General features: G+C 71.1%; 49 protein-coding genes, 9 tRNA genes, 1 pseudogene and 1 riboswitch. Of the genes and pseudogenes, 28 read left to right on the top strand and 31 right to left on the bottom strand.

Annotated features, from left to right (window positions below; all coding sequences use genetic code 11):
* Positions 1-154: 154 nt before the first annotated feature.
* From ABFY07_RS36195 to ABFY07_RS36185, 3 genes and pseudogenes are all read right to left on the bottom strand, one after another.
* Positions 155-472, bottom strand: coding sequence for a MazG-like family protein (locus ABFY07_RS36195; protein ID WP_346178563.1), 318 nt, complete (start codon positions 470-472; stop codon positions 155-157).
* 36 nt (positions 473-508) lie between these two features.
* The gene (locus ABFY07_RS36190) at positions 509-979 is read right to left on the bottom strand and encodes a GNAT family N-acetyltransferase (protein ID WP_346178576.1); all 471 of its coding nucleotides are present in this window, start codon (positions 977-979) and stop codon (positions 509-511) included.
* A gap of 15 nt (positions 980-994) precedes the next feature.
* Positions 995-1585 (bottom strand): annotated as a pseudogene (locus ABFY07_RS36185) (DinB family protein); the annotation flags it as partial.
* A gap of 174 nt (positions 1586-1759) precedes the next feature.
* Between ABFY07_RS36185 and ABFY07_RS36180 the strand changes: the two are divergent.
* The 6 genes from ABFY07_RS36180 (at position 1760) to ABFY07_RS36155 (ending at position 8668) form a co-directional block, all read left to right on the top strand.
* Complete coding sequence (locus tag ABFY07_RS36180; RefSeq protein WP_346178562.1) at positions 1760-2044, top strand: type II toxin-antitoxin system prevent-host-death family antitoxin; 285 nt, start codon at positions 1760-1762, stop codon at positions 2042-2044.
* Positions 2041-2292 carry a type II toxin-antitoxin system RelE family toxin gene (locus tag ABFY07_RS36175; protein ID WP_346178561.1) on the top strand — a complete coding sequence of 84 codons (252 nt, stop codon included), beginning with the start codon at positions 2041-2043 and terminating at the stop codon, positions 2290-2292. The genes ABFY07_RS36180 and ABFY07_RS36175 overlap by 4 nt, the downstream gene beginning before the upstream one ends.
* 86 nt (positions 2293-2378) lie before the next feature.
* Positions 2379-3659, top strand: coding sequence for a phosphoribosylamine--glycine ligase (purD, locus tag ABFY07_RS36170; protein ID WP_346178560.1), 1281 nt, complete (start codon positions 2379-2381; stop codon positions 3657-3659).
* Positions 3660-3982: 323 nt separating this feature from the next.
* A complete protein-coding gene (locus ABFY07_RS36165; RefSeq protein WP_346178559.1) occupies positions 3983-5905 on the top strand; it encodes a hypothetical protein in 1923 nt (640 codons plus the stop codon).
* Positions 5906-6087: 182 nt separating this feature from the next.
* Positions 6088-7608 (top strand): N,N-dimethylformamidase beta subunit family domain-containing protein, encoded by a 1521-nt coding sequence (locus ABFY07_RS36160; protein WP_346178558.1) that lies wholly within the window; start codon positions 6088-6090, stop codon positions 7606-7608.
* A 139-nt stretch (positions 7609-7747) separates the two neighbouring features.
* Entirely contained in the window at positions 7748-8668 is a 921-nt protein-coding gene (locus ABFY07_RS36155) for a phosphoribosylaminoimidazolesuccinocarboxamide synthase (protein ID WP_346178557.1), read from the top strand.
* Positions 8669-8784: 116 nt separating this feature from the next.
* Here ABFY07_RS36155 and ABFY07_RS36150 read toward each other — a convergent pair.
* Together ABFY07_RS36150 and ABFY07_RS36145 are read right to left on the bottom strand one after the other, a co-directional pair.
* Positions 8785-8857: transfer RNA gene (locus ABFY07_RS36150), tRNA-Gly, on the bottom strand.
* A gap of 114 nt (positions 8858-8971) precedes the next feature.
* Positions 8972-9598, bottom strand: coding sequence for an alpha-ketoglutarate-dependent dioxygenase AlkB (locus ABFY07_RS36145; RefSeq protein WP_346178556.1), 627 nt, complete (start codon positions 9596-9598; stop codon positions 8972-8974).
* Between the two features lie 86 nt (positions 9599-9684).
* On the opposite strand from ABFY07_RS36145, the gene ABFY07_RS36140 reads away from it, so the two are divergent.
* Positions 9685-10380, top strand: coding sequence for an alpha/beta fold hydrolase (locus tag ABFY07_RS36140; protein WP_346178555.1), 696 nt, complete (start codon positions 9685-9687; stop codon positions 10378-10380).
* A gap of 57 nt (positions 10381-10437) precedes the next feature.
* Here the strand turns inward: ABFY07_RS36140 and ABFY07_RS36135 are convergent, their stop codons facing one another.
* The 8 genes from ABFY07_RS36135 to ABFY07_RS36100 form a co-directional block, all read right to left on the bottom strand.
* Complete coding sequence (locus tag ABFY07_RS36135) at positions 10438-11058, bottom strand: response regulator (protein WP_346178554.1); 621 nt, start codon at positions 11056-11058, stop codon at positions 10438-10440.
* Positions 11055-12359 (bottom strand): sensor histidine kinase, encoded by a 1305-nt coding sequence (locus ABFY07_RS36130; protein ID WP_346178553.1) that lies wholly within the window; start codon positions 12357-12359, stop codon positions 11055-11057. Before ABFY07_RS36130 ends, ABFY07_RS36135 begins: the two co-directional genes overlap by 4 nt.
* A 138-nt stretch (positions 12360-12497) precedes the next feature.
* The gene (locus ABFY07_RS36125; RefSeq protein ID WP_346178552.1) at positions 12498-13385 is read right to left on the bottom strand and encodes an ABC transporter permease; all 888 of its coding nucleotides are present in this window, start codon (positions 13383-13385) and stop codon (positions 12498-12500) included.
* Positions 13382-14404 carry an ABC transporter ATP-binding protein gene (locus tag ABFY07_RS36120; RefSeq protein ID WP_346178551.1) on the bottom strand — a complete coding sequence of 341 codons (1023 nt, stop codon included), beginning with the start codon at positions 14402-14404 and terminating at the stop codon, positions 13382-13384. Before ABFY07_RS36120 ends, ABFY07_RS36125 begins: the two co-directional genes overlap by 4 nt.
* Positions 14405-14544: 140 nt before the next feature.
* Positions 14545-14620, bottom strand: a tRNA-Gly gene (locus ABFY07_RS36115).
* A 78-nt stretch (positions 14621-14698) separates the two neighbouring features.
* Positions 14699-14770 (bottom strand) — tRNA-Gly (locus tag ABFY07_RS36110).
* A gap of 80 nt (positions 14771-14850) precedes the next feature.
* Positions 14851-14922: transfer RNA gene (locus ABFY07_RS36105), tRNA-Gly, on the bottom strand.
* 99 nt (positions 14923-15021) lie between these two features.
* Entirely contained in the window at positions 15022-15339 is a 318-nt protein-coding gene (locus tag ABFY07_RS36100; RefSeq protein ID WP_065962594.1) for a histone-like nucleoid-structuring protein Lsr2, read from the bottom strand.
* Between the two features lie 307 nt (positions 15340-15646).
* On the opposite strand from ABFY07_RS36100, the gene purS reads away from it, so the two are divergent.
* From purS to purM, 6 genes are all read left to right on the top strand, one after another.
* Positions 15647-15934 (top strand): phosphoribosylformylglycinamidine synthase subunit PurS, encoded by a 288-nt coding sequence (gene purS / locus ABFY07_RS36095; RefSeq protein WP_065962596.1) that lies wholly within the window; start codon positions 15647-15649, stop codon positions 15932-15934.
* Complete coding sequence (purQ, locus tag ABFY07_RS36090; RefSeq protein WP_346178550.1) at positions 15931-16611, top strand: phosphoribosylformylglycinamidine synthase subunit PurQ; 681 nt, start codon at positions 15931-15933, stop codon at positions 16609-16611. The genes purS and purQ overlap by 4 nt, the downstream gene beginning before the upstream one ends.
* Positions 16612-16696: 85 nt before the next feature.
* Positions 16697-18946, top strand: a complete 2250-nt coding sequence (gene purL, locus ABFY07_RS36085; protein WP_346178549.1) for a phosphoribosylformylglycinamidine synthase subunit PurL — start codon at positions 16697-16699, stop codon at positions 18944-18946.
* 175 nt (positions 18947-19121) lie between these two features.
* Positions 19122-19910: a maleylpyruvate isomerase family mycothiol-dependent enzyme gene (locus ABFY07_RS36080; protein ID WP_346178548.1), complete on the top strand. Its 789-nt coding sequence runs from the start codon at positions 19122-19124 to the stop codon at positions 19908-19910.
* Positions 19911-20063: 153 nt separating this feature from the next.
* On the top strand, positions 20064-21623 hold the full coding sequence (purF, locus tag ABFY07_RS36075; protein WP_346178547.1) for an amidophosphoribosyltransferase: 1560 nt from the start codon (positions 20064-20066) through the stop codon (positions 21621-21623).
* A gap of 104 nt (positions 21624-21727) precedes the next feature.
* Positions 21728-22810 carry a phosphoribosylformylglycinamidine cyclo-ligase gene (purM, locus tag ABFY07_RS36070; RefSeq protein WP_346178546.1) on the top strand — a complete coding sequence of 361 codons (1083 nt, stop codon included), beginning with the start codon at positions 21728-21730 and terminating at the stop codon, positions 22808-22810.
* Between the two features lie 120 nt (positions 22811-22930).
* On the opposite strand, the gene ABFY07_RS36065 is transcribed toward purM, so the two are convergent.
* Together ABFY07_RS36065 and ABFY07_RS36060 are read right to left on the bottom strand one after the other, a co-directional pair.
* The gene (locus ABFY07_RS36065) at positions 22931-23191 is read right to left on the bottom strand and encodes a DUF3073 domain-containing protein (RefSeq protein WP_065962612.1); all 261 of its coding nucleotides are present in this window, start codon (positions 23189-23191) and stop codon (positions 22931-22933) included.
* A 387-nt stretch (positions 23192-23578) separates the two neighbouring features.
* Positions 23579-24733, bottom strand: coding sequence for a Leu/Phe/Val dehydrogenase (locus ABFY07_RS36060; RefSeq protein ID WP_346178545.1), 1155 nt, complete (start codon positions 24731-24733; stop codon positions 23579-23581).
* 198 nt (positions 24734-24931) lie between these two features.
* Here ABFY07_RS36060 and ABFY07_RS36055 point away from each other — a divergent pair, with 198 nt between their 5' ends.
* Together ABFY07_RS36055 and bldC are read left to right on the top strand one after the other, a co-directional pair.
* Positions 24932-25768 carry a DUF8083 family protein gene (locus tag ABFY07_RS36055; RefSeq protein WP_346178544.1) on the top strand — a complete coding sequence of 279 codons (837 nt, stop codon included), beginning with the start codon at positions 24932-24934 and terminating at the stop codon, positions 25766-25768.
* Between the two features lie 476 nt (positions 25769-26244).
* Positions 26245-26451, top strand: a complete 207-nt coding sequence (gene bldC, locus ABFY07_RS36050; protein ID WP_003949541.1) for a developmental transcriptional regulator BldC — start codon at positions 26245-26247, stop codon at positions 26449-26451.
* A 448-nt stretch (positions 26452-26899) separates the two neighbouring features.
* Here the strand turns inward: bldC and ABFY07_RS36045 are convergent, their stop codons facing one another.
* From ABFY07_RS36045 to hrpA, 3 genes are all read right to left on the bottom strand, one after another.
* Positions 26900-27211, bottom strand: coding sequence for a DUF6274 family protein (locus ABFY07_RS36045; RefSeq protein WP_346178543.1), 312 nt, complete (start codon positions 27209-27211; stop codon positions 26900-26902).
* 116 nt (positions 27212-27327) lie between these two features.
* Positions 27328-27402 (bottom strand) — tRNA-Asp (locus ABFY07_RS36040).
* 291 nt (positions 27403-27693) lie between these two features.
* Complete coding sequence (gene hrpA / locus ABFY07_RS36035) at positions 27694-31620, bottom strand: ATP-dependent RNA helicase HrpA (RefSeq protein WP_346178542.1); 3927 nt, start codon at positions 31618-31620, stop codon at positions 27694-27696.
* A 110-nt stretch (positions 31621-31730) separates the two neighbouring features.
* Here hrpA and ABFY07_RS36030 point away from each other — a divergent pair, with 110 nt between their 5' ends.
* Both ABFY07_RS36030 and ABFY07_RS36025 read left to right on the top strand, forming a co-directional pair.
* Positions 31731-32873 (top strand): ABC-2 transporter permease, encoded by a 1143-nt coding sequence (locus tag ABFY07_RS36030; protein ID WP_346178541.1) that lies wholly within the window; start codon positions 31731-31733, stop codon positions 32871-32873.
* A gap of 67 nt (positions 32874-32940) precedes the next feature.
* Positions 32941-33402, top strand: a complete 462-nt coding sequence (locus tag ABFY07_RS36025; protein ID WP_346178540.1) for a large conductance mechanosensitive channel protein MscL — start codon at positions 32941-32943, stop codon at positions 33400-33402.
* A gap of 94 nt (positions 33403-33496) precedes the next feature.
* On the opposite strand, the gene ABFY07_RS36020 is transcribed toward ABFY07_RS36025, so the two are convergent.
* The 3 genes from ABFY07_RS36020 to ABFY07_RS36010 all read right to left on the bottom strand — a co-directional run bounded on the left by ABFY07_RS36020 (position 33497) and on the right by ABFY07_RS36010 (position 33760).
* Positions 33497-33570 (bottom strand) — tRNA-Phe (locus ABFY07_RS36020).
* Between the two features lie 4 nt (positions 33571-33574).
* A tRNA-Asp gene (locus ABFY07_RS36015) sits at positions 33575-33649 on the bottom strand.
* Between the two features lie 38 nt (positions 33650-33687).
* A tRNA-Glu gene (locus ABFY07_RS36010) sits at positions 33688-33760 on the bottom strand.
* Between the two features lie 666 nt (positions 33761-34426).
* Here ABFY07_RS36010 and ABFY07_RS36000 point away from each other — a divergent pair.
* The 5 genes from ABFY07_RS36000 to ABFY07_RS35980 all read left to right on the top strand — a co-directional run bounded on the left by ABFY07_RS36000 (position 34427) and on the right by ABFY07_RS35980 (position 39775).
* Complete coding sequence (locus ABFY07_RS36000) at positions 34427-34777, top strand: metallopeptidase family protein (protein ID WP_065962632.1); 351 nt, start codon at positions 34427-34429, stop codon at positions 34775-34777.
* Between the two features lie 221 nt (positions 34778-34998).
* Positions 34999-35643, top strand: coding sequence for a hypothetical protein (locus tag ABFY07_RS35995; protein ID WP_346178539.1), 645 nt, complete (start codon positions 34999-35001; stop codon positions 35641-35643).
* 231 nt (positions 35644-35874) lie between these two features.
* A complete protein-coding gene (locus ABFY07_RS35990; RefSeq protein WP_346178538.1) occupies positions 35875-38160 on the top strand; it encodes a DEAD/DEAH box helicase in 2286 nt (761 codons plus the stop codon).
* A gap of 153 nt (positions 38161-38313) precedes the next feature.
* Positions 38314-38386, top strand: a tRNA-Lys gene (locus ABFY07_RS35985).
* Between the two features lie 165 nt (positions 38387-38551).
* Entirely contained in the window at positions 38552-39775 is a 1224-nt protein-coding gene (locus ABFY07_RS35980; RefSeq protein WP_346178537.1) for an autotransporter outer membrane beta-barrel domain-containing protein, read from the top strand.
* A gap of 158 nt (positions 39776-39933) precedes the next feature.
* Here the strand turns inward: ABFY07_RS35980 and ABFY07_RS35975 are convergent, their stop codons facing one another.
* The 4 genes from ABFY07_RS35975 to ABFY07_RS35960 all read right to left on the bottom strand — a co-directional run bounded on the left by ABFY07_RS35975 (position 39934) and on the right by ABFY07_RS35960 (position 42505).
* Positions 39934-40359: a hypothetical protein gene (locus ABFY07_RS35975; protein ID WP_346178536.1), complete on the bottom strand. Its 426-nt coding sequence runs from the start codon at positions 40357-40359 to the stop codon at positions 39934-39936.
* A gap of 243 nt (positions 40360-40602) precedes the next feature.
* Positions 40603-41049, bottom strand: coding sequence for a hypothetical protein (locus ABFY07_RS35970; RefSeq protein WP_346178535.1), 447 nt, complete (start codon positions 41047-41049; stop codon positions 40603-40605).
* 206 nt (positions 41050-41255) lie between these two features.
* Complete coding sequence (locus tag ABFY07_RS35965; RefSeq protein ID WP_346178534.1) at positions 41256-41783, bottom strand: hypothetical protein; 528 nt, start codon at positions 41781-41783, stop codon at positions 41256-41258.
* Positions 41784-42040: 257 nt separating this feature from the next.
* Positions 42041-42505 carry a hypothetical protein gene (locus tag ABFY07_RS35960; protein WP_346178533.1) on the bottom strand — a complete coding sequence of 155 codons (465 nt, stop codon included), beginning with the start codon at positions 42503-42505 and terminating at the stop codon, positions 42041-42043.
* 441 nt (positions 42506-42946) lie between these two features.
* Between ABFY07_RS35960 and ABFY07_RS35955 the strand changes: the two genes are divergently transcribed.
* The 4 genes from ABFY07_RS35955 to ABFY07_RS35940 all read left to right on the top strand — a co-directional run bounded on the left by ABFY07_RS35955 (position 42947) and on the right by ABFY07_RS35940 (position 48072).
* A complete protein-coding gene (locus tag ABFY07_RS35955; RefSeq protein WP_346178532.1) occupies positions 42947-43726 on the top strand; it encodes a DUF6227 family protein in 780 nt (259 codons plus the stop codon).
* A gap of 428 nt (positions 43727-44154) precedes the next feature.
* Positions 44155-45252, top strand: coding sequence for a PP2C family protein-serine/threonine phosphatase (locus tag ABFY07_RS35950; RefSeq protein ID WP_346178575.1), 1098 nt, complete (start codon positions 44155-44157; stop codon positions 45250-45252).
* Positions 45253-45530: 278 nt separating this feature from the next.
* A riboswitch (cyclic di-AMP (ydaO/yuaA leader) is annotated at positions 45531-45668 on the top strand.
* 11 nt (positions 45669-45679) lie between these two features.
* Complete coding sequence (locus tag ABFY07_RS35945) at positions 45680-46807, top strand: M23 family metallopeptidase (RefSeq protein ID WP_346178531.1); 1128 nt, start codon at positions 45680-45682, stop codon at positions 46805-46807.
* A 278-nt stretch (positions 46808-47085) separates the two neighbouring features.
* A complete protein-coding gene (locus ABFY07_RS35940; protein WP_346178530.1) occupies positions 47086-48072 on the top strand; it encodes an aldo/keto reductase in 987 nt (328 codons plus the stop codon).
* Between the two features lie 127 nt (positions 48073-48199).
* Here ABFY07_RS35940 and ABFY07_RS35935 read toward each other — a convergent pair whose 3' ends face one another.
* Together ABFY07_RS35935 and ABFY07_RS35930 are read right to left on the bottom strand one after the other, a co-directional pair.
* Positions 48200-48517 (bottom strand): hypothetical protein, encoded by a 318-nt coding sequence (locus tag ABFY07_RS35935; protein ID WP_346178529.1) that lies wholly within the window; start codon positions 48515-48517, stop codon positions 48200-48202.
* Positions 48518-48627: 110 nt separating this feature from the next.
* Positions 48628-48936: a hypothetical protein gene (locus ABFY07_RS35930; protein ID WP_346178528.1), complete on the bottom strand. Its 309-nt coding sequence runs from the start codon at positions 48934-48936 to the stop codon at positions 48628-48630.
* Positions 48937-49289: 353 nt separating this feature from the next.
* Here ABFY07_RS35930 and ABFY07_RS35925 point away from each other — a divergent pair, with 353 nt between their 5' ends.
* The gene (locus ABFY07_RS35925) at positions 49290-49640 is read left to right on the top strand and encodes a hypothetical protein (RefSeq protein WP_346178527.1); all 351 of its coding nucleotides are present in this window, start codon (positions 49290-49292) and stop codon (positions 49638-49640) included.
* A 7-nt stretch (positions 49641-49647) separates the two neighbouring features.
* Here the strand turns inward: ABFY07_RS35925 and ABFY07_RS35920 are convergent, their stop codons facing one another.
* Together ABFY07_RS35920 and ABFY07_RS35915 are read right to left on the bottom strand one after the other, a co-directional pair.
* Positions 49648-49854, bottom strand: a complete 207-nt coding sequence (locus ABFY07_RS35920) for a DUF397 domain-containing protein (protein ID WP_346178526.1) — start codon at positions 49852-49854, stop codon at positions 49648-49650.
* Positions 49854-50699 (bottom strand): helix-turn-helix domain-containing protein, encoded by an 846-nt coding sequence (locus ABFY07_RS35915; protein ID WP_346178525.1) that lies wholly within the window; start codon positions 50697-50699, stop codon positions 49854-49856. Before ABFY07_RS35915 ends, ABFY07_RS35920 begins: the two co-directional genes overlap by 1 nt.
* Positions 50700-50919: 220 nt before the next feature.
* Between ABFY07_RS35915 and ABFY07_RS35910 the strand changes: the two genes are divergently transcribed.
* Positions 50920-51585, top strand: coding sequence for an ATP-binding protein (locus tag ABFY07_RS35910; protein ID WP_346178524.1), 666 nt, complete (start codon positions 50920-50922; stop codon positions 51583-51585).
* Here ABFY07_RS35910 and ABFY07_RS35905 read toward each other — a convergent pair.
* Complete coding sequence (locus ABFY07_RS35905) at positions 51561-54701, bottom strand: DEAD/DEAH box helicase (RefSeq protein WP_346178523.1); 3141 nt, start codon at positions 54699-54701, stop codon at positions 51561-51563. The two genes, ABFY07_RS35910 and ABFY07_RS35905, sit on opposite strands and share 25 nt — an antisense overlap.
* Before the next feature lie 100 nt (positions 54702-54801).
* Complete coding sequence (locus tag ABFY07_RS35900; protein ID WP_346178522.1) at positions 54802-55692, bottom strand: SRA domain-containing endonuclease; 891 nt, start codon at positions 55690-55692, stop codon at positions 54802-54804.
* Positions 55693-55895 lie beyond the last annotated feature (203 nt).

Genomic DNA, 55895 nt, shown 5'->3' with positions numbered 1-55895 from the left:
GGCGCGCGGCCGATGCGGAACCACCTTACCTACCGCCAAACGGCTGGCCACGCGGCCGAGATGGCAAGATAACCGCCCGTACGAGGTGTGTCATCCGCTATAAGAGCGTCCGCTCCCTCACCCGAAAGAGTGCCGGGGTCGGGCGGTGACGTTCTCACCCCAGCGACCGGTCCGCCACACACGACACATGCTCCTCGAAGACCTTCCGGGCGTCCGGGGTGAGGCTCGCCAGCGCGACCATGGCGGTCAGGATGACATCGCACAGCTCCCGCTCCACGTCCGCCCACGTGTGGCTCGCGCCCTTGCGGGGGTTGCCGCCCAGGGCGCCGTGCACCGCCTCGGCCACCTCCCCCGCCTCCTCGCTGATCTTCAGCACCCGCAGCAGCCGCGCGACCTCCGGCGACATGGGGCGGCTCTCCGCGTCCAGCCACGCGACGAGCCGGCGGACGGTGTCCCAGGTCTGCTGTTCCATGAGCGGCGACGCTATCCGGTGCGGCCCTCGGGGCGGTCAGTCGCTCAAGGTGAGCAGCACTTCGTCGATCTCCTCGCCCCGCGCGTTCGCGAATCCGCGCTCCCTGCCGGCCGCCACGAATCCGCACTTCTCCAGGACCCGGATCGAGCCACCGTTGTCCGCCGCCGCCCGGGCGTACAGCGGACGCTCCGGCACGGCCCGGAGCAGCTCCCGCAGCGCGGCGGTGGCCGCCCCCCGGCCCCAGTACTCCCGCCCGATCCAGTACGTGACCTCGCGCTCCTCGGCCGGGCCGAACACGGCGGCGTGCCCGACGACCTCACCGCGCCCGCCCACCACGGTGCGCAGGACGACCGCCGGGTCCCGGCGGTTCCTCGCCCAGTGGGCGTCGAAACGGGCGCGGTCCGAGGGGTCCTCGGCGGTGAACGCCGCCATATGGATCCCCTCGGGCTCGTTCATCTGAGCCCAGAAGACGGCCAGGTCCTCGTCCCGGACCTCGCGCAGCGTCACCCGCGCCGAGGGCTTGCCGACCTCCTTCGCCACCCGCTCCAGCCGGCTCCGGTACCCCTCCCACCACGCCTGGTCGCCCGGCGCCATGTTCTCGCCGCCGGGCCGCATGCCGACGGTCCCGTCGATCAGCTCCCTGACGATGTCGGCGTGACCCGCGTGGCGGTGGAGATCGGTGAGCACATGCAGCACGATCTGCTGGAGCGTCACCTCGCGGTGCTCCTCGGGCCACCACGACACACGACCGGGCGCGTCGAGCGGCAGCGTCTCGATCGTCGCGTCGGCCTGCTTCGCCACGCGGTGGTACAGCCCGACGATGTCCTCGCGCGACTCCTCGGCGGTCGCCCACATGTCGGCGTTGGGCTCGGCGTCCTCCGCCATCCAGGGCAGCGGCTCGTCGAACGACCGCCCGAACACATCGCCGAAGTAGACCTTCTCCACGCCGGCGGCGTGTTTGACCAGCCCCAGCAGATTGGTGCCGGTCGGCGTCAGCGGGCGGCGGATGTCGTACTCGGAGAGCCCGTCGAGCTTCCACAGCAGGGCCTCGCGGGCCCGGCGCAGGTAGTGGTGGAGCCTGGCCTTCACGTCTGATTCCAGTGATTCCAGCATGCGCCGGATCCTCCCACCCGGCGCCGACAACGGTGATCGAACGCCTGCTCGCCCTCGCGCTCTACGGGGCGGGTGAGCGCGGGCCGCCGGTGAGGCGCAGGAGCGTCTCGCCCGTGGCGGTCCAGCGGCCGGAGACGGCCGCGAGCGCCGCCTCGGTCGGGCGATCCAAGTGTAATGCTGGTGTACACTAGTGACATGTCGGCTACATATCCGATCGCAGAAGCCCGAGGCCGGCTCGGCGACCTCGCGCGTCGAGCCGCTCAACACGAGCACATCACCTTGACTGACCGGGGTGTTCCTACGGCTGTCCTGATTTCGCCCGCCGAGCTCGAAGACCTCGAGGACGCCCTCGCTCTCGCGCGCATCGAGCGTGATCGTGCCCTTGGCCGCAGCGAGGCCCCGATCCCGCACAGTGAGGCGCGACGCGCCCTTCTTGAGGCGGCCGGGCGGAGCGAGTGAGCTGGCAGGTGGTGTGGGAACCCGCAGCTCTCGATGCCGCTGCCGGCCACCTGAAGGTCGATCCCCACAGTGTTGACGACCTCCTGCAAGCCACCGACCAGCTGGCTGAGAACCATCGGCCCGAAGGTTCCCGCCCGTGGGGCACTGAGCATCGCCGCCTGCGGCACGGGCCCTGGCGCATCCTGTACCGCCTTGACCGGGACGCTCACACGCTCCACATCGAGCACATCGGCTACGCGGGCGCCTGATCACGCCCGCCCGCCCGGCCGCCGGACGAGGGCGGCCGGGCCCCCGGCGCGGAGGGGCCGGGCGGCGAGGCAATAGGCTGCATACCGTGAAGGTCCTCGTCATCGGCAGCGGCGCCCGCGAACACGCCCTGTGCCGCGCACTGTCCCTCGACCCCGACGTCAGCGCGCTGTACTGCGCACCCGGCAACGCCGGCATCGCGGAGATCGCCGAGCTGCACCCCGTCGACGCGCTCGACGGCGCGGCCGTCGCCGAGCTGGCCGTCTCCCTGGAGGCGGGGCTGGTGGTGGTCGGTCCGGAGGCTCCGCTGGTGGCGGGGGTGGCGGACGCGGTGCGGGCGCGGGGGATCCCGGTGTTCGGGCCGTCGGCGCAGGCCGCCCGGCTGGAGGGGTCGAAGGCCTTCGCGAAGGACGTGATGGCGGCGGCGGGCGTGCCCACCGCCCGGGCCTACGTCTGCACCGACGAGGCCGAGATCGACGCGGCGCTGGACGCCTTCGGCCCGCCGTACGTCGTCAAGGACGACGGGCTGGCGGCCGGCAAGGGCGTCGTCGTGACCAGCGACCTCCAGGCAGCCCGCGAGCACGCGCTGGCCTGCGGGCGCGTCGTGGTCGAGGAGTACCTGGACGGCCCCGAGGTGTCGCTGTTCGCGGTCACGGACGGTGAGACGGTCGTCCCCCTCCAGCCCGCCCAGGACTTCAAGCGCGCCCACGACGGCGACGAGGGTCCGAACACGGGCGGCATGGGCGCGTACTCCCCGCTGCCGTGGGCGGACCCCAAGCTGGTCGACGAGGTGCTGGCGACGGTGCTGCAGCCGACCGTGGACGAGCTGCGCCGCCGGGGGACGCCGTTCTCGGGGCTGCTGTACGCGGGGCTGGCGATCACCTCGCGCGGGGTGCGGGTGATCGAGTTCAACGCGCGCTTCGGCGACCCGGAGACCCAGGTGGTGCTGGCCCGGCTGAAGACGCCGCTGGCCGGTGTGCTGCTGGCCGCCGCGACCGGGCGGCTGGACTCGCTGCCGCCGCTGCGCTGGAGCGACGGTGCGGCGGTGACGGTCGTGATCGCCTCGCACAACTACCCGGGGACCCCCCGTACGGGCGACCCGATCACGGGTCTGGACCAGGTGGCCGAGCAGGACGCGCCCAAGGCGTACGTGCTGCACGCGGGCACCAAGCGGGACGCGGCCTCGGGTGACGTGGTGAGCGCGGGGGGCCGGGTGCTCTCGGTGACGGCGACCGGGTCGGATCTCGCCAAGGCCCGGGAGCGGGCGTACCGCGCGGTCGCCCGCATCGGCCTGGACGGCTCCCACCACCGCTCGGACATCGCCGCCAAGGCGGCGCGGGAGGCCGGGCCCGAGGCGACCTCGGCCTGAGACCGGGTCGAGGAGCGGTCGAGAAAGGACCGAGAAAGGACCGAGAAACGGCCGAGGAGCGGTCGAGGGGCACCTGTAAGGGCCCAGAGAGTTCCTTGAGAAGTTCCCGGTTCTGGCCAAGGCCATTCCATCGGGTGAGCCCTCCCTGCATCCTGCTGACGCACGCGCGGGCCCCAACTACTGTGCCGCTCAGGCGCGGTGCGGCAAGTGGCCCACCGGCATTGCGGCGCGGGCGGCCGGTGCGACAGTGGGGGGAGTAAGGGCACAACACCACCGTCGTCCGCTGTTCACACATCGGCTGGGCAGCAGGGGGTGATGGAACCGTGGCAGGTCCGGAAGAAGGCGCGCAGGCAGCTCGTGCCCGCGCCCTCGCGGTGCTGCGGATCCGTGGCGCCGCGCTCGCGGTCGCGCTGCTCCCGGCGGCGGCCGCCGTGGTGCTGCTGGTCGGCGGCGCCACCGGCCGCATCGGTGGCTCGCACGACGAGGGCTGGACCGCCGTCCGCTGGGCGGTGGTCGCCGGGGCCGTGGTGGTCCTGCTGCTGGCGGCCGCCGTGGCGGCCGTGGTCGTACGGGCCAGGCCCGCGCTCAGCCCGACCGTGCCGATCGCCGAGGAGACGGCCCCGGACCTGTATCGCCTGGTCCGCGACCTGGCCGAGCGCCTGGAGGTGCCCGCCCCGTCCGCCATAGCGCTCACCCCGGACTGCGACAGCTGGCTCGAGGACCGTACGCACCGGGCGCACGGCGGCAGGAGACGTACGGCCGGGGCGGGCGGCGGGCGGGCGCCGGTCGCCCCCGTGCTGGTCATCGGCTCGCCGTTCCTGTGGTGGATGCGGGTCGGCGAGCTGCGCGCCCTGCTCGCGCCCGTGGTCGCGGGCACCGGCCCGTCCGTGCACCCCGACATAGCGGCCGCCCGCCGCTTCGTGCGCGGGCTGGACGCCGCCGTGGCCGTCGCCGCCCGGGGCGGTCCCGAGCGCCCCGCGCCGCGCCGCGGAACGCCCGGGGCCGCCGTCGCGGCGCTCGGGCGGGCGGTGCGCCGCCCCGCCCTCGCGTTCCTCGGCTGGATCGCCCGGCTGCTGCTGCGCGGCTGCCGGGACCACGCCGCCGAGATGGAGCGTGCCGTGGCCGCCGCCGCCTCCGAGCGCGCCCAGGCCGTGGACTACGGGCTGCGGATCGTTGCCCAGGAGCAGGTCGGGCTGGCGTACGCGGGGTGGGACCGGCTGCTGACGAGGGTCGCGCTGCCCGCCTGGCGGATGGGCCGCTGGCCCTCCCGCCTGGACGCGGGCGTGGTGTCGGCCCTCACCGAGCTGTCCCGCCGCGACCGGCTGGCCGAGGGGTTCGCCTCCCGGCTCAGCGAGCGGCCCGCCTGCGACCTGCTGGAGGAGCCGGGGCTGATCGACGAGGCGACGTCCCTGCTGGCCGCCCGGCTGTTCCACGGCGGACCGAGCGAGCCGGGCCCGGACTGGTCCCCGGTCGACTGGGGCGCGTATCCGGAGGAGGTCGTGGACCGCAAGTGGCGGCTGGAGGCCGCCCGGCTGCACCGAGTCCTCGACGAGCAGCCCCACCCCGACGCCGAGCCCCACCCCGACGCCGAGCCCGCCCCCGACGCCGAGCCCACCCTCGCGCGCCCTGAGCCCGCGCAGCCCGCCCCCGCGCATCCTGACCTCGCGGCGTCCGACCCCGCGGCGTCCGACCCCGCGCAGCCCGACCTCGCGGCGTCCGGCCCCGCGGCGTCCGGCCCTGTGACATCCGAGCCCGCCGCGCCCACCCTCGCCCGGGTCATGGAGCGGCTCACCGCCGCCCCCGACCGGGCCCCCACGGGGGAGCTCGGAGAGGAGGTCGCGGTCCTGCTGAGCGTGGAGCTGGCCCGCGAGGAGGCCCTCCACCGGGCGGAGGCCCGCGCCCGGGGCCGGGCCGGCGGCCGCGCGGGGGAGGGGCCGGCGTCCGGCGGCGGTGACCTGTGGATCGACGGCTGCGCGCCGCTCTTCCCGCCGCAGCCGCCCCGTACGGGCCGTGAGCTGCTGGCCGACCACGTCACGGCCATGGTGTGCTGCGCCGCCATAGACACGGCGGGCGCCGCGCCGGGGCTCGACTGGCTGGACGGGCCCGCGCTGCTGGTCGGCGGGCGGCGGCGGGCGGACCTGGCGTATCCGGTGCTGAGCCTGGTCGAGGACGGCGACGCGGAGCCGCTGCGTGCCTGGCTCGGCGAGGTGGGCGTGCGGGCGGAGAAGCCGGTCCGGCTGGTGTGACCCCCTGTCGGGCGACCCCGGGGCGGGCGGCGTAAATCGCGGTCCGCGCGGTTGACACCCCGGTGTGGACGCAAAGGGTCTGGGTTCGGCAAAGTCGCGACGATCAGTGATGGAACAGGTGCGCAATGTGATGTGCTGGAGGCGGTGGTGAAAGGCCGGGGGACGCAGGGAGGGGACCAGTCGTGGACGCCAGGGAACCGGTCCGGCGCTGGGAGTCGGGAGCGCTCGCCCACGCGGTGACGGACCCCTTCGGCCAGGGCCCCCTGCCGTGGCTGCGGGGCGGGCAGACCTACTTCGGCGAGACGGGCCGCCTGGTCCCGTGGTACGTGGACCAGGACCCGGCCACAGGAGCCACGGCGGCCACAGCGGCCACCAGCGTCACGGGAGCCAAGGAGGCCGCCGAGGGCCCCGGCCAGGGCCCGTCCATCCGGACCGCCGACGACGTCCACCGCCAGATCAAGGGCTTCGCCTCCGCCTCCGCCGCCGCCCCCGGCGAGTCCATCGACTTCAGGATCACCGTCGACCCGCCCCAGCAGTTCGGCGTCGACGTCTACCGCATCGGCCACTACGGCGGCGACGGCGCCGCCAAGATGACCAGCAGCCCGCGCCTGGCCGGCATCGTCCAGCCGCCCCCGCTCACCGCCGACCGCACCGTCTCCTGCCACCACTGGTGGCTGTCGTGGCGGCTCCAGATCCCCTCGTACTGGCACCCCGGCGCGTACGTCGCCGTCCTGACCACCGCCGACGGCTACCGCAACCACATCCCCTTCACCGTCCGCGACACCCACCCCGCCGATCTCCTGCTCGTCCTGCCGGACATCACCTGGCAGGCGTACAACCTCTACCCCGAGGACGGCCGGACCGGCGCCAGCCTCTACCACGCCTGGGACGAGCGCGGCCGGCTGCTCGGCGAGTCGCAGGCCGCCGTCACGGTCTCCTTCGACCGGCCGTACGCGGGCGCCGGACTGCCCCTGCACATCGGCCACGCGTACGACTTCATCCGCTGGGCCGAGCGCCTCGGCTACGACCTGGCGTACGCCGAGTCCCGCGATCTGCACGCGGGCCGCGTGGACCCCACCCGCTACCGCGGCCTGGTCTTCCCCGGCCACGACGAGTACTGGTCGGCGCCGCTGCGGCGCAGCGTCGAGAGGGCCCGCGACAGCGGCACCTCGCTGGTCTTCCTCTCCGCCAACACCATGTACTGGCAGGTCGGACTCGTGGACTCGCCCTCCGGCCCGGACCGCCTGCTGACCTGCCACAAGCGCCGCGGCCCCGGCCGCTCCGCGCAGTGGCGGGAGACCTCGCCCGAGCAGCAGCTCCTGGGCATCCAGTACGCGGGCCCGGTGCCCCAGCCGGCCCCGCTGATCGTGCGGAACGCGAGCCACTGGCTGTGGGAGGCGACGGGCGCGGACGAGGGCGACGAGCTGCCCGGCCTGGTCGCGGGGGAGGCCGACCGCTACTTCCCGCGCACCTGTCTGCCCGAGCACCTGCGCCGGATCCTGCTCGCCCACTCCCCGTACCGGGACGCCGGGGGCGTCACCCGGCACCAGGACACCTCGCTGTACCGCGCCCCCAGCGGCGCCCTGGTCTTCGCCTCCGGCACCTTCGCCTGGACCCCGGCCCTCGACCGGCCCGGCCACACCGACGTACGGGTGCAGCGGGCCACGGCCAACCTTCTGGACCGCATCTGCAAACGGGACTGAGCCCGGCCCCGAGCAGGACCGGAGCCGGACCGGCGCGGGGCTGAAAGCCGCAGGCCACCCCCGGTGTGCCCCGCCTCGGTCGCGGGCCGGGGCGTGGGGCAGAATCGTGGGGTCTTGGACAAACCCACCAGGAGGAACCGTGTCCGGATTCGTGGAGAAGCCCGAGCCGGTGGAGGTCCCGGGCCTTGTGCACCTGCACACAGGCAAGGTGCGCGACCTCTACCGGAACGAGAAGGGCGACCTGGTCATGGTCGCCAGCGACCGGATGTCGGCCTTCGACTGGGTGCTGCCGACCGAGATCCCCGAGAAGGGCAAGATCCTCACCCAGCTCTCCCTGTGGTGGTTCGACCAGTTCATCGACCTGGTGCCCAACCACGTCCTGTCCACCGAGGTGCCCGAGGGCGCCCCCGCCGACTGGGCGGGCCGCACGCTGGTGTGCCGCTCGCTGCGGATGCTCCCGGTGGAGTGCGTGGCCCGCGGCTATCTGACCGGCTCGGGCCTGGCCGAGTACCGGGAGAGCCGGACGGTGTGCGGGATCGCGCTGCCGGAGGGCCTGGTCGACGGCTCCGAGCTGCCCTCCCCGATCTTCACCCCGGCCACCAAGGCCGAGGTCGGCGAGCACGACGAGAACGTGCCGTACGAGGAGGTGGCCCGCCGGGTCGGCGCCGAGACCGCCGCCCAGCTCCGCCAGGCCACCCTCGCGGTCTACAACCGGGGCCGTGACATCGCCCGCGACCGGGGGATCATCCTCGCCGACACCAAGTTCGAGTTCGGCTGCGCCGTCGCCGAGGGCGGCTCGGACGGGGAGGAACTGATCCTCGCCGACGAGGTGCTGACCCCCGACTCCTCCCGCTTCTGGCCCGCCGACCAGTGGCAGCCGGGGCGCGCGCAGCCGTCCTTCGACAAGCAGTTCGTCCGCGACTGGCTGACCTCCCCGGCCTCCGGCTGGGACCGCCACGGCGAGCAGCCGCCGCCCCCGCTGCCGGAGGAGATCGTGGAGCGGACGCGGGCCAAGTACGCGGAGGCGTACGAGCGCCTGACCGGCACCCGCTGGTCCTGACCCGCTCCCGCCCGCCGGGCCCCCTTGCGCCGGGGCCCGGCCGCGGGGCCCCGCGGTGCGGGGCAGCGGCAGCACGACAAAGGCCCTGGCCGATACGGCCAGGGCCTTCCTCACAGAGCGGACGACGAGGCTCGAACTCGCGACCTCAACCTTGGCAAGGTTGCGCTCTACCAACTGAGCTACGTCCGCATGCGCCGCGTCTTCCGTCCGATCGGGGCGGATTCCGTCCGGCGCGCATCCACTATAACCAAACCCGCGACGGGGGAACTACCTCGTGGCCCGCCAGGGCCCCCCTTCCCGCCATCAGCCGACGTCATGGGGCCGGAACTGGATGCTGATCCGCGCCCCCGTGGCCCGGGTGCTCTTGGGGATCGCGTGCTCCCAGGTCCGCTGGCAGGAGCCGCCCATCACGATCAGATCGCCGTGGCCGAGCGGCCGCCGCACGGCGGGCCCGCCGCCGCGCGGGCGCAGCGCGAGGTCGCGCGGCGCGCCGACGGACAGGATGGCGACCATGGTGTCCTGGTGGGCGCCCCGGCCGAGCCGGTCGCCGTGCCAGGCCACGCTGTCCCGGCCGTCCCGGTAGTAGCAGAGCCCGGCGGTGGTGAACGGTTCGCCGAGTTCGGCGGCGTAGTGGGCGGAGAGCGCGGCGCGGGCCTCGTCCAGGACGGGGTGCGGCAGCGCGTCGCCCGCGCCGTAGCAGGCGAGCAGCCGCGGCACGGCCACGACCTGGTCGTACATGTGGCGCCGCTCCGCCCGCCAGGGCACCTCCTCGGCGAGCCGCGCGAACAGCGCGTCGGCCCCGCTCAGCCACCCCGGCAGCAGATCGATCCACGCCCCGTCGCCGAGCACGGTCCGGCGGACACCGTCCAGCGGGCCGAGACGGATGTCGTCGGTCTGGTCGAAGAGCGAGCCCTGGAGGTACGGGGGCATGGGTCCAGGATAACCGGCCTGCCGAATGTGTGTGCGATTTGATGGTTCGGCTGCGCCCGGCGCGGGCCCTGGGCTACGGTCCGCGCATGGCTGAATTCGTACTGGTGGCGGGCGCATGGCTGGGGTCGTGGGCGTGGGACGAGGTGGTGCCGGAGCTACGGGCGGCCGGGCACGGCGCCCATGCGCTGACGCTGTCCGGGCTCGCCGAGAAGCGGGGCGTGCCGGCCGGGCAGCGGACGCATGTGGCGGACATCGTCGGCGAGGTGGAGCGGCTCGATCTGCGCGATGTCGTCCTCGTCGGCCACAGCTACTCGGGCATCCCGGCCGGCCAGGCCGCCGAGCGGATCGGCGACCGGCTGGCGCGGGTGGTGTTCGTCGACTCCAACGTCCCGGCGGACGGGGAGTCCTTCGCCTCGCGCTGGTGGCGGGGCGCGGCGGAGTTCGAGGCGGCACTCGCCGGGAACGGCGGCTTCTGGGCGCCTCTGACCGCGGCCGAGTGCGCCGGCCAGGGCCTCACCGACGAGCAGATCGCCCGGTTCGTCGGCGGCGCGACACCGCACCCGGGCGCCTCCCTGACCGAGCCCGCCGAGCTCACGCGCCCGCTCGGCGAGCTTCCGGCGACGTACGTCAAGTGCCTGCTCGACGGGCCCGAGCCGACCGACGACGTGGCGGAGCTGCTGAAGAGCGAGCGCTGGCGGCTGGTCGAGCTGGACACCGGCCACTGGCCGATGTTCTCCCGGCCCCGGGAGCTGGCCCGCATCCTGACCGAGGCGGCCGCTTAGGGCCGGCCGCCGGATCAAACCGCCGGCTCCACCAGCTTGCCCTTTGGTTTCAGGCCGCTAGATCCAGCCCCGCTCCCGCGCCATACGGGCCGCCGCGTGCCGGTTCTCGGCCGGGATCTTGGACGCGGCCGAGGACAGGTAGTTGCGCACCGTCCCCTGGGAGAGCCCGGCCCGCTGGGCGATCTCCGCGATGGACGCCCCGTCCGCCGCCAGCTCCAGCAGCTCCGCCTCCCGGGCGGTGAGCGGGGAGTCGCCCGCGCTGATCGCGTCGGCCGCCAGGTCGGGGTCGATGTAGCGGTTGCCGCCGTGCACCGTACGGATGATCTCGGCCAGCCGCCGGGCCGACGCGGTCTTGGGCAGAAAGCCCCGCACCCCGGCCTCCAGGGCCCGCTTGAGGTGGCCCGGACGGCCGTGGCTGGTGACGATCATGGCGCGGCAGTCCGGCAGCTCGGACCGTAGCGAGGCGGCCACCGACACCCCGTCCGCCCCCGGCATCTGCAGGTCGAGCACCGCCACATCGGGCCGGTGCGCCCGCGCCATCGCCATCGCCTCGGGCCCGGACGCGGCCTCCGCGACGACCAGCAGGTCCTCTTCGAGCGACAGCAGGGCGGCCAGGGCGCCCCGAATCAGATGCTCGTCGTCCGCGAGCAGCACCCGGATCGCGGATGTCCCGCTCATACGCCGCCCCCTTCGCGCCCCTGGCGTCCCTCGCGCCCTTCCCGTCCTTGCCGCCCCTCGCGCCCCGGGTCCGCGGACAGCGGCAGCTCGGCCCGCAGCCGGTACGTCCCACCCTCCCCGGGGCCCGACCACAGCGTGCCGCCGAGCGGCGCCAGCCGCTCCCGCAGCCCCTTGAGCCCGTTCCCAGCGGTGCCGGCGCCACCGGGCCTGCCGGGGGACTCCGACACCCCGTCATTCTCCATAACAAGCACCGCCGTACGGCCCCCGTCCGCCGTCCGGCCCAGCGCGACCCGCACCGTGCAGCGGGCGGCCTCCGCGTGCCGCAGGACGTTGGTCGTGCCCTCGCGCACCACCCACCCGAGCGCCGACCGCACCGCCGCCGGCAGCCCCCCGGCCCAGCCCCCGCCCCCGCCCTCATCCACGCCCCCGTCCCCGCCCGGGTATTCGATCCGGCAGTCGACGCGGGCCGCCCGCAGCACCGACCGCGCACCCGCCAGCTCCACCTGCAGATCCGCCCCCCGGTAGCCGCGCACCACGTCCCGCACCTCCCGCTGCGACTCCTGCGCGATCCGCTGCACCTCCGCCATCTGCTCGGCGGCCTCCGGCCTCCCGCGCCGCGCCAGTTGCACCGCCAGCTCGCTCTTGAGCGCGATCACCGCCAGGTTGCGGCCCATCACATCGTGGAGATCCCGGCCGAACCGCAGCCGCTCCTCCGCCACCGCGAGCCGCGCCTGCACCTCCCGGCTCGCGTCCAGCTCCCACATCACCACCAGCATCCAGATCGAGCTGCGCACCGTGAACAGGGCCAGGGCGGCCATGAGAAGCACCGCGAAGGCGGAGCCCACCACCATGAAGGGGCCCTCCCCGGCGACGGCCAGCGCCGCGAGCGTCGCCGCGCCGATCCCCGCGTGCAGCAGGGTGAAGGCGCGGACGGACAGCAGCAGGGCGCACGAGAGGGAGAACGGCAGCGTGTTCATCGTCGCCGCCGTCATGAACGCCGAACCGTCCGGCGCCCCCACCGTGGACAGGACCGCCACCCCCGCCCCCTGCCCCGCCACCATCGGCACGGTCGCGAGCGCCAACAGCCCCCACGGCACCTCCCGCTCGCGCCGCCGGTGCTCGATCCCCCGCCGCAGCAGCGGGATCGCCAGCACGCTCTGGAGCGCCGAGAGGCCGAGCTGCGCCCAGGCCAGCCCGCCGGTCACGCCCTCGTCCCGGAGCCTGCCGGGCAGCGGCCCCGCCATGACGACCAGCATGATCCAGGGCAGCGCGTACAGCGTCCACCGCGTGAGCAGCTCCACGCGCACCTGTCGGCTGCGCCGCCGCCATCGGCGTATCACCGGTCCCCCATCTCCTGTGTTCTTGCGGTGAGTATGAGACAGCGACACGCCGATGCCATGGCGTGTCGCTGTCTCATACTCACCGCGAACCGAGATCCGTCAGCGCCGGGGCTCCCAGGGGAACCGGCGGCGTACGGTCCACCCTGCCAGGGCCGTCCAGGCCGCCGCCGTGGCCAGGGCCTTCAGCACCTCGCCCGCGCCCATGCCGCCGGTCCACCCGGCCCGCAGGAGGTCGATCACCGGGGTCATCGGCGCCCACGCGCACACCGCCGCCACCCGGTCCGGCATGACGTCGAGCGGTACGAAAAGACCCGAGGCCAGCATCGACACCAGCATCACCGGCATGGGCGTGAGCTGCGCGGACTCCGCGGTCTTGGTGTAGACCGCGGTCGCGGCGGCCAGCGCGACCATGAGGGCCAGCCCGGCCGCCACCCCGAGGACGGCCAGATGCGGCGCCTTCGGCATCGGCGCGTCCAGCGACGGCCCCACCGCGGCGACCATCAGCACGCACTGCACCAGCCCCATCAGCACGGCGGGGAGCGCCGCCCCGGCGAGGATCTCCGGGTCGGTCAGCTCACCGGCGCGCAGCCGCTTGAGGACCAGCTCCTCGCGCCGGATGACATAGACGCCCACGAGGTTCATGTACACGGCCAGGATCAGCGCGAGGCCGAGCGAGCCGGGGAGCACCAGCGTGGCCAGGGACAGACCGGCCTTGTCGAGGTCGATGTCGCTGGTGAAGGTGGTCATGCTGAGGGTGAGCGAGCCGGGCAGCAGCAGGGCGTAGGTGAGCGCCGCCTTGTTCCGTACCAGCAGGGTGAGTTCGGCCCGGCCGAGTGAGACGACGCGGGCGCGCGCGGTCGTGCGGGGCGCGGCGGTCGTGGTGGGCCTCGCGGACGTGCGGCGCGTGCCGGGCGTGTGGGGCGTGCCGGGCGTGTGGGGAGCGCCGGGCGTGTGGGGCGTGCCGGGCGTCGTGGTCGTGTCGGTCATCGGGGGTCCCCCGTCTTCTCCAGGCCCTGGGCGATGTGCAGGAACGCTTCCTCCAGGGACGCCGACCGGGCGTCGAGCGCGCCCAGTTCGAGCCCCTTGTCCCGCGCCCACACCAGCACCTCGGTCGCCGTGCGCTGCAGGTCCCGGGTGCGCAGCCGTACCGTCCGCCCGTCCGTCTCGCGCTCGGTGGCGCCGAGGCGGGCGAGCGAGGGCAGGTCGGTGGCGGAGAAGGGGGCGGGGAGGGTGAAGGAGAGCCGCGAGGGGCGCTCGGCCACGATGTCCGCGACCCGCCCGGCGGCGGCGATCCGCCCCTCGTGCATGATCGCGAGCCGGTCGGCCAGCGACTCGGCCTCCTCCAGGTAGTGCGTGGTGAGCACGACGGTCGTGCCCTCGTCGCGCAGGGCCCGCACCAGCTCCCAGGTCTCGCGCCGCCCCTCCGCGTCGAGGCCGGTCGTCGGCTCGTCGAGGAAGAGCACCTCCGGCCGGCCGAGCAGCGCGAGCGCCAGGTCCAGGCGGCGCCGCTCGCCGCCGGAGAGCATCTTGACCCGTACGTCCCGGCGCCGGGCGAGACCCACCAGCTCCAGGGCCTCGCCGGCCGGCCGCGCCCCGCTGGTGCAGCCCGCCCACAGCCGGACGGTCTCGGCCGCGGTCAATTCGGAGGGGAAGCCGCCCTCCTGGAGCATCACGCCGATCCGCGGCCGCACCTCGGCCCGCTCGCGGTACGGGTCGTGGCCCAGCACCCGCACCCGGCCGGCGGTCGGGGCGGCCAGCCCCTCCAGCAGCTCGACGGTCGAGGTCTTCCCGGCGCCGTTCGTGCCCAGCAGCGCGAACAGCTCGCCGTGCGCCACGGAGAACGAGACGCCGCGCACGGCCTCGAACCCGCGGTCCTGGGCCTTCGAGGCGCCCAGGACCTTGGCGGCGCCCCGGCCCCGGGCGGTGCCGGAGCCGCCTCCGTATCTGCGCCGCAGTTCTGTGACGTGTATCGCGCGGCCGTCCACCGCGCTGTCCCCGAGATCCATGTCTCCAGGCTTCCGGCGCCCGCCGGGCCCGGGTAGTGCGGGCTGTCATGAGCCCGGATGACAAATGTCAGCGAGCACGCGGGCCCACACGCCACAAAAGCCTGAAGGCGCCGGTCGGTTCGACCGGCGCCTTCAGGCGATGGAGCGGACGACGAGATTCGAACTCGCGACCCTCACCTTGGCAAGGTGATGCTCTACCAACTGAGCCACGTCCGCATGCCTCCGACCGGCTTTCACCAATCGGCGCGAACACCACTCTACCTGATCCACCGGAGTGGTCCTGCAGAGGATGAGAGCGGGTGACAGGGATCGCACACTGCGCCTCCCCCTTGGAAAGGGGGCGCTCTACTACTGAGCTACACCCGCATGGCTTCCGATCGACTCGCGCCGATCGGCGTGTCCATCACCTTACCCGATCCACCGGAGTGGTTCGGCGAGGCGATGAGAGCGGGTGACAGGGATTGCACACTGCGCCTCCCTCTTGGAAAGAGGGCGCTCTACTACTGAGCTACACCCGCGTGTTCCTCGGGGTTTCGGCCTTTCGGCCTCGCCCCTCGGCGTGTTCCAGACTCTAGCGGATCATCGGGGGTGGTGTGCAACTCGGCTGCGCGGCCCGTTCAGTTCGCCGCGTTGAACGCCTCGTAGACCTTCTTGGGGATCCGGCCGCGCGGCGGGACCTCCATGCCGTGCGACCGCGCCCAGGCGCGGACGGCGGCCGGGTCGGGGGCGACGGAGGTGCGGCGGTAGGCCTTGCCGGAGCGGGACCGCTTGCGGCCCGCTTCCACGTACGGGGCGAGAAGACCGCGGAGTTTCTTCGCATTGGCAGCGTTGAGGTCGATCTCGTACGCCTTGCCGTCAAGTCCGAACGAGACCGTCTCCTCCGCCTGACCCCCGTCGATGTCGTCGGAGAGCGTGACTACTACGCGCTGCGCCACGGGATATCGGTCCTTTCGGGCTGCATCGATGCGTTGACGTGCAAAGATGGCAGCTGTCCTGTTGTTAGTGAACAATGCTTTTTCATTTGTACAGCGGCGGGCATTGCATTGTGAAGCCCTGCTATTTCCGCCCGCGTGTCAGGCCGCAATCGGGACCATACGTTTTTCCGGGAACGTTCCCCAGCGGATGTCGCCGCCGATGCTTAAACGTGACGGAAGGGCCACCTTATCTACTCGCGTAGACTTTTCCTCGGGGTAGGCTTGGGCCACCGCCTTACGCACCAGCACCACACCACCGGGAGTGCCAGTGGCACGCGTCGTAGTCGACGTCATGCTCAAGCCGGAGATCCTCGACCCCCAGGGCCAGGCGGTGCAGCGCGCGCTGCCCCGCCTCGGTTTCGAAGGGATCTCCGACGTCCGTCAGGGCAAGCGCTTTGAACTCGAGGTGGAGGGCCCGGTCGACGACGCCGCCCTCGCCCGTATCCGAGAGATCGCGGAAACCTTCCTCGCGAACACCGTGATCGAGGACTTCGATGTGCGGATCGAGGCCGACCAGGCCGATTCGGCCGCCCTCGCCGCGAAGGCGGAGTCGTGACCGTACGCGTCGGAGTCATCACCTTCCCCGGCACCCTCGACGACCGCGACACCCAGCGCGCGGTGCGGGTCGCCGGGCTGGAGGCCGTGCCGCTGTGGCACCGCGACAAGGACCTCAAGCAGGTCGACGCGGTCGTGCTGCCCGGGGGCTTCTCCTATGGCGACTATCTGCGGGCCGGAGCGATCTCCCGCTTCTCCCCGGTAATGGAGTCGGTGATCGAGCAGGCGAAGGCGGGCATGCCCGTGCTTGGCATCTGCAATGGCTTCCAGGTTCTCACCGAGACTCATCTTCTGCCCGGCGCGATGCTGCGGAACAACCATCTGCACTTCATCTGCCGTGATCAAAAGTTGCGAGTGGAAAACGCGGAGACCGCCTGGACCCGCTCCTACGAGCAGGGCCAGGAGATCAACATCCCGCTGAAGAACATCGACGGCCGCTATGTGGCCGACGAGCGGGTCCTGGACGAACTCGAAGCCGAGGGCCGTGTCGTCTTCCGCTATCGGGACGTGAATCCGAACGGTTCGCTGCGCGACATCGCCGGCATCACCAACGAGGCGGGCAATGTCGTCGGCCTCATGCCGCACCCCGAGCACGCCGTCGAGCCGCTGATCGGCACCGGCCGCACCGACGGGCTCGGATTCTTCACCTCGATCCTCAAGAAGCTGGTCGACGCATGACCCTCGACACCGGAACAGCCGAGGGAGCGACTGAGCGCCCCAGCACGCGACCACAGCCCCACATCGCGCGAAGGAGCGACCGAGCGTGACCCTCGACACCGTCAAGCACGCCGAACAGACCCCGGACGTCCAGCAGCCCTGGGCCGAGCTCGGCCTCAAGCAGGACGAGTACGAGCGCATCCGCACCATCCTCGGCCGCCGCCCGACCGGCGCCGAGCTGGCCATGTACTCCGTCATGTGGTCCGAGCACTGCTCGTACAAGTCGAGCAAGGTCCACCTGCGGCAGTTCGGCGAGAAGGCCCCCGAGAACGACGCGCTGCTCGTCGGCATCGGCGAGAACGCGGGCGTGGTCGACGTCGGCCAGGGCTACGCGGTCACCTTCAAGGTCGAGTCGCACAACCACCCCTCCTACATCGAGCCGTACCAGGGCGCGGCCACCGGCGTCGGCGGCATCGTCCGCGACATCCTCGCCATGGGCGCCCGCCCGGTCGCCGTGATGGATCCGCTGCGCTTCGGCGCCGCCGACCACCCCGACACCAAGCGGGTGCTGCCCGGTGTGGTCGCGGGCATCGGGGGCTACGGCAACTGCCTGGGCCTGCCCAACATCGGCGGCGAGGTCGTCTTCGACCCCTGCTACCAGGGCAACCCGCTGGTCAACGCGTTGTGCGTGGGCGTCATGAAGCACGAGGACATCCACCTCGCCAAGGCCTCCGGCGCCGGCAACAAGGTCATCCTCTACGGTGCCCGCACCGGCGGCGACGGGATCGGCGGCGTGTCCGTGCTCGCCTCGGAGACCTTCGACGACAGCAAGCCGACGAAGCGTCCCGCCGTCCAGGTCGGCGACCCCTTCCAGGAGAAGCTGCTCATCGAGTGCACCCTGGAGATCTTCAGGGAGAAGCTGGTCGCCGGCATCCAGGACCTCGGCGGCGCCGGGCTCTCCTGCGCCACCAGCGAGCTGGCCTCGGCCGGCTCCGGCGGCATGCGGGTCGAGCTGGACACCGTGCCGCTGCGCGACGCGAGCCTGTCGCCCGAGGAAATCCTCATGAGCGAGTCGCAGGAAAGGATGTGTGCGATCGTCGAGCCCGACAAGGTCGCCCGCTTCCTGGAGATCTGCGAGAAGTGGGACGTGATCGCCACCGTCATCGGCGAGGTCACCGACGGCGAGCGGCTGGAGATCTTCTGGCACGGCGAGCAGATCGTCGACGTCCCGCCGCGTACGGTCGCCCACGAGGGCCCGGTCTACGAGCGTCCGTACGCCCGCCCGGAGTGGCAGGACGCGCTCCAGGCCGACGACGCGAACAAGCTGCCCCGCCCGGCGACCCCCGCCGAGCTGCGCGAGCAGGTCCTCAAGGTCGTCTCCGCCCCGAACCAGGCGTCCAAGTCCTGGATCACCGACCAGTACGACCGCTTTGTGCAGGGCAACACGGTCCTCGCTCAGCCCGAGGACTCCGGCATGGTCCGCGTCGACGAGGAGACCGGCCTCGGCGTCGCGGTCGCCACGGACGGCAACGGCCGCTACGCCAAGCTCGACCCGTACGCCGGGGCGCAGCTCGCGCTCGCCGAGGCGTACCGCAATGTGGCCGCCTCCGGGGCCAAGCCGCTGGCGATCTCCGACTGCCTGAACTTCGGCTCGCCGGAGGACCCGGCGGTCATGTGGCAGTTCGCGGAGGCCACCCGTGGTCTGGCCGACGGCTGCCTGACCCTCGGCACCCCGGTGACCGGCGGCAATGTCTCCCTCTACAACCAGACCGGGGACGTGGCCATCCACCCGACGCCGGTCGTCGCGGTCCTCGGCGTCATCGACGACGTGGCGCGCCGCACCCCGATCGGCTTCGCGGACGAGGGCCATCTGCTGTACCTGCTCGGTGACACCGAGGAGGAGTTCGGCGGCTCGGCCTGGTCGCAGACCGTCCACGACCACCTCGGCGGGCTGCCGCCGAAGGTGGATCTGGAGCGGGAGCGGCTGCTGGCCGAGATCCTGATCTCGGCCTCGCGCGACGGCATGGTGGACGCGGCGCACGACCTGTCCGACGGTGGCCTGATCCAGGCGGTCGTCGAGTCGTGTCTGCGCGGCGGCAAGGGCGCCCGGATCGTGGTGCCGGACGGGATGGACCCGTTCGTCTTCCTGCTGTCGGAGTCGGCGGGCCGGGCCGTGGTGGCCGTTCCGCGCAGCGAGGAGCTCCGCTTCAAGGACATGTGCGGGGCGCGGGGGCTTCCGGCGGTCCGGATCGGCGTGGTGGACGGCGACGCGATCGACGTCCAGGGACAGTTCGCCATCCCGCTGGCGGAGCTCCGGGAGGCGCACGAGGCGACGATCCCGGGTCTGCTGGCCTGACCCGCGACGAACGAGCGCGACATGTGACCCCGCTCCCTGCCGTCACACAGGGAGCGGGGCGGTCGCACGTGCCGGGAGTCGGGGCCGGGAATCGTCCGAGGTGTCGATGTCCTGGTGGCTTCCATCCTCTGCCGCTGTCCCCGGGGTGTCCACGCCCGTGAGTAAGCTCGGCCCCATGCCCGCCCGCGCCCGTGCCCGCACCTACGACCCGGTCAAGACGCGCGCCGCCGTGGCCGCGCAGTTCGAGCACATACGGGAGGCGGTGCGCGGCCTGGACGGGGAGCGGCTGGCGCGGCCGACCCGGCTCGGCGGCTGGACGGTCCGGGAGCTGGTCGCGCATCTGGCGATGGCGGTGGAGGCGGCCGGCCGCCACCTGGAACAGCCCGCGCCGCCCGTGCGGGAGGTGACCGTGACCGGCTGGGTGGCCGCGACGGCGGCGCGCGCCGGCGACATCGACGAGGACACCCGCGCCCTGGCGGCGAGCGCCGAGCCGGCCGAGCTGCTGGACCGGGCCGCCGAGCGCTTCGCCGAGCTGGTCCCGGCGATCCCGGGCGAGCGGCTGCTGGCGGCCCGGGTGGGGGCGATGCGGCTCGACGACTTCCTGGTCACGCGCTGCGTGGAGCTGGTCGTCCACACCGACGACCTGGCGGCGGCGCTCGGCACCCCCCTCCCGTACGACCGCCAGGCCCTGGCCGCCGCCACACGGCTGCTCGCGGACGCGCTCGCGGCGAAGGCGCCCGGGGGGTCGGTGGAGGTCCGTGTCCCGCCGTATGCGGTGGTCCAGTGCGTCGAGGGCCCGCGGCACACCCGCGGCACGCCCCCGAATGTGGTCGAGACCACCCCGCTGACCTGGATCCGCCTCGCCACGGGCCGCGCGGACTGGCGGGAGGCGGTCGGGTCGGCCGAGGTCACGGCCGGCGGCGAGCGCGCCGATCTCGCGCCCCACCTGCCGCTTCTCGGCTGAGAGACGTCGCCCGCGGGGCCCGCGGGAGGCTTGCGGCGGGTCTGCCGCGTGGCCGTCCGGGGGCCTTCAGGGGGGTCTTCCGGGAATGTGACTTACGCCCCCCTCGCGCTCCCTCGTGTCGACCCGCTCCGGAACTGGCCTAGACTCGGTGGCGTGCCACGTGGTGACGGACGACTCAGCCACGACCTGCTCCCCGGTGAGAAGGGCCCCCAGGACGCTTGTGGCGTCTTCGGTGTCTGGGCTCCGGGTGAAGAGGTCTCCAAACTCACCTATTTCGGGCTGTACGCGCTGCAGCACCGTGGACAGGAGTCCGCGGGCATCGCGGTGAGCAACGGCTCCCAGATCCTGGTCTTCAAGGACATGGGCCTGGTCTCCCAGGTCTTCGACGAGACCTCCCTCAGCTCCCTCCAGGGCCACATCGCGGTCGGTCACGCCCGTTACTCCACCACCGGTGCCTCGGTGTGGGAGAACGCGCAACCGACGTTCCGGGCGACCGCCCACGGTTCGATCGCGCTGGGCCACAACGGAAACCTGGTCAACACGGCCGAGCTCGCCGAGCTGGTCGCGGCGCTGCCGCGGGACAACGGCCGGGCCACCCAGGTCGCCGCGACCAATGACACGGACCTGGTCACCGCCCTGCTGGCGGGGCAGGTCGACGCGGACGGCAAGCCGCTCACCGTCGAGCAGGCCGCCCCGATCGTGCTACCCAAGGTCAAGGGCGCTTTCAGCCTCGTCTTCATGGACGAGCACACCCTCTACGCGGCCCGCGACCCGCAGGGCATCCGCCCGCTGGTCCTCGGCCGCCTGGAGCGCGGCTGGGTGGTGGCCTCCGAGACCGCCGCCCTGGACATCGTCGGCGCGACCTTCATCCGGGAGATCGAGCCCGGCGAGATGATCGCGGTTGACGAGAACGGGCTGCGCTCGACGAGGTTCGCCGAGGCCCGCCCCAAGGGCTGTGTCTTCGAGTACGTCTACCTGGCCCGCCCGGACACCGACATCGCCGGCCGGAACGTGTACCTGTCCCGGGTGGAGATGGGTCGCCGGCTGGCCGCCGAGGCCCCGGCCGACGCGGACCTGGTGATAGCCACCCCGGAGTCGGGCACCCCGGCCGCCGTGGGCTACGCGGAGGCCAGCGGGATCCCGTACGGCTCGGGGCTGGTCAAGAACGCGTACGTGGGCCGGACCTTCATCCAGCCCTCGCAGACGATCCGCCAGCTGGGCATCCGGCTGAAGCTGAACCCGCTCAAGGAGGTCATCCGGGGCAAGCGCCTGGTGGTCGTCGACGACTCGATCGTCCGCGGCAACACCCAGCGCGCCCTGGTCCGGATGTTGCGCGAGGCCGGGGCGGCGGAGGTGCACATCCGCATCAGCAGCCCGCCCATCAAGTGGCCGTGCTTCTTCGGCATCGACTTCGCGACCCGCGCCGAACTGATCGCCAACGGGCTGTCGGTCGAGGAGATCGGCAAGTCGCTGGGCGCCGACTCGCTCGCGTACATCTCCATCGACGGCATGATCGAGGCGACCTCGATCGCCAAGCCGAACCTGTGCCGCGCCTGCTTCGACGGCGAGTACCCGATGGAACTCCCCGACCCGGAGCTGCTCGGCAAGCACCTCCTGGAAGCCGAGACGCAGGCCCCGAGCCGCAGCGACGCGGACGGTGTCGCGACGCTGACCGCGGGCGTCGGCGGCGCCGACGCGCTGCGGCGCCCGTAGCGGGGCCGGTCCCCGCACGGGAGCCCCGCGCGGGAGCACGTGCGCCCACGGAGGGCGCCGAAGAGCGCTCTTCCCATCACCACCACACGAAAGATCTCAACGTCATGTCTGAGCCTTCCCCGGGCGCGGCCGGGTCCACGTACGCGAGCGCGGGCGTCGACATCGAGGCGGGCGACCGCGCGGTCGAGCTGATGAAGGAGTGGGTGAAGAAGGCCACCCGGCCCGAGGTCGTCGGCGGTCTCGGCGGGTTCGCCGGGCTCTTCGACGCCTCCGCCCTCAAGCGCTACGAGCGGCCGCTGCTGGCCTCGGCCACCGACGGGGTCGGCACCAAGGTGGACCTCGCGCGCCGGATGGGGGTCTACGACACCATCGGCCGCGACCTGGTCGGCATGGTCGTGGACGACCTGGTGGTGTGCGGCGCCGAGCCGCTGTTCATGACCGACTACATCTGTGTCGGGAAGGTGTATCCGGAGCGGGTCGCCGCCATCGTCAAGGGCATCGCCGAGGGCTGTGTGCTGGCCGGCTGCGCGCTGGTGGGCGGCGAGACGGCCGAGCACCCGGGGCTGCTGGGGGCCGACGAGTTCGACGTGGCCGGGGCCGGCACGGGCGTGGTGGAGGCCGACCGGGTGCTGGGCGCGGATCGCATCCGTACGGGTGACGCCGTGATCGCCATGGCGTCGTCCGGACTTCACTCGAACGGGTACTCACTCGTCCGCCATGTGCTCCTCGAGCGGGCCGGCTGGTCTCTGGACCGGGAGGTTCCGGAGCTCGGCCGGGCGCTGGGCGAGGAGCTGCTGGAGCCCACCCGGATCTACTCGCTGGACTGCCTGGCCCTCACCCGCACCACCGAGGTGCACGCCTTCTCGCACATCACCGGCGGCGGGCTGGCCAACAACCTGGCGCGGGTGATCCCCGACGGTCTGCACGCCGTGGTCGACCGCTCCACCTGGACCCCGGACCCGGTCTTCGGCCTGGTCGGGAAGGTCGGCTCGGTCGAGCGGGCGGAGCTGGAGAAGACCCTGAACATGGGCGTCGGCATGATCGCCGTGGTGCCGGAGGAGTCGGTCGACGTGGCGCTGGCCACCCTCGCGGACCGCGGTGTGGACGCCTGGGTCGGCGGCGAGATCGTCGAGCGGACCGCCGGGCACGCCGGTGCGGTGTCGGTGATCGGTGACTACGCGAGCTGAGGTCGCCGCCGGGTCCGGCGACCCGGCAACGACAGCACAGAAGCCGGTCCGAGGCGGTTGCCCCGGACCGGCGGAGGTGCGGCTCGCAGCCGAGCGCCTGATGCGACCTGAAAGGAAGGGTCAGGCGCGACGACGCTGCGCGGACGGCCCCGACTGCTCGTCGGCGTCGTCCTCGTCCTCGTCGTCGTTGTACAGATCCGCGTACTGTGCGTACGGGTCGTTGTCCAGCTCATCGTCCTCGAACCGCTCGCCATTCGGCGGGTGGCTCGATGTCGATGCGCCCAGCTCCTCAGCCAGGCGTGAGAGGTCCGTCCCACCGCTGTTGTACTTCAGCTGGCGGGCGACCTTCGTCTGCTTGGCCTTGGCCCGGCCGCGCCCCATGGCTCGACCCCCTCAACGACGGGGCTCGACGGCCCCAGAGTCTTGACACGCGTTCACGTTCACAATGCGGAGCGGACTCTCGAAAGAGAACCCGGCCCGTAGGGCTTCAACGGTACCTGCTTCTGTGGCCATACGGTACGTCGCCCGCATGACGTGCCACGCCGCACAACCCGCGGACAGCCCCGTACCCGCTGGTCAGCTGCGATTTTAACGTGTCTTGGAGGCCGACCCGCCGACGGGCCGTGAGGGATCTCTCCCCGACGGCCCCGGGACGGCCCCGTACGGCGCCGTGCGGGCCCCGTGACGCAGCGTCCACAGGGGCCCGCGCGCGGGCTGCCGGAGGGCCCGGAAGGGCCTCCGGCGGTCTCCGGCAGCCTCCTGCGCTCCCTAGGGGCGGCGGCCCTCCGCCATGCGCTGTTCGGCCAGCCGGTCGGCGGCCGCGGCCGGCGGGATTCCGTCGGCCTCTGCCCGATCGAATATGGCCAGCGTCGTGTCGAAGATCTTGGCCGCCTTGGCCTTGGCCCGGTCGAAATCGAAACCGTGTAGTTCGTCCGCGACCTGGATCACACCGCCGGCGTTCACGACGTAGTCCGGCGCGTAGAGGATCCCGCGGTCGGCGAGGTCCTTCTCGACCCCCGGGTGGGCCAGCTGGTTGTTGGCGGCCCCGCACACCACGCGCGCGGTCAGCGCGGACACGGTGGCGTCGTCGAGCGCCCCGCCGAGCGCGCAGGGGGCGTAGACGTCGAGGTCGGCGCGGATCAGGGCGTCGGTGTCGGCGACGGCCGTCACCTGGGGGTGGCGGGAGCGGACCCGCTCCACGGACTCGGCCCGCACGTCCGTGACCACGACCTCGGCGCCGTCCTCCAGCAGGTGCTCGACGAGGTGGTGGCCGACCTTCCCGACGCCCGCGACGCCCACCCGGCGGCCGCGCAGCGTGGGCTCGCCCCAGGACGCCTGGGCGCTGGCCCGCATGCCCTGGAAGACGCCGTAGGCGGTGAGCACGGAGGAGTCACCCGCACCGCCCGCGGAGGGGGAGCGGCCGGTGGTCCAGGGGCACTCGCGGGCGACGACGTCCATGTCGGCGACATAGGTGCCCACGTCGCAGGCGGTGACGTAGCGGCCGCCCAGGGAGGCCACGAAGCGGCCGTAGGCGAGCAGCAGCTCCTCGGTCTTGATCTGCTCGGGGTCTCCGATGATCACGGCCTTGCCGCCGCCGTGGTCGAGCCCGGCCAGCGCGTTCTTGTAGGACATGCCGCGGGCGAGGTTGAGCGCGTCCATGACGGCCGCGTCCTCGGGGCACGTCTCGGAGGCGTAGGCGTGGAAGCGGGTGCCGCCGAGGGCGGGGCCCAGGGCGGTCGAGTGGATGGCGATGACGGCCTTCAGGCCGCTCGCCCGGTCCTGGCAGAGCAGGACCTGCTCATGGCCGCCCTGATCGGAGGCGAAGAGCGTGGTGAGGGGGGACGAGGACCCGGATACTGCGCTGCCCGTCGGACCGTCGACGCTGACGGTATGACGTACGTCGGTCACTGTGGTGACTCCCATATGCCGCTGTCGGATGCCCTCCTTGCTGGTGGGGAGGGCCGGTGGGCAAGAGCGTAAGCCCTGGGGCCCGTCGCGGAAGGGCACGGTGGGCGCCGAGTCCCGACGGCGGGCGCGGAGCGCCGGGGCCGGGCGTGGGACGATGCGGACAGCCGGGGACGAGCGGGCCCCGGCGACCGTCTCGGCCTTGAGGGAGCGCGCGTGACCCTGGCGTCTTCGGTGGTTGTCCCGTACGCGGCGTACCTGAGGGTGTACGAGCCGCTGGCGGCCTTTCCCGAGCCCGAACGCTCTCACTGGGCACGTTACGCCAAGCGCGACGACCTCCCGGGCGCCCAGGACGAGTTGCGCCGCTCCCTGGCGGACCTGCTGCCGGTGCCGCCCGTGCCGGTGCCGGTGCACGAGAGCAGCGACGCGTTCGTGGCGGTCGTGGACGGGGTCACCTGCGTCTGTCCGTGGCGCACCCGGCTGCGCGGCTGGCTGGCCCTGGAGGAGCTCGCCGAGCGCCTTCCGGCGCCCCTGCTGGACGCCGCGCTGCCCCCGGTGGTGCGCCGGCAGGCGGCGGCCGACTACGAGCGGTGGCTGGAGCGCAATCCGGACGCCCGGCCGTGGATCAGATCGGCCACCTGGCACGTGCCGGTGCGGTGGTTCGTGCTCTTCGCGGACGACGAGCGCGAGTACGCCAAGGGGGACGAGGGGCCCCTGCTGCGCTACCGGACCCCGATGGTCCAGGCCAGGCGCCGAGTGGCGCGCGGCCTTAAGGTGCTCAAGGATGGTCTCGGCGAGGGGCCGCTGATCGACGGCCTGGTAGATGTTGGTCGATGGCTCGAGGAATTCCACCCCCGTTCGCTGGTCGAGCTGGACTACGGCGGCCTGGTGCACGCGGTGCCCCCGGGACAGCTGGACGACGACCACTCCGCCGCCGATGTGACGGAGGGGCTCGCCGCGCTGCGCGAAGGGGACGGGGAGCGGGCGGGGAGGGTGTACGAGCGGCTGTCCGAGCGCTGGAGCGCGGTGCGCCGCCGCCAGAACGCGAGCTGAGGCCGGAGCGCGGGGCGGAAGGGGGACGGGCGGGACGTAGGTCCCGATCCGGGCCATTGCCTCAATCGTGACCTAAAGCACTGACTTCGGGCCTTGCGGCAATCCCCCACCCTCGTGTCAAAATAGGACAAGGAGTCCGGGAAGGACTCCTTCCGCCCAAGTGTGGGCGGATTCATCGGTATTGCGCTCCTTGGCGGGGTCTGGTGAGCCTGGTCCTGTTGTGACTGATCGTCACGGCCGCGTGACTGTCCGCTATGACATGGTCCATCGGCTTCCGTCGAGGTTGAACACCTGAGAGGGCAATTCCATCGGTTTGGCCGACGGGGCTGGACAGATGGTGTAGTTGTAGTGCCGAGGACAAGCCGTTCGTCCTATAACCGACTCGGCCCGCGTCCGCCATTTCGGGCAACGCGGGTCAAGGTGCAGAATTTAGAGGAAAGAACCGTGATGGTTCGGTTCTCCCGAGGAGGCCGCTCATGACCGCTCGCACCCCTGATGCCGAGCCGCTGCTGACCCCGGCTGAGGTTGCCACGATGTTCCGCGTGGACCCGAAGACGGTCACGCGGTGGGCCAAGGCAGGCAAGCTCACGTCCATCCGCACGCTCGGTGGACACCGGCGCTACCGCGAAGCGGAGGTCCGCGCACTGCTGGCGGGCATCCCGCAGCAGCGCAGCGAGGCCTGAACAACCGCATAACCGGGCGTTTTCCGGCCCCCCAGCCAGGAAACCGCCCACGTGGCTCCACTTAGCTCCACAACGACTGGTGCCTGCCCCAACAGGCCCCACGCCCGCTCGACATGGGTGCGTCGTCGATCGCGCTGGACTCCGCCGGGTCCAGCGCGATCTTTTTGTGCCCGCTCACCGGGGCCGCTCGCGGCCGCCTCCGGGGCTTGGTGACTCACCGGTAGCACGCCGTGGCGGGACGTCGCGGGAGGGTGGGGGCGGGTGGGCGAGTCGCCTCGGAATCACCCCTTCCGGAAGCCTCCCGGGGGCTTGGATGGGCAGTGCAATTGCACATATTAAATTGACTGGGTGTAGGGGGGGTGTAAGTTCCCCTAGTCCTTGAGCCCATTCGGTGACTCCCGTCACACCGCACAATGCTTGTGGCGTGCTCCACAACTGCGGTAAGGGCTTACCGAGTTGCCGCCGGACCGTCATCGGCCCGGGCGGACGGGGATTCCGCCGCCGCGTCCCGCGCCGTGTCCCTCGCCGGCTCCATGGCCACTGAATCCATGGCCGCGGGGTTCATCGGAACCGAGTCCATGAGGACCGGGTTCAAGGGGACCGAGTCCATGGCGCCTGAATCCATGGCGGCCGAGTCCATGGCGAGCCGCAGCAGCCGATGGCAGATGGGGCAGTGGCGGGTGAAGTGGCGATAGCCCGCGGCGGCCGCCAGATGCGCACGGAGCAGCGCCCTCGTCTCATGCCTCGCGGATGTCGTCATGAGCCGTACCTCCCGCGCGCGCCCCAAGCCACCTTCTAGCTTGGGTACCCCTGGTACGTGCCGCCGTCAAGACGCCGAAAGGCCCGGACCTCTGTGCGGTCCGGGCCTTTTCTCTGCGGTCCTGACGGGATTTGAACCCGCGGCCTCCACCTTGACAGGGTGGCGAGCACTCCAAACTGCTCCACAGGACCATGCAGCTCAGCTGCTTGGTTGCCGCGCTCTTCCGTGCGCTGCGGAACCAGACTCTACAGCAGGTCAGGGGGTGCGGTCGAACTCGCGCCCGGCGCCCGCCCGAGCCCCCACCGCGGCGGCCCGGAGAGCGGCGCGGCGCCGCACCGCGTCCCTGGCCCCCGTACCCCGTCCCCGTACCCCCGTACGGCCCCCTACGGCCCCGGTGGGGTTCCAGGAGGCCCGTGAAGGCCCCCCAGAGCCCGTCTCGGCGCCTTTCCGGGACCACCGGGCGGGTCAGGGCCGTCGGGCCGTCAGGGCGCGAGGGCGTCGATCGCCTTCACGATGCGCTTGTCCGACACCGGATACGCCGTGCCGAGGGCGTGCGCGAAATAACTCACCCGCAACTCCTCGATCATCCAGCGGATCTCCAGCGCCTCGCGCGGCACCGGCCGGCCCGCCGGGAACTGCTCCAGCAGCCACGCGTACTCGTCCCGCATCTCCTTGACCTTCGCCATCCGCGCCCGGTCCCGCTCGGCGCTGGTCGGGAGCTGCTGCAGCCGCCGGTCGACGGCCACCAGATAGCGCATGAGGTCCGGCAGCCGGCGCACCCCGTGCTCGGTCACGAAACCGGGCTTGATGAGCTCCGCCAGCTGCTCCTTGACGTCCGCGAGGGACGCCAGCAGCGCGGGGCTCGTGGTGGCCTTCAGCCGCCGCTCGCAGGCCTGCCAGGCGGCCAGCACCTCCTGGACCTTCCGCACGGTGTCCAGCGTCGCGTCCATGATGTCGGCCCGGACCCCGTCGAAGAGCTTGCGGAAGCCCTCCTCGTCCCACGCCGGACCCCCGCGCCCGGCGATCAGCCGGTCGGCGGAGGCGGCCACGCAGTCCTCGAAGAGGGCCTGGACGCTGCCGTGCGGGCTGCGCGACAGCGCCAGCTTGGCCTGGTTGGACAGCTTGTCCTGGGCGAACTTGGCCGGGTTGGCGGGCAGCCCCAGCAGGATCAGCCGGCGGGTGCCGCGCCACATCGCCTCCCGCTGCTCGGCCTCGGTGTCGAAGAGGCGTACGGCCACGGACTCGCCCTCGTCCACCAGCGCCGGGTAGGCCTTGACGGGCTGGCCCGCGCGGCGCGTCTCGAAGGTGCGCGGGAGGGTGCCGACCGTCCAGCGGGTGAGCCCGGTGCGCTGCTCCAGGCCCCCGCCCTCCTTCGAGGTCTCGAATGCCTTGGAGATGGCGGCCCGGGTCTTGGGCTTCAGCCGCTGCTTCAGCGCCTCCAGGTCCTTGTCCTCGGCGAGTTTGCGGCGCCGCTCGTCGACGACCCGGAAGGTGATCTTGAGGTGGCCGGGCACCTTGTCCGGGTCCCAGTCCTCCGGGTCGATCCGGACCCCCGCCATCCGCTGAAGTTCGCGGGAGAGCGCGGTCGTCAGCGGCTCCTGGAGGGGGACGGCGGTGTCGAGAAAGCGCTTGGCGTAGTTCGGCGCCGGAACGTAATTGCGGCGGATGGGCTTGGGCAGCGACCGGATCAGCTCGGTCACCAAGTCCTCGCGCAGCCCCGGGATCTGCCAGTCGAAGCCGTCGGGGGTGACCTGGTTGAGCACCTGGAGCGGGATGTGGACGGTGACGCCGTCCGCGTCCGTGCCCGGCTCGAACTGGTACGTCACCTTGAACTTGAGCTTCCCCTGGCGCCAGGAGTCCGGATAGGCGTCCTTGGTGACGCCGGCCGCACGCTCGTTGATGAGCATCGACTTCTCGAAGTTGAGAAGCTCCGGCTCCTCGCGCCGTTTGTGCTTCCACCAGGAGTCGAAGTGCGCCCCGGACACGATGTGTTCGGGCAGCCGCTGGTCGTAGAAATCGAACAGCGTCTCGTCGTCCACGAGGATGTCGCGCCGCCGGGCGCGGTGTTCCAGCTCCTCGACCTCGCCCAGCAGTTTGCGGTTGTCGTGGAAGAACTGGTGGTGGGTGCGCCAGTCGCCCTCCACCAGGGCGTTGCGGATGAACAGGTCCCGGCAGGTCTCCGGGTCGATCCGGCCGTAGTTGACCTTCCGCTGGGCGACGATGGGCACGCCGTAGAGGGTGACCCTCTCGTACGCCATCACGGCCGCCTGCTTCTGCTCCCAGTGCGGCTCGCTGTAGGTGCGCTTGACCAGGTGCTCGGCGAGCGGCTCGATCCACTCCGGCTCGATCCTCGCGTTGACCCGCGCCCACAGCCGCGAGGTCTCCACCAGCTCGGCCGACATGACCCAGCGCGGCGGCTTCTTGAAGAGCGCCGAGCCGGGGAAGACGGCGAACTTGGCGCTGCGCGCGCCCAGATACTCGTTCTTGTCGGGATCCTTGAGGCCGACGTGCGACAGCAGCCCCGCCAGCAGCGAGGTGTGGATGCGGTCCGGGGACGCGTCCTGGTCGGACATCTGGATGCCCATGGTCTTCGCGACCGCGCGGAGCTGGCTGTAGATGTCCTGCCATTCGCGTATGCGCAGGTAGTTCAGGAACTCCTGGCGGCACATCCGGCGGAACGCGGAGGAGGACAGCTCCTTCTGCCGCTCCCTGATGTACTTCCACAGGTTGAGGAAGGCCAGGAAGTCGCTTCCCTCGTCCTTGAAGCGCGCGTGCTGCTGGTCGGCCTGCTGCTGCTTGTCGGAGGGCCGCTCGCGCGGGTCCTGGATGGACAGCGCGGCCGCGATCACCATCACCTCGCGGACGCAGCCGTTGCGGTCGGCCTCCAGGACCATCCGCGCCAGCCGGGGGTCCACGGGCAGCTGGGCCAGCTTGCGCCCGACCGGGGTGAGCCGCTTGCGCGGGTCCTTCTGGCTGCCGTCCAGCGCGTGCAGCTCCTCCAGCAGCTGCACGCCGTCCTTGATGTTGCGCCGGTCCGGCGGGTCGATGAACGGGAACTTCTCGATGTCCCCGAGCCCGGCGGCGGTCATCTGGAGGATGACGGAGGCCAGGTTGGTCCGCAGGATCTCGGCGTCGGTGAACTCCGGGCGGGTGAGGAAGTCGTCCTCGGAGTACAGCCGGATGCAGATGCCGTCGCTGGTGCGGCCGCAGCGGCCCTTGCGCTGGTTGGCGCTGGCCCGGGAGACCGGCTCGATGGGCAGCCGCTGCACCTTGGTGCGGTGGCTGTAGCGGGAGATCCGGGCGGTGCCCGGGTCGATCACGTACCGGATGCCGGGGACGGTGAGCGAGGTCTCCGCCACGTTCGTCGCCAGCACGATCCGGCGCCCGGTGTGGCGCTGGAAGACCCGGTGCTGCTCGGCGTGCGACAGCCGCGCGTACAGCGGCAGCACCTCGGTCGCCCGGAGCTGCTTCTTGTTGAGCGCGTCGGCGGTGTCCCGGATCTCCCGCTCCCCGGAGAGGAAGACCAGGACGTCGCCCGGGCCCTCCGCCTGCAGCTCGTCCACGGCGTCGCAGATGGCGGTGATCTGGTCCCGGTCGCTGTCCTCGCCGCCCTCCTCCAGCAGCGGGCGGTAGCGCACCTCGACCGGGTACGTACGCCCGCTGACCTCGACGATCGGCGCGTCACCGAAATGGCGGGAGAAGCGCTCGGGGTCGATGGTCGCGGAAGTGATCACGACCTTGAGGTCGGGGCGGCGGGGCAGCAGCTGGGCCAGGTAGCCGAGCAGGAAGTCGATGTTGAGGCTGCGCTCATGGGCCTCGTCGATGATGATCGTGTCGTACTGGCGCAGCTCGCGGTCGGTCTGGATCTCGGCCAGCAGGATGCCGTCCGTCATCAGCTTGATGTGGGTGTCCGGGCTCACCTGATCGGTGAAGCGGACCTTCCAGCCGACCGACTCGCCCAGCGGCGACCGCAGCTCCTCGGCGATGCGCTCGGCGACCGTACGGGCCGCGATGCGGCGCGGCTGGGTATGGCCGATCAGGCCCTTGACGCCGCGCCCCAGCTCCAGGCAGATCTTGGGGATCTGGGTGGTCTTGCCGGAGCCGGTCTCGCCCGCGACGATCACGACCTGGTGGTCGCGGACCGCCGCGAGGATGTCGTCCTTCTTCTGGCTGACCGGCAGCTCTTCGGGGTAGGTGACGGCGGGCACGGCGGCGCGGCGGCCCTCGACCCGCAGCTCGGCCCGCTCTATCTCGTCGGCGATTTCGCCCAGCACGGCCGCGCGGGCCTCGGGCTTGCGGATCCGGCGCGCGCCGTCGAGCCGGCGGCCCAGCCGCTGCTGGTCGCGCAGCATCAGCTCGGGCAGCCGCTCCAGGAGGGCGGTCAGGGCGGGGGCAGGCGATGTGGACATACGGGCTCCAGGATCTCACCTCCCGAAAACGACTGGCGAACGATTTCTGTCCGGTGTTGTCCAGAGCACGCCGGGAGGTATATCCGAGTTGTCCGTTCTAGCGTGACTTCATGGGCAACGAGGCGAGCGACGACAGGGCCGAGGGCGGGGGCGAGCGGTCGGAGGGCGGGAGGGGCGGGGGCGAGCGTTCCGAGGGCGGGCGACAGGACCAACAGGACCAACAGGACCGACGGGGCCGGCCGTCCTGGTGGTCGGCTTTCAGACACTCCCCGTTCTTCTCCGCCACCGTTGTCGTGCTGATCATCTCGGCGGGCGCGGGGCTCTTCGCCGGCTCGTACACCTACGCCTTCGCCAACCCCACCCCGCACCGCATCCCCACCGCCGTCGTGCTCCCCGACCACGGCACCCCCACCGAGAAGGCCTTCGTCGACGGCATGGAGAAGGCCCTGCACGCCTCGCTCCGGCTGCACGTCTACCCCACCTACCCGCGCGCCCGGGAGGCCGTCGAGGAGCAGACCGTCTTCGCGGTGCTGCGGGCGCGCGGGCGCGGGGTCGCGCTGGACGTCTCCGGTGCGTCGGGGGCCTCGGTGGCCCAGGTGCTGACCGAGGCCGCGCCGAAGGTGGGCCGGGCGCTCGGGGTGCCGGTCCTCGTCAGGGACGTGAACCCGCTCCAGCCGGGCGACCCACGCGGGCTCGCGATCTTCTACATCTCGCTCGCCGCCGTGGTCATCGGCTTCATCGGCGCCATCCAGCTCAGCGTCCACGCCCGCGCCCTGGAGCCGGGGGAGCGGATCGCCTTCACCGTCGCCTACGCGCTGCTCGGCGGCTTCGCGATCGCCGCGATCGTGGACTGGGGGCTCGGGGCGCTCGACCTGCCCTTCCTGGAGTCCTGGATGATCCTGGCCCTGACCATGTTCACCTCAGGCATGGTCTTCTCCATGTTCAACGTCCTCTTCGGACGATGGGCGCTCATCCCCACCTGGGGCCTGATGGTGCTCCTCGGCAACCCCTCCTCGGGCGGCGCGGTCTCCTGGCCCCTGCTGCCCTCCCTCCTCGGCCACATCGGCCGCTGGCTCCCCCCGGGCGGCTCGGTCAACGCCCAGCACACCGCCGTCTACTTCCGCGGCCACCAGCACGCCTTCCCCTTCCTCGTGCTGGCCGCCTGGGCCCTGCTGGGCTGCGCCGTCTTCTGGACCTGGCGCCACCGCCACCCCGGCGGCCGCGAGACCCCCCTGCGGCAGCCCGAGCGCTGACCGCCGGGCTCCGCCACTCGGAGCAGTCCCGGTTGTCGGCCGGCCCGGGGTCGGTTGTCCTGAGGACATGCTCAAGGGCTTCAAGAACTTCCTGATGCGCGGTGACATCATCGTCGTCGCGGTGGGGCTGATCATCGCCCTGGCCTTCTCCACCCTGATCCTGGCGTTCACCGACAACGTCATCAACCCGATCATCGCCCGCGCCCAGGGCGGCACCTCCGCCGGCCTCGGCTGGCAGCTCGGCCAGGCCGGGAACAAGGCCACCTACCTCAACATCGGCGCCTTCATCTCCGCCCTGATCTACTTCATCGTCTTCATGGCGGTGGTCTACTTCCTGATCGTCCTGCCCTACAAGGCCATCCAGGCCCGCCGCGGCATGACCGTCTTCGGCGACCCGGCCCCCCTCAAAACCTGCCCGGCCTGCCTAGCCGCCGACCTCCCGGAAGCCGCCTCCAAATGCCGCTACTGCGGCACCGCCCAACCCACGGCCCCCGCGACGGGACCGGGCAGCGGGCCGAGCGGACCCTGACCGGCGAAGCGGCCCCTGACCGGCAGGTGGCCCCATACGAGAACACCCCCTCCGGAAGATCCGAAGGGGGTGTTCCTGCCCTGACGGGCTGCGGTGGCTGGGGCCGGGGTCGAACCGGCGACCTTCCGCTTTTCAGGCGGACGCTCGTACCAACTGAGCTACCCAGCCGCAGCGGTCCTGACGGGATTTGAACCCGCGGCCTCCACCTTGACAGGGTGGCGAGCACTCCAAACTGCTCCACAGGACCTAGCTCGTGCGAGAACCAGTCTCGCACATGGTGTTGCGTGCCCCCAACGGGATTCGAACCCGTGCTACCGCCTTGAAAGGGCGGCGTCCTGGGCCACTAGACGATGAGGGCTGATGGCCCACCTGGAGCGCCTTCCGGCGCCGTCGGGGACGTGAGAAGCATATGGGATGCCGGGGAGGTTCGCCAAAACGGTTGAGGAAGAGCCGGGCGGTGGGCGCGCCCGGGGGCTGTTCCCGGCCGGGAGGGGGCGGCTGACCTCGGCTTTCGCGAGGTCGAGTCCGCCGAGGTCAATTTGGTCCCAGGTCTGCGGCCGGTGCGTGTCGCGGTCCGGGTAGACGCCGACGGCCGTCTGCTCGGCGGCGACCGGGTGGCAGACGAGGTCGAGGGCGAGGTCGACTGGGCGTCCTCTGGGCGCGGATCCCGGCGGCGAGTTGGCGGCCGGCGCGGCCTTCGGCGGGGTCGCCCCCGGCGGCGACCGAGCGGTCGGGGGTGCACTGCGGGTCGCCGACGCCCGCGCTGCGCGGCGCTGCCGCATGCCGATCCCCGGCCGGTACGGATCCGCGCCACGGTCGTCCCCGATCCCCGATCCCCGGCCGGTACGGATCCGCGCCACGGTCGTCCCCGATCCCCGGCCGGTACGGATCCGCGCCACGGTCGTCCCCGATCCCCGATCCCCGGCCGGTACGGATCCGCGCCACGGTCGTCCCCGATCCCCGGCCGGTACGGATCCGCGCCACGGTCGTCCCCTTCCGGGCCCCGCTGCCGGACAATGGCCACGTGCTGGAGATGACGCGCGAGGAGTTCGAGGAACTGGTCGCCGAGGCCCTGGACCGGATCCCGCCGGAGCTGACGCGGCTGATGGACAACGTCGCGGTGTTCGTGGAGGACGAGCCGCCGGCCGACGGTCCGCAGCTGCTCGGGCTCTACGAGGGGACGCCGCTGACCGACCGGGGCGAGTGGTACGCGGGCGTGCTGCCGGACCGGATCACCGTCTATCGCGGGCCGACGCTGCGGATGTGCGAGACGCGCGAGGACGTGGTCGAGGAGACGGAGGTCACCGTGGTGCACGAGATCGCGCACCACTTCGGGATCGACGACGAACGGCTGCACGCGCTCGGCTACGGCTGATACGGCCGGGGCCGGCGGCCGCGGGTGGCTATGACTGATAGGCCGCGGCCGGCGGCAGCGGGTAGTTACGGCTGACACGGCTGCGGGCTGCGGCCTTCCGGCGTCCGTTCCGGGCGGCGTTTATCACGCGGTGCGCGTCTCTGGGCCCGGGCGTGTCCTGGGCGGGGCGGGTTCAGTTGGGCAGGGCGTCCGTGACCCCCGCGCCCTGGAGGCCTGCCCGCATGCCCGGATCGCCCGCTCCCCGCTCCGTCCGCCCCGCCCGCCGTCCTGGGGCGTCCCGGGCCTCCCGGGCGCCCAGGGTCGCCCGGGCGACCCGTGTCCTGCGGGGGCCCTGCGCGGTGGCGGCCCTCGTCGCCGCGGCCGTGGCCCTGGCGGGCTGCACGAGCGTCTCCGAGGGGCCGAAGCGACCGGGGTCGCGCCACACCGCCCCGCACCGGGACGGGGCGGCGGAGCCCGGAGGCGCGGCGAACGCGGACGCCAGGGCGCGTACGTACCCGGACGACGATCAGGGGGACGACGGCAAGAACGGCGGGGACGGCAAGGACGGCAAGGACGGCAAGGACGGCAAGCGGGCGAAGGACAAGAAGAAGGGGAAGAAGGGCGAGAAGGGGGACAAGGAGGCGAAGGGGTCGGCCTCGGCCTCCGCGCCGGGCGAAACCGAGCCCTCCCCGGCCAAGCCCCCGAAGGGCGGGCAGGGCCCGCACCGGCCGGTGCCGTCCGCGCCCTCGTCGCCGTCCCAGGGCGGGCCCTCCACCGCGGCCCCCTCGGACCCGGCGCCGGGCACCCAGGAGCCGCCGCGGCCGACCACCTCCGCGCCGGACTCCCCGCCCGCCTCCCCGGCGCCCGACGAGGAGGAGGACGACTGACGCCGGCCCGCCGGGCGCCCGACTGGCACGGGCCGCGTGGTGGATTTGCTCTTGGGGGGTGGAAGTGCGTATGGTGGTAGATCGTTTGATCCCATTTGCCCGGCGCCAAACCGAAGAGCGCCGCGTGGCGCGTTCCTTACCTTCCCGTGGCTGACCGCACTGAGGCGGTTTTTTGCGACATCACACGGAGCTTGGGCGCGTGCCGAAACTCCGGAAGGTTTCGCATTTCGCATGTCCGTTGCCACTGACCACGCCGTCATGCCCGCCGCCGACGAGCAGACCGAGCTGACCGAGCAGGCCGAGCGCACCCAGACCGACGAACCCGCCCAGACCGAGCCCCAGACCTCTGCGGAGCAGACCCCCGCCGAGCAGCCGCAGCTCACCTTCGCCGACCTCGGCCTCCCCGAGCAGATCGTCCGCAAGCTGGCGCAGAACGGCGTCACCACGCCCTTCCCGATCCAGGCCGCGACCATCCCGGACGCCCTGGCCGGCAGCGACATCCTCGGCCGTGGCCGCACCGGGTCCGGCAAGACCCTGTCCTTCGGGCTCCCGCTGCTGACCACGCTGGCCGGCGGCCACACCGAGAAGAAGCGCCCCCGCGGCCTCATCCTCACCCCCACCCGTGAGCTCGCCATGCAGGTGAGCGACGCGCTGCAGCCGTACGGCGACGTCCTGGGCCTCAAGCTCAAGGTGGTCTGCGGCGGCACCTCGATGGGCAATCAGATCTACGCGCTGGAGCGCGGGGTCGACATCCTCGTCGCCACCCCGGGCCGGCTGCGCGACATCATCGACCGCGGCGCCGCGTCGCTGGACAAGGTGCAGATCGCGGTCCTGGACGAGGCCGACCAGATGGCCGACATGGGCTTCCTGCCCGAGGTCACCGAGATTCTCGACCTGGTGCCGCAGGGCGGCCAGCGGCTGCTGTTCTCCGCGACCCTCGAGAACGAGATCGACACCCTCGTCAAGCGCTACCTGGTCGACCCGATCACCCACGAGGTGGACCCCTCCGCGGGCGCGGTCTCGACCATGACCCACCACGTGCTCGTGGTGAAGCCGAAGGACAAGGCGCCGGTCACCGCCGCCATCGCCGCCCGCAAGGGCCGCACGATCATCTTCGTACGGACCCAGCTGGGCGCCGACCGCGTGGCCGAGCAGCTGCGCGACGCCGGGGTGCGGGCCGAGGCGCTGCACGGCGGCATGACGCAGGGCGCCAGGACCCGGACGCTGGCCGACTTCAAGGACGGCTATGTGAACGTGCTGGTCGCCACGGACGTCGCCGCGCGCGGCATCCACGTCGACGGCATCGACCTCGTCCTGAACGTGGACCCGGCCGGGGACCACAAGGACTATCTGCACCGGTCCGGCCGTACGGCCCGGGCGGGGCAGAGCGGCACCGTCGTCTCGCTGGCGCTGCCGCACCAGCGCCGGCAGATCTTCCGGCTGATGGAGGACGCGGGCGTCGACGCCTCGCGCCACATCGTCGGCGGCGCCGGCGTCTTCGACGAGGACGTGGCGCGCATCACGGGCGCCCGCTCGCTCACCGAGGTGCAGGCCGAGTCGGTGGCGAACGCCGCCAAGCAGGCCGAGCGCGATGTGCAGGAGCTCACCCGCGAGCTGGAGAAGGCGCAGCGGCGGGCGACGGAGCTGCGCGAGGAGGCCGACCGGCTGACCGCGCGTGCGGCGCGGGAGCGCGGCGAGCAGGTGGCGCCGGCGCAGACGACCGCCGCTGTGGAGGCCGAGGCGGGCGCCCCGGCGCCGGAGGCCCCGGCCGACGGCTCCGCGGACGTCGTGGTGCCCGCGCAGCGCTCGGCCGAGTCCGTGGTGGCCGAGGCCGACGCCCCCGCGGCTCCCGTCGCCGCGGCGGAGGCCGACGAGGCGCCGCGCCGCGCTTCGTACGAGCGCAGGGACGACCGGGGCAACTTCGAGCGGCGGGAGCGCCGTGAGGACCGCGACCGTGGCGGCTTCCGCCGTGACGACCGGCGTGACGACCGCCGCGAGGACCGCCCGCGCGGCTCGTACGACCGGCGTGACGACCGTCGTGACGACCGGGGTGGCCGTTCCTTCGAGCGCCGGGACGACCGTGGTGGCTTCCGCCGCGACGACCGGCGTGACGACCGGGGTGGCCGCTCGTACGACCGCCGGGACGACCGGGGCGGCTTCGAGCGGCGGGAGCGGCGTGAGGACCGGGACCGTGGCGGCTTCCGTCGTGACGACCGTCCGGGCCGCTCGTACGACCGTCGTGACGACCGCGGTGGCCGTTCCTTCGAGCGTCGTGACGACCGTGGCGGCTTCCGCCGCGACGACCGCCGTGACGACCGTCCTGGCCGCCCGTTCGAGCGCCGCGACCACAACCACCGGGGCGGTGACCGTCCGTTCGGCCGCGACCGCCGCGACGACCGTCCGGGCCGCCGTGACGACCACCGGCCCGGCAACTCCGGCGGCCGGTCCTACGACCGCTCGCACGACCGGTCCTTCGACCGCCGCGCCGACAAGCCGCGCTGGAAGCGCAACGGCTGACGGCCGCCGATCCGTCGGCTGGAAGCCGACGGAGAGGTCAGGCCGATCGGCCTGATGAGGGGCCGTGCAACACCCGGTTGTTGCACGGCCTTTCGACCTCCTGGGGTATTGGCTCGGGTCTTCGCCCCCGGCCGAGCTATGCTGCGGGGGTGCGGGTCATTAGCTCAATTGGCAGAGCAGTGGACTTTTAATCCATTGGTTCAGGGTTCGAGCCCCTGATGACCCACGTGGCGAACCGCAGGTGTGCACCGCTGACCTGCGGTTTTCGTCGTTTTTAGATCATGGTGTCACCCACCTGCGCCCGAGCGGATGCCGTCTCCTGCCGCTCCGCTCAGGCTGATCTTGCTGCTTCGAGCCATCCGGAATCCAGCAAGGCGTAAGGAGACACCTCGTGCGACTCGTGACAACGCTCCGCGGTCTCGTCCCGGTCATGATGGTGGCGGCGTCGGTGTGGGGGGTCCCCGCGTCGGCCGCGGCCGGGGGCCATGGCGGCGGGGGCGGCGGCGGGCACGGCCACGGCGACGAGCTTGCCCATCACCATGCCCATGACGGCGGACACGACCGCCGCCAGGACGACCGCCGCCACGGCGACCATCGCCACGGCGAAGGCGGCGGCGAGGGCGGCGGCGGTGGCGGCGGGAATCAGCCCGATGTGGCCTGCGGGGACGTCGCCGCGCTGATCAGCGCCATCACCGACGCCAACAACGCGGGGTCGGGATCGATCACGCTCGCGTCGAACTGTGTCTACAGCCTCACCGGCCCGGCGGTGAGCCCGGGGACGAACGGGCCCGACGGGCTTCCGGTGATCACCGGCAATGTGACCCTCAGCGGGTCCGACACGACCATCACCCGGGCTTCGGGCACCGCGTTCCGTATCGCGGAGGTCGCTCCCGGGGGGACCCTGGACCTCTACGGCATCACGATCTCCAACGGATCGGCGACCACCGGGCCCGCGGGGCTCAACGGGGGCGGCATCCTCGACGCGGGAACGCTGAGGCTGACCTCGAGCGCGGTCACCGGGAACACCGCGAGCAACCTCGGCGGCGGTATCGAGGTCGCGAACAACGCCTCCCTGACGCTCAACTCCAGTCAGGTGAAAGGCAACACCGGGGGCGACGGCGGTGGCGTGCACATCAACACGGGGGGCTCGCTGACGGCGCTCGGCAGCCAGATCTCCGACAACACCGCCAACGGCTCGGGCGGCGGGATCTCCAACTTCGGAAACGTGACGCTCACGTCGGTGGAACTGCGGGGCAATCGGGCCATCAACTTCGAGGGCGGTGCGATCACGACGAACGGCGGCGATTTCACCATGAATTCGGTGATCATCGACGGTAATAGCTCAGGAAGTCATGGAGGTGGTATCGCCAACTTCGGAAGCCAGCTGCTGATGCAGTCCGCAGTCCTGACCAACAACACCGCCGGGGGGAACGGCGGGGGCCTGTACAACGCCTCGGGAACCGCTCAGCTCATCGGCGACCAGGTGACCGGGAACACGGCAGGCGGCGGCCAGGGCGGTGGCATTTTCGTGGCCGGCGGCACGGTGACACTGACCGGGACCACCGTCTCCGGCAACATTCCGAACAACTGCGTCCCCGGCCTTCCCGGCTGCTGACGCGGCTCGGCCTGGGCAGCGGCCTGGGGAGCGGCCTCGCGTGAGCGCGGCCCCCGACAGAGAACTCTGCCGGGGGCCGCGCTCATCGACCGGGGAGGTCATCGGCCGGGGAGGTGGTGCCGTGATCCCGCTCGGGCGGGCACACGGCACCTGCCCCATCAGTAGCCGTAGCCGCGCTGCGACTTCTTGTTGTTCTTCTTGCCGTTCTCGTTCTTGTGCTCGTTCTTCGCGTTCTCGGCGAGAGCGATGTTGGTGCAGGGGCGGCCGATGTTGGTCTCACCCGTCGGGCCCACGTTGCCCGTGTTGGCGATGGGGCCGGTGCGAACGTCGCAGTCGTTGCTCTGGATCGCCGCGGCGGAGTTGGTGAAGTTGGTGCAGGCGCTGCCCACGTTGATGTCACCGGTGCCCGACACGCTGCCTGTGTTGGCGATCGCGCCGGTGGTGGTGTCACAGTCGTTGCGCTGGATGGCGCCGCCGGAGCCGAACAGGGGGCCGTTGCCGTAGGCGCTCGCGCCCCCCGCGGTGCCGATGATGATCGCGCCGGCCGCTGCGGCCATGAGAGCGGCCTTCTTGCCAATCTGCATTGGTTGGTGCCTCCATTTAGGGTCTCCGCGAATTCCGCAGACGCATAGACAACGAAGGCAATTCACCAAGGATCCGGTATCGGTCGCAGCTTCACCCGTCCGCCGCAGTAAGGATATCTTTTCCTTTATTGGCCTGAATGCATGAGTGCGGCCCCCGGCAGACAACTTCGCCGGGGGCCGTGCTCATCGACCGGGGAGGTGGTGCTGTGATCCCGCTCGGGCGGGTACACGGCACCTGCTACATCAGTAGCGGTGGCCGCGGTGGTGCGACTTCTTGTTGTTCTTCTTGCTCTTCTTGCCCTTGTTCTCGTTCTTGTGCTTGTTTTCCTCGTGCACGTTCTCGCCGAGGGCGATGTTGGTGCAGGGGCGGCCCACGTTGATGTCACCGGTCGGCGACGGGTTGCCCGTAGCGGCGATCGGGCCGGTGGTGACGTCGCAGTCGTTGCTCTGGGCCACCGCACTGGAGGTGGTGAAGTTGGTGCAGTCGCTGCCGACGGTGACCTCACCGGTCGAGGACACGCTGCCGGTCGAGGCGATCATGCCGGTGCTGGTGTCACACGAGTTGCTCTGAACGGCGCCGCCGGAGCCGAACAGGGGACCGAAGCCGTGGGCGCTCGCGCCCCCCGCGGTGCCGATGACCATCGCGCCGGCCGCTGCGGCCATGAGAGCGGCCTTCTTGCCAATCTGCATTGGTGGGTGCCTCCATTTAGGTTCTCCGCGAATTCCGCAGACGGCTTGACAACGAAGGCAATTGGCGAAGGATCCGGTGCCGGGCGTAGCTTCACCCGTCCGCCGCAGTAAGGCTATCTTCGCCTGATTCCGCGCCGTTCGGCTCCGAAATGGCAAGGCCCCCGGCGGGAGATGCCGCCGGGGGCCTTTGCGAAGCTGTCAGCACCTCAACGCCCTGAGCGCTTACCGCCCTTGCCGTCGACGGCCCCCGACATGTTGACGCAGTTGGTTTCCTGGGTGACCTTGGGTCCAGGCGCGAGCGGCGAGATGGTGATGTCCCCGATGGTGGACCTGGTGTCGCACTTGTTGCTCTGAAGCAACGCACCGCCGGTCTTGCTGTAGTTGATGCAGTTGGTCCGGCTGGTGATATCACCTGCCGGGGCGAGGCCCGGGTTGATGGTGATGGATCCGATCGTGGACGTGTGCCGGCAGCGGTTGCTCTGCTCGAGCACTCCCGACTCGCTGTAGTTGAGGCAGTTGGTCTCCGTCGTGATGTCGCCTGCCGGGGCGAGGCCGACAATCCTGATGGGCCCGATGGTGGAGTTCGTGTCGCAGTCGTTTTTCTGGCTGCCTGTCCCTCCCGGCACGGACTTGGTACCCGAGTCGTTGTCGGTGGCGCCGGCGCTGCCCGCGCCGCCGATGGTCAGCGCACCCACGGCTGCCAGAAGCAACGCCGTCCTCTTGCGCCTGTGCATAAAGCCTCCAAGTGAGTTCTCGACGGTTATCCGCGAACATCTGACTAACGAGGGCAGTCGGTGATGGGTCCCCGAGTCGCCGCACGTCTACCCGTCCGGCGCATTAGGGACATCGTCACTCTGCGTCGGCCGTTCGATTTCTCTGGGCAACGCCAAGGCGGCCCCGGACGGGATGGTGTCCGGGGCCGCGATGGAGGCCAGAGAGGCGCTCACCCTGCTTTTCTCATTCGGGGTGAAGCGGCGGGCGTGGCATACGGTCAGCCGCCGTAGCCGCCACGGTGGCCGCTGCCGTAGTTGCCGCTGCCGCTGTAGTTGCCGTTCCCGTTGTCGCTGAGGTTGTTGTTGCTGTAACCGCTGTTGGTCGAGCGGACGCTGGTGGTGGCCTTGGGGTAGGAGATGTTGCTGCAGGCGCTGCCGATGTGGATGTCGCCCGACCCGGCGGCTCCGGAGATGGGGGCGAGCGTCCCGACGGAAGTGTCACAGTCGTTGCTCTGGTAGGCGGCGCCGCCGTAGTCGACGTTGGTGCAGGGGGCGCCGATGTTGACGTCGCCGCCCGGGGCGAGGAGGGAGCCGTAGGCCATGGTGCCGACGCGCGTGTCACAGTCGTTGCTCTGGAAGCTGCCACCGCCACCGCCGCTGTAGGCGGACGCGCCACCGGCGCCGACGATCACCATGGTGCCGGCGGCGGCGGCCAAGAGGGCTGCCTTCTTTGCGATGTTCACTTAATTCCTCCGGGTGGGTGTCTGCCGCGAAATCACGGACATCCACGTCAACGAAGAAAATCTGTAAAAGCTTCGGGTTTGCTATCAGCTTCACTCGTCCGGCATAATTGGTCGCTCTTTCGCTTCGCTCGCCTTGCGCTTCCGTGAAGGAAATACGGGCGATCTGACCCCGGATGACGGCCGCCTGAGGGGGCTTTTATATGAAATACGAAAGCGAGTCTGTCAACCCGAGCCCAGGCCGGAATCACTCATTCCGGGTTGTTCGACCGGCCGAACGAGTGATATATCCGAGCCTCCCGACGCAGCACTGGGTGAGGCACACGCCCACAGACGGCTTCGTCGAACCGCACGCGCGGCCCGTGTTCGCGCCGCTACGGTAAGTGCGCGAGATGTCGCCGGGGGGATGGCGAGCGGATGGCCGGGAGGCGGGAGGAGACAGGGATGGGGCACTCACGATCGGGTGCGGGCGGCGGCACGCCGGCCGAGCACCTGGAAGGGCTTCTCGCCCGCGCGCAGAACGGCTTCGAGATCGACGAGGCGGTGCTGGGCCAGGCCCGGGACGCCCTGATGCACCAGTCCGAGCTGCGGTCCTGCCGGCAGTGCAACGAGCCCGCCGGCCCGCTCGGCTACAGCACCTACCGGCACATTTTCCTGCTCCCCGACGGCAGCAGCCTCCTGCTGTGGGAGCTGGAGCACAACACCGGCCCCGACCGCGCCCCGCTGTTCGAGCTGTACGCCGACGAGGAAGCCCTCGCCCTGGCCGAGCGCCGGGTCCACGAGCGGATCGGCGGCGCCCGCTGGGACGAGCTGGAGGGGTTACCCCTGTGGCTGCCCGAGCAACTGCTGCAGTCCGTCGCGCCGGTGGGCACCTCCCGCGCGTACGTCTCCGACAACTCGGCCGACCACGCCCGCCGCGTCCTGCGCCGCGCGGAGAACCCCGACCGCCCCGGCGCCGACACCGAGCAGCTGCTCGCCACCGCCTTCGCCCACGACATCGCGCTGGCCCCCAAGCCGCGCCGCCGCTCCGGCGGCCCCGACGCCACGTGGTGCCGCTTCTACGAGCACGCCTTCCTGCTGGCCGGCGGGGACGAGATCGTCCTGTGGGAGCTGGAGCACAACCTGACCGCCGACGGGCGGCTGGTGTGCGAGGTGTATCTCGACGAGGTCTCCGCCGAACTGGCCGCGGACCGCCACGCCCGCGCCCTCGGCGTGGACCTCTGACGCCTCCGCCTCTGGCACCCCCTTCCGCCGCCCCGGCGCCCCCTCCCGCCGCACCCACCTGGCCGACACCGGCTCGCCCGGCGCCCCGTCACCCGCGAGCCTGAGGAGGAGGGCGCGGCGCGGCGTGCGAGACGGCGCGGCGTACGGGACGGCGCGGGCCAGGCGTCGCGTACGAGACGGCGCGTACCGGCCGGATCCGCCGGCCGGGGCCGCCGGGCGGAGCGGGCCGGGGAAGCGGGCCAGGGAAGCGGGAGCGACCGGTGCGGGTGCGAGGGAGCAGAGCGCGTACGGACGCCCGTACGGACCCGCGCGGCGAAGGGCGCCCGGCGCGGCGTACGAGACCCGCACGGCGTACGGGCCCGCACGTGCCCCGGCGCGCGAGGCCGCGCGCGGACGCGCCCCGCGCGGGGGACGAGGCGCCCGAGGGCATGCCCAGCCCCCGCTTCGCGTCCTGGCTCCCCGCCATCCTCATCGTGGGCGGGGTCGTCTACGACATCAGCAGCCCGCCGGCCTACACCGCCGCGCCCTTCTTCGCCGCCGCCCCGCTGGTCGCCGCCCCCCTCTATCCGCTGCGGCTGACCGCCCTCACCGGGGCCCTCGCCGTCACCGCCGCCTGCCTGCTGGCCGAGCTGCACGGGGTCCGGGACTGGGCCCAGTCGGCCACCGAGATCGCCACCGTCGTGACGGTCGCCCTGCTGGCACTCCTCATCAGCCACGTCGTCCGCCGCGGCGGCAGGCGGCTGGCCTCGGCCCGCGGCATCGCGGAGGCGGCCCAGCGCGCCGTGCTTCCCGTGCCGCCGGCCCGGCTCGCCGGCCTGGACGTCGCGGCCCGGTACGTGGCGGCGGAGCAGGACGCCGCGATCGGCGGCGACCTGTACGCCGTGCAGGACACCCCGCACGGCGTACGGATGCTCATCGGCGACGTACGGGGCAAGGGGCTGGGGGCGGTCGAGGTGGTCGCGATCACCGTCGGCGCGTTCCGGGAGGCCGCCGAGCAGGAGGCGACGCTGGAGGGGCTCGCGCTCCGGCTGGAGCGGGCGCTGCAGCGCGAGCGGGCCCGGCGGGCCGACTTCGAGCAGATCGAGGGGTTCATCACGGCGGTGCTGGCCGAGATCCCGCGCGGCGACTCCCTGCTCCGGCTGATCAACAGGGGCCACCCCGCGCCGCTCCTGCTGCACGCGGACGGCTCGGTGCGCTCCGCCGAGCCCGAGGTGCCGGCGCTGCCGCTGGGGATGGGCGACCTGGGGGCCTGGCCGGACCGGGTGGAGGAGCTGCCCTTCGCGGAGGGGGTGACCCTGCTGCTGTTCACCGACGGGGTGAGCGAGGCACGCGACGCGCAGGGCACCTTCTACGACCCGGAGGCCCGGCTGCGCGGCCGCCGCTTCGCCACCCCGGTGGAGCTGCTCGACGCCCTGGTGGCGGATGTGGAACGGCACACGGGCGGCGGCACCACGGACGACATGGCGCTGCTGGCGCTGCGCCGCGCGCCGGTGACGTCCGGCGCCGTACCCGAACACGCTCCGTAGGACACGCTCCGTAGTGGAGCGTGATCGTTTCGGGTAACAATTGACACACGATCAACCCGAGAGCGTTTCTGAGCGTGCCCACGACACCACTGACTCGCCCTCGTTTGCCCGAAGTTGGGCGTTAAGTTCACCTCAAAGGTTCCTCTGATTCCCCGGAACAGCTTGGAATCACGTCACGGCTTCTATTAACGTTCGATAACGCAGCGCGGTCGTCACCGCCGCCGCAAGAGGCGGCACCGTGCGCCGTCGCCGAATCCCGCACGCACAGCAGCAGCACCAGCAGCACAGCGACAAAGCAACACCAAGGGAACCGGGGAACCACCAACCTTGGGGTGAATCGGGTCGAACCTGACCCGTAGGAGACCTTCCTGCTCCGAACCCGTCAGCTAACCCGGTAGGCGAGAGGGAAGGAAAGGAGTGCGCCCGCGTGGCGTCCAACAGGTCTGCCCTTGAAGAAGCCCCGTCCCGCACATCCGGTGCCGGAGCGGGGACAGCGACCCGCTACGGCTCCTGGTTCGAACCGGCCGCCGAGGCGAAGGCCGGCCGGGACACCGAGACGTGGGAGGAGTGGAATCCCACCGAGGAGTCCATAGCCCCCGTGCGCGGCCGGCACCGCGTCCCCAAGCAGCGCGGCGGCACGATGGCGCGCAGCGGCGCCGTCCTCGGCGTCGGCGTGATCGCGGCCGTCGGCGCGGGCGGAATGGCCAGCGCCAAGGACCGCCCCAAGGCCCCCATCTCCATGCCGGACCTCGGCCACATCGCCGGCCAGGTCAAGGAGGCCCTCCCCGACGCCGCGGACCTGCCCGGCATCGGCTCGCTGATCTCCGACTCCGACTCGGACTCCGACGGCCCCGCCACCTCCGCGGCCCCCCTCTCCCAGGCCGGCCTGACCACCGAGGACCAGGCCAACGGCGCCACCGACGCGGGCGAGGCGCTGCGCGCCCGCATCCTGCAGCAGGCCGAGAACCAGCAGAACGCCGCCGACGAGTCGCAGCGCCAGGCCGCGGCCCGGGCCGCCGCCCAGAAGGCCGCCGACGCGGCGGCGGAGCGGCAGTCCGACATCGACGCGAAGAAGAAGGCCGCCGAGGCGGAGGCCAAGCGGAAGGCCGAGGAGGCGGCCCGCAAGAAGGCCGAGGCCGAGCGGCTGGCCAAGCTCGCCGCCCAGTACACCCTCCCCGTCGCCTCCTACACCCTGACCGCGTCCTTCGGCCAGGCGGGCGACATGTGGTCGGCCGACCACACCGGCCAGGACTTCGCCGCCCCCACCGGCACCCCGGTCAAGGCGGTCCACGGCGGCACCATCACCTCGGCCGGGTGGGCCGGTTCGTACGGCTACCGCATCGTGCTCAAGCTCGAGGACGGCACCGAGATCTGGTACTGCCACCTGTCCTCGATGGTCCGTACGTCCGGCTCGGTGACGACCGGCGAGGTGATCGGACGCGTCGGCGCCACGGGCAATGTGACCGGCCCGCACCTCCACCTGGAGGTCCGGCCGGGCGGCGGCGGCCCGATCAACCCGATGCCCTGGCTCCGCGACCACGGACTGACCCCATGACCGGCGACCGTCACCTCCTGCCCGGTGGCCTCCCGACCGGGTGACTTCCCGACCGGGTGACCTCCCGGACCTCCCGACCGGGTGACCGGTCCGGCCCCGAAACCCCGGCGGCCCTGGCGCTCTCTCCCCCCTTGACGCCAGGGCCGTCGGTCTTTTCACGAGGCCTTTTTCACGAGGCATGGTTTCACGGGCGCTTGGCCCGCCCGTTTACGAGATCTTGGGTGAGTGCGGGCCACGACGGGGGAATACGCCCCTCCGCCCCCGCGCTGAAACAACGTATGGCTGACACCACACAGACCCCGCAGTCCCCGCAGACCACCCAGCCCGGCCACCGCAAGCGGATCGGCGGTCTGTCCGTCCACCCGCTCTCGCTCGGCGGGAACGTCTTCGGCTGGACGGCGGACGAGGCCGAGTCCTTCGCCGTGCTCGACGCCTACGCGGCGGCGGGCGGCAACTTCATCGACACCGCGGACGTCTACTCCGCCTGGGCGCCGGGCAACTCGGGCGGGGAGTCCGAGACCATCATCGGCGACTGGCTCGCCTCCCGCGGCGACCGCGCCGACATCGTCCTCGCCACCAAGGTCGGCGCCGGCGTCCCCACCCCGCGCGGCCTGTCCGCAGCGGCCGTCAAGGCGGGCGTCGACGAGTCCCTGAAGCGCCTGCGCACCGACTACATCGACCTGTACTACACCCACTACGACGACCCCTCGGTGCCGATCGAGGAGATCATCTCCACGCTGGACGAGCTGGTGAAGGCGGGCAAGGTCCGCGAGATCGCGGCCTCCAACATCTCCGCCGAGCGCCTGGAGGCGGCCCTGGACTTCTCCGCGAAGGAGAACCTGGCCCGCTACGTGGCCCTCCAGCCGCACTACAACCTGGTCTCCCGCGACACCTTCGAGGGCGAGCTGGCCGAGGTCGCCGCCCGCCACGGCGTGGCGACCGTCCCGTACTACGCCCTCGCCTCCGGCTTCCTCACCGGCAAGTACCGCCCCGGTGCCACCATCGACAGCGCCCGCGCCCAGGGCGCGGGCAAGTACCTGGACACCGAGCGCGGCCAGAAGGTCCTCGCCGCCCTGGACGACGTGGCCGCCAACCACGGCGCCGAGCACGCGACCGTCGCCCTGGCCTGGCTGGCGGCCCAGCCCACCGTCGTCGCGCCGATCGCCAGCGCGCGCACGGTGGACCAGCTGCCGGCGCTGCTGGCGGTGGCCGACCTGGAGCTGACGAAGGAGGAGCTGGCGCTGCTGACGTCGGCGTCGGAGTGACTCTGTTTGCGGTGAGTATGGGACGGCGACACGCCGTGGTGTCGGCGTGTCGCCGTCCCAAACTCACCACAAAACGCGGCGGGGAGGGCACCAGGCCCTCCCCGCCGCGCGATGTTCCAGGTGTGCCCTAGGCCGCGGCCGCGACGCTCCGCCGGTCGGCGGCGGCCCAGGACGCGGCGGCGACCCCGCCGGCCACGGTGAGGACCGAGGGCCAGGCCCCGAGCTTCTTGGCGAGCGGGTGCGACCCGGCGAAGGCCGCGACGTACAGCCCGCTCAGCACCGCCGCCGTCCCGGTCCCGGCCTTCTGCTTCCAGCCACGCGCGGCCACCACCCCGGCCGCCGCCAGCGCCACCCCGCCCAGCTGCCGCTTCTTGGTCCAGCGCGCCACCCCGTACCCGCCGACGAGCCCGCCCGCGGCCACCACACCTGCCGGAATTCCGGCCATGACCTCTTACCTCCACTGTGAGGGTGCCTACTCCCTCGACCCTATGCCCGGCCCGGCGGCCCTACGCTCCGGTGGGGTCATGATCGGGCACCGACTCTGCAACAGCCCCGCTACCTGCTCATGATCCAGTTCATCACGCGGGACCCGCCCCCGCCGGAGAGCCGGGTCCCGAAGGCCCCGCCGCCGTCGGAGCTGTAGCTGTTCAACCCGTTGGCCGCGGCGCCGAACACCAGCCGTGCCGTGTGCCCGTTGCGCCGGCTCGCGTCACAGCTGTCGGCCGTGTACGCGACGAACCCCGCGACCCCCTGGTACGAACCCTCCCGCGCCTGCGCCTTGAACACGCCGTCCTGCCCCTTGGCGAGCGTCACCGGAGGACGCGCGACGAACTGCCCCGAACTCAACCCGTAGTCGCTGCGCACAAGCCGACACCCCGTCCCATTGCGCACCCGCACCTCAACGCCGCGGACGTCCTCACCCTCCCCCCGCACACCCCCACTCCCCACGGCCTGCGCCGAAGCACCAATGGCCGGCACACCGACCACCACCCCAGTCACCACCCCAGTCACCACCCCTGTCACCACGGCTGCGACCCAACGCGACAGTGGCCTCATGACGGTCTCCTCTTCTAGGCACGAGTGATCACCACCATGCCCACAGCCACCCCGCACCCAGCCGCACCGACACGTCCACCTCCACCGCCCGGCGGTCACCCACCAGCGGCAACCCGCCCCCGCGCCCCCGTGCCATCCGTCCCTGCCCCTACGCTCGGCGCATGGGCGTATCCATCTACTACCAAGCGCGCCGCTCGACGCCGCCGACCGAAGCCGAGACCGCCGAGGTGGCACGCATCGCCGCCGCCCACCAGGCGTCTTTCCCGTATGAGGACGAGGAGAGCCTGTACCTCTACGACCACGACGGCAGCGACCCGGACGAGATCCTGGCCGGATCCACCAAGCTCCCCCTCGCCCCCGACCGCCTCCTGCCGGTCACTGCCCATGTCCTCGCCTCCGTGACCGAGCTCCGCCGGGCCCTGCCGGACGCCGAGTGGCAGGTGCACATCGACGACGTGGACATCCCGTGGGACGGGGACGAGGGATACGCCCTGCCTGGCACGCGCGCCTAGCGCTTCCTCAGCGCTGCCCGCGCCGAACAGCCACGACGAAGTCCCCCCAGGCGCCCGCCGAAAACGCGAGCACGGCCCGCTCGGGGTCCTTCGAGTCCCGTACGGCGATGCCGCCCGGCCGGAAGGCGGCCTCGACACATTCTGTTGCTCCGGCGCCGCTGTACGAGGACTTGAACCAGTGGTCGTCGGTCGCTGATATAGGGGCTTTGCTCATCAGATCTCCTCGCGGATGCGTTCGATGAACTTGGATGAAGATGTCATGTCCATAGCCTGAGCTCGAATGTAGTCGAACGCCAGTCGATAGCGCTCCAGCTCTTCGTCCTTCTCCATAAAGATCGAGCCGACGTGGACATCGACGTACACCACGTCGAGAGAAGACTCCGCGCCGCCGAGGATCACGAAGCTGCCCATGGCCGCTGAGTGAGCCCCCTTGGAGAAGGGCAGCACCTGGAGCGTGATGTTGGGCGACTCGTTGGCGTGCAGCAGATGATCCAGTTGCTCCCGCATCACGTCCGGGGAGCCGACCACTCGCCGGAGCACCGACTCGTCGAGAACGGCCCACAGGTGCGGCGGCTTCGCGCGGGACAGGATCTCTTGGCGCTTCATGCGGATGTCGACCAGACGCTCAATGTCTTCGGGTGACAAGCGCATCTCAGAAGCGTGCTGCACGGCTTCCACGTACCTACGTGTCTGCAGCAGCCCCGGCACGTAGACACAGGCGAAGTGATCCTCGCGGATGGCGTCGTCCTCCAGCGTGAGCAGGAGGTTCAAGGTCTCCGGGATGGAGTCTGCGAATGAGCTCCACCAGCCTTGCTGCTTCGCAGCCTTGGCCAGTCCCACGACGGCCTTGCGCTCGGCCTCGCTCGCCCCGTACTCACGGCACAGAGCATCCACGATGGGCCACTTCACTGGCCCCTCCTGCGTCTCGTACCGACTGACCGTCGCCTTGGAGACACCGACGAGTTGTCCGGCCTCCTCCAGAGTCATCCCCTTGCGCGCCCGCAACTTGCGCATCATGGCGCCGAGCTGACGGCGACGAGTAGTAGCCCGCGCTGGCATGGCGGTTCCCTCTCCCTCTGCGCTGCACCACGACTGCGGTCAGCGCAACCAGGCTAGAGCGCCGCTGAGTTGGCGCCCTGCCAGATTCACCCTTCCGGGTTCTGTGAGAAGTTACATAAAGAGACTTCTCAATGCGATACTCGCAACGTGAAGCTACGCAGCGCAGTCGTACGGACACGACTGGGCGCAGCGCTGGTGTAGCGCCCGAGGGAGTGTGGCCATGTACCGCTTCTCAGTCACCAAACCCCATCAACGCCGATGCGTCCTCCCCTTCACGGCCGAGCCCCCACAACTGGCGCTCCTCCGCCACACCGTGAGAGCGCAGCTCGCCGCCTGGGGGATGTCGCCACTTGCAGACGAGGCCCAGCTGGCCGTCACGGAGCTGGCCTCAAATGTCATCAAGCACGTGGGGGAGGGCACCGCCGCCACCCTCGTCCTCGATGTCGACGCCGACCAGCTCCGCGTTGAGCTGCACGACAAAAGTCAGAGTGAGCCTCGGTGGCTCCCGGCCGGGTGTGACGAGGAATGCGGCCGTGGCCTGCATCTCCTTGTCGGCATGGCGGCCGCATGGGGCACGATCCGAACCGCTGCGGGCAAGGCGGTCTGGTGCGAGCTGGCCCTGCCGCCGGACGAGAACCGGCGCCGCATCCAGCGCGCGATGGCCGTGATGGAGACCTACGGCCGCACGATCGACCACCCGGCGGCGCGGCTACCACGCCGCCCCGTCCTGGAGGAGTCGGCCACCAGCCTCATGGTGGATCTTCTCCACTGGGCCGCTGCGCAAGGGCTGGACCCCGACGACATCCTTGATCGCGCACAGACGCACTTCGAGGCGGATCTGCCCGCAGCCTGCGCGCCTCCCTACCCCGCTGCGAGGGCTGAGTAAGTCCAGACATCGGCGGGCAAGGCGTGCTTGAGTCGCCAGACGATCCCCATGGGCTTGCTGCCCTCGTGGGACTCGTACTCGGCTGGCCCGAGCAACATCCACGGCTGCGGCCCGCCGATGTCCGTCTTCTTGTAGCGCCGAACGAAGAGCAGTACGTGCGTGCCGCGTTGCTTGTGGTGCTGGTAGCGCTGGCCCGTGGGAGACGCCTCGGAGATCTGGTTCTGTGACTCCCAGTGGAAGCGCTCCGGGCTCATGGCGTAGTCCTTGTAGCGCGTCTGTGGTGAGAAGTCCTTGTCGTCCTTCTCGAGCGTGATCAAGAGTGCATCGGTCTTGAGGCCCTCGCACCACTTCACGCCTTCACGGAAATTGGCGGGCAAGGAGCCCCCCACGTCCGCTTGGCCGAGGGCGGGCAGGATTTCTTCGCGGCTGTACGAGGCATGGACGGTTAGCGGAATTCCGCTGTGGTCGCCCAGGAGTGGAATCGGGTAGTGGTCAGTGCGCTCCAGGTTGTAAGCGAGGACCTGGCGGAGCTCGCTTCGGAAGGCCTTCTGGGGGCTAAGTGACTCGAATCCTGCTGGGTAGCTGGAGAAGCCGCCGCCATCTGGCCACAGGGAGAAGAAGAGCATCCGTGCATACGCGCGTCCTGCCGCATCCAGCGTGTCGTACGCAGGGGCGTCGTCGGCCAGCATGCGGCTGTAGGCGTCCACACGCTGGGGGTCATCGACGTGTAGGAACGCCGATACGCGCTTGAGGAGCTGCTCCTCACCTTCTGGCGCGGCATCCGTGAGCAGATTGGCGCGCCTGAGGAGGCGGGTCCAGGAATTGTTCGCCCGGTAGAGCTCTTTGAGCTCCCGCTGGCTCTCGTTGAGGTATGCGCCAAGCCGTGGCTCGGCGTATGCGGCGACCTCTTGCGTCAGTTGCCGTACGTTGACGTTGATCTGCGTCTTGATGTTGTCCAGGATCCGCTCCTTTGATTTGCGGTCCAGGATGATCTGGCAGCCCGACGGAAGCTGTGGGAAGTCATGCTCGATGTGCTCGACAAGTCGGTTCCGTGTGAAGTTCGTCAGCGCACGGAACTGGTCTTCGAAACGGAATTCCTTGCGGTGTTGGCCGATGAAGTCGAGCACCGTTAGCACGGCCTTGTCTGGTGTACGGCGCAACCCACGACCAAGTTGCTGGAGGAAGATCGTGGCGCTGGAGGTAGGGCGCAGCAGCAGAAGGGTGTCCACATCGGGGATGTCGAGCCCTTCGTTGAGCAAGTCGACCGAGAAGATGATCTGGAGTCGGCCGTCCTTCAGGTCGGCGAGGGCTTGGGCACGCTCGGGGGCCGGGGTCGTCCCGTCGAGCGCTTTGGCATTCAGCCCTGCCTGACGGAAGTAGTCAGCCATGAAGTGGGCGTGCGCCACGGAGACACAGAATCCCAGCGCTCGCATCGACCCCGGATCCGTCACCTTCTCTTGGACGGCCTTCACGATGAGGCGCGCCCGAGCGTGGTTGCCGGTGTAGAGCTGGCTTAGCTCTCCTGTGTCGTAGGCGCCTTTCTTCCAGGTGAGCCCCTCTAGGTCGGTGTTGTCGGCGATGCCGAAGTAGTGGAAGGGGCTGAGGAGGTCGTTCTCCAACGCTTCCCACAGCCGCATCTCAGCTGCGATGTGCCCCTCGAAGAACTCGTCTTGGACGTTGCGGCCATCCGCGCGTTCGGGTGTGGCAGTGAGACCAAGGAGCTCCATCGGCTTGAAGTGGTCAATGATCTGCCGGTAGGTCCGAGCCACCCCATGGTGGAACTCGTCGATGACGACAACATCGAAGTGGTCGGGAGCGAAGCGTTCCAAGGAGCGAGCGTTGAGAGACTGCACGCTGGCGAACACGTGAGTCCAGTCCTGTGGGACGTCCCCACCGACCAACAACTCGCCGAAGTTCGCGTCCACCAGTACGTCTTGGTACGTACGAAGCGACTGCTTCAAGATCTCCTGGCGGTGAGCGACGAAGAGCAGACTGAGCGGGTGGCCTGCATGCTGCTTGCGCAGCGCCCGGTAGTCCAAAGCAGCCATGACGGTCTTGCCGGTGCCCGTGGCCGCGACGAGCAGATTGCGGTGTCGGCCGTGGAGGTCTCGCTCGATGCGGAGCCGTTCGAGCATGTCTTGCTGGTGTGGGTACGGCCGTACCTCGAGGCCGGAGAGGCTGATCGCGTGGGTGTCGCCGTGCTGCTTGCCGCCAGCGAGGAGGAGCGCTTCCTGGAGCCTGCTGCCGTCGCGGGTGGGGTCGTACGTCTCGAAGGCGGGTTCGCTCCAGTACGAGTCGAAAGTGGCCTCGAACTTCTTCAAGACGGCCGGCGTGGCTACGGAGGAGAGCCGGACGTTCCATTCGAGGCCGTCGAGGAGCGCCGTCTTGGAGAGGTTGGAGCTACCGACGTACGCGGTGTCGTAGCCGCTGTTGCGCCGGAACAGCCAGGCCTTCGCGTGTAGACGCGTGGACCGTATCTCGTAGTTGACCTTGACCTCGGCGTTGAACTCTTGGACGAGCCGATCCAGGGCGCGCCGCTCCGTCGCTCCGATGTAGGTCGTCGTGATGACGCGGATGGGCACGCCTCGATCACGGGCCGCTGCTAGCGAGTCTTCGAGCACGCGCAGGCCGTGCCACTTCACGAAGGCGCAGAGAAGATCGACGCGGTCTGCGGTCGCCAGCTCGGCTCGGAGTTCGAAGCCGAGGTTCGGGTCCTCGGGGGAGTTGGTGATGAGGGCCGTCTCCGAGAGCGGGGTGGCCGGGCGTACGGAGTAAACGCCTGGGGCCTGCTGCTCGGCGATGGCTGTTAACTGGCGCGGGCCGTCGGCGATGAGATGAACCCACTGCTTAGCTCCGTCGAGAGTGCTGATGGACTCGAGGATGTGGTTGGCAGCGGCGACCTGCTCCGCGCGTGAGAGTGTGAGGAAGAGCTGCTGGACCGTCTCGGCGATGTGGCGGGCGAGCACGTGAGGGGACGAGTGCTCGCCGACCGTCTGCTCAATGGCCTTCCAGCCGTTGGCATCCAACAACTTGAGTTGTTCTTCGAGACGGGAGGTGATCAGCCGTTCGTACAAACCGAGCACCGGCGTTGCTTGGTCTGGAAGGTGATCGGCCATAGCAGCATCTCCCCATCACGTTGAGTGGTGCTGCAGTTCTATCAACCACCTCGGACACCGTGCTGGCACCGGCGGCTTGTGGCGTTATCTGCGACGTGAGTCACGCAGTGCGTTGGTCGAACGTCTCCCCGTTGCGCCAGATCACCGAGGCACCCGACAAGTTGCACAGCTCGATGAGATCTTCTCGGGGGCGAGAAGGCAACAGCACCGCTAGGGACGGAGTGGGCTTGATGTAGCGGCGGTAGTCGTAGAGCTGCCCTATGGCCATGCGTACGGCCTCTCGGGTGACACTGCCCTTGGCCTCGATGAGGACGTTGTCGGTCGTGTCGTGGAGATCGGTGAACAACGGCCTGACCTCACCCGCTGGGACGATCTTCTTCCGCGTGACGTTGTGGCCTTGTGCTTTCAGGTGGTCTCGGTAGGCGGTGACCAACGGAGCCTCACGACGTTCTGCCTCACGCTCTTCCAGGTTGGGGCTGACGACCATGCGCTCGGTGTGTTGCTTCTCGATTTCTACGTCCTGGACCACGTCGTCGCTGGTCGGGGTGAGCGGGATCTGTTCGCCCAGTGAGGCAACGGTGCCAAGCGGCTTGAGACGAAACATGATCACGCTGCGGATCTCGCCATTGGCGTCAGGCGCGTCCCTGTAGTACCACGCTGGATCCGTGGCGAGCGCGAACTGCCCCACGTACGCGACAACGCTCCGCGCCACGGATTCGAAGAGATGCAGGGCACGCCCGCGCTCCTGATGCCCGAGAATCGCGGAGTTCCCTCGGGTCATCTCCTGGTCGCCATGCTGGCCTTCGCCGGTGTAGTGGTAACAGCCGTCCGCGCCCCAGCCGTCGAAGTAGCCAACCTTGCGTCCCCTGCTGGGGTTGCTGAACAGGAAGACTTCTGTCTTCGTTGGGGCGATCCCGGCTTGTCGGTTGCCCTTGTACCGAGCATGGACCTCAGTTCGTCTGAGCTCCTCGCCAGGAGTGATGTCCCACATGGGTCCCCCAAGATCCGAGATCGTGGTCGACCCAAAGGTTAGTCATATGAACGTATTAAGTGGAGCTCGGGTGGCAGGTCACGGCTGGCCCTGCGGGTGCGGCGGCGGACCGGCCGGGGGCCAGGCTGGGTAGGCGTACGGGGTGGGCTGGGCGTAGCCGGGGGGTGGGGCGTACGTGGTGTGAGGTGGGAGGGGCCAGTAGG

It is taken from the genome of Streptomyces sparsogenes subsp. cuspidosporus, assembly GCF_039532705.1.
Classification (GTDB): Bacteria; Actinomycetota; Actinomycetes; order Streptomycetales; family Streptomycetaceae; genus Streptomyces; species Streptomyces sparsogenes.
Note: the sequence above shows the minus strand (reverse complement) of the source record. Positions and strands in the feature narration are given on the sequence as shown.

What these genes read in the sequence shown, in the direction of transcription:
- ABFY07_RS36195 (WP_346178563.1), bottom strand. Translation starts at nt 472, where the DNA reads ATGGAACAGCAGACCTGGGACACCGTCCGCCGGCTCGTCGCGTGGCTG.
- ABFY07_RS36180 (WP_346178562.1), top strand. Translation starts at nt 1,760, where the DNA reads ATGCTGGTGTACACTAGTGACATGTCGGCTACATATCCGATCGCAGAA.
- ABFY07_RS36145 (WP_346178556.1), bottom strand. Translation starts at nt 9,598, where the DNA reads ATGCCCCCGTACCTCCAGGGCTCGCTCTTCGACCAGACCGACGACATC.
- ABFY07_RS36140 (WP_346178555.1), top strand. Translation starts at nt 9,685, where the DNA reads ATGGCTGAATTCGTACTGGTGGCGGGCGCATGGCTGGGGTCGTGGGCG.
- ABFY07_RS36135 (WP_346178554.1), bottom strand. Translation starts at nt 11,058, where the DNA reads ATGAGCGGGACATCCGCGATCCGGGTGCTGCTCGCGGACGACGAGCAT.
- ABFY07_RS36125 (WP_346178552.1), bottom strand. Translation starts at nt 13,385, where the DNA reads ATGACCGACACGACCACGACGCCCGGCACGCCCCACACGCCCGGCGCT.
- ABFY07_RS36120 (WP_346178551.1), bottom strand. Translation starts at nt 14,404, where the DNA reads ATGGATCTCGGGGACAGCGCGGTGGACGGCCGCGCGATACACGTCACA.
- ABFY07_RS36080 (WP_346178548.1), top strand. Translation starts at nt 19,122, where the DNA reads ATGCCCGCCCGCGCCCGTGCCCGCACCTACGACCCGGTCAAGACGCGC.
- purM (WP_346178546.1), top strand. Translation starts at nt 21,728, where the DNA reads ATGTCTGAGCCTTCCCCGGGCGCGGCCGGGTCCACGTACGCGAGCGCG.
- ABFY07_RS36065 (WP_065962612.1), bottom strand. Translation starts at nt 23,191, where the DNA reads ATGGGGCGCGGCCGGGCCAAGGCCAAGCAGACGAAGGTCGCCCGCCAG.
- ABFY07_RS36060 (WP_346178545.1), bottom strand. Translation starts at nt 24,733, where the DNA reads ATGGGAGTCACCACAGTGACCGACGTACGTCATACCGTCAGCGTCGAC.
- bldC (WP_003949541.1), top strand. Translation starts at nt 26,245, where the DNA reads ATGACCGCTCGCACCCCTGATGCCGAGCCGCTGCTGACCCCGGCTGAG.
- ABFY07_RS36045 (WP_346178543.1), bottom strand. Translation starts at nt 27,211, where the DNA reads ATGACGACATCCGCGAGGCATGAGACGAGGGCGCTGCTCCGTGCGCAT.
- hrpA (WP_346178542.1), bottom strand. Translation starts at nt 31,620, where the DNA reads ATGTCCACATCGCCTGCCCCCGCCCTGACCGCCCTCCTGGAGCGGCTG.
- ABFY07_RS36030 (WP_346178541.1), top strand. Translation starts at nt 31,731, where the DNA reads ATGGGCAACGAGGCGAGCGACGACAGGGCCGAGGGCGGGGGCGAGCGG.
- ABFY07_RS36025 (WP_346178540.1), top strand. Translation starts at nt 32,941, where the DNA reads ATGCTCAAGGGCTTCAAGAACTTCCTGATGCGCGGTGACATCATCGTC.
- ABFY07_RS35995 (WP_346178539.1), top strand. Translation starts at nt 34,999, where the DNA reads ATGCCCGGATCGCCCGCTCCCCGCTCCGTCCGCCCCGCCCGCCGTCCT.
- ABFY07_RS35990 (WP_346178538.1), top strand. Translation starts at nt 35,875, where the DNA reads ATGTCCGTTGCCACTGACCACGCCGTCATGCCCGCCGCCGACGAGCAG.
- ABFY07_RS35975 (WP_346178536.1), bottom strand. Translation starts at nt 40,359, where the DNA reads ATGCAGATTGGCAAGAAGGCCGCTCTCATGGCCGCAGCGGCCGGCGCG.
- ABFY07_RS35970 (WP_346178535.1), bottom strand. Translation starts at nt 41,049, where the DNA reads ATGCAGATTGGCAAGAAGGCCGCTCTCATGGCCGCAGCGGCCGGCGCG.
- ABFY07_RS35965 (WP_346178534.1), bottom strand. Translation starts at nt 41,783, where the DNA reads ATGCACAGGCGCAAGAGGACGGCGTTGCTTCTGGCAGCCGTGGGTGCG.
- ABFY07_RS35955 (WP_346178532.1), top strand. Translation starts at nt 42,947, where the DNA reads ATGGGGCACTCACGATCGGGTGCGGGCGGCGGCACGCCGGCCGAGCAC.
- ABFY07_RS35950 (WP_346178575.1), top strand. Translation starts at nt 44,155, where the DNA reads ATGCCCAGCCCCCGCTTCGCGTCCTGGCTCCCCGCCATCCTCATCGTG.
- ABFY07_RS35940 (WP_346178530.1), top strand. Translation starts at nt 47,086, where the DNA reads ATGGCTGACACCACACAGACCCCGCAGTCCCCGCAGACCACCCAGCCC.
- ABFY07_RS35935 (WP_346178529.1), bottom strand. Translation starts at nt 48,517, where the DNA reads ATGGCCGGAATTCCGGCAGGTGTGGTGGCCGCGGGCGGGCTCGTCGGC.
- ABFY07_RS35925 (WP_346178527.1), top strand. Translation starts at nt 49,290, where the DNA reads ATGGGCGTATCCATCTACTACCAAGCGCGCCGCTCGACGCCGCCGACC.
- ABFY07_RS35920 (WP_346178526.1), bottom strand. Translation starts at nt 49,854, where the DNA reads ATGAGCAAAGCCCCTATATCAGCGACCGACGACCACTGGTTCAAGTCC.
- ABFY07_RS35915 (WP_346178525.1), bottom strand. Translation starts at nt 50,699, where the DNA reads ATGCCAGCGCGGGCTACTACTCGTCGCCGTCAGCTCGGCGCCATGATG.
- ABFY07_RS35910 (WP_346178524.1), top strand. Translation starts at nt 50,920, where the DNA reads ATGTACCGCTTCTCAGTCACCAAACCCCATCAACGCCGATGCGTCCTC.
- ABFY07_RS35905 (WP_346178523.1), bottom strand. Translation starts at nt 54,701, where the DNA reads ATGGCCGATCACCTTCCAGACCAAGCAACGCCGGTGCTCGGTTTGTAC.
- ABFY07_RS35900 (WP_346178522.1), bottom strand. Translation starts at nt 55,692, where the DNA reads ATGTGGGACATCACTCCTGGCGAGGAGCTCAGACGAACTGAGGTCCAT.